The 54,952-nt window shown below is 67.6% G+C and carries 56 protein-coding genes, 1 tRNA gene and 1 other RNA gene (2 of these 58 only partly in view); 24 read left to right on the forward strand and 34 right to left on the reverse strand.

All coding sequences use genetic code 11. The annotated features are described in order from the left end of the window. The 3 genes from ABE543_RS05720 to ABE543_RS05730 form a co-directional block, all read left to right on the forward strand. Positions 1 to 787: the 3' portion of a helix-turn-helix transcriptional regulator gene (locus tag ABE543_RS05720; protein WP_053519175.1), read on the forward strand. The gene continues 113 nt to the left of window position 1, outside the view; the window shows 787 of its 900 coding nt (coding positions 114-900); the start codon falls outside the window, past its left edge; the stop codon is at positions 785 to 787. A 49-nt stretch (positions 788 to 836) separates the two neighbouring features. Continuing rightward, entirely contained in the window at positions 837 to 3,716 is a 2,880-nt protein-coding gene (locus ABE543_RS05725) for a TonB-dependent receptor (protein ID WP_053519177.1), read from the forward strand. 166 nt (positions 3,717 to 3,882) lie between these two features. Further along, entirely contained in the window at positions 3,883 to 4,092 is a 210-nt protein-coding gene (locus ABE543_RS05730; RefSeq protein ID WP_053519179.1) for a hypothetical protein, read from the forward strand. 68 nt (positions 4,093 to 4,160) lie between these two features. Here ABE543_RS05730 and ABE543_RS05735 read toward each other — a convergent pair whose 3' ends face one another. Together ABE543_RS05735 and ppa are read right to left on the reverse strand one after the other, a co-directional pair. Further along, a complete protein-coding gene (locus tag ABE543_RS05735) occupies positions 4,161 to 5,282 on the reverse strand; it encodes an HDOD domain-containing protein (RefSeq protein WP_053519181.1) in 1,122 nt (373 codons plus the stop codon). Between the two features lie 151 nt (positions 5,283 to 5,433). After that, positions 5,434 to 5,973, reverse strand: coding sequence for an inorganic diphosphatase (gene ppa, locus ABE543_RS05740; RefSeq protein ID WP_053519183.1), 540 nt, complete (start codon positions 5,971 to 5,973; stop codon positions 5,434 to 5,436). Positions 5,974 to 6,160: 187 nt separating this feature from the next. Here ppa and ABE543_RS05745 point away from each other — a divergent pair, with 187 nt between their 5' ends. From ABE543_RS05745 to ABE543_RS05765, 5 genes are all read left to right on the forward strand, one after another. After that, positions 6,161 to 6,661 carry a hypothetical protein gene (locus ABE543_RS05745; RefSeq protein ID WP_346475420.1) on the forward strand — a complete coding sequence of 167 codons (501 nt, stop codon included), beginning with the start codon at positions 6,161 to 6,163 and terminating at the stop codon, positions 6,659 to 6,661. Next, the gene (locus tag ABE543_RS05750; protein WP_346475421.1) at positions 6,661 to 7,137 is read left to right on the forward strand and encodes a hypothetical protein; all 477 of its coding nucleotides are present in this window, start codon (positions 6,661 to 6,663) and stop codon (positions 7,135 to 7,137) included. Before ABE543_RS05745 ends, ABE543_RS05750 begins: the two co-directional genes overlap by 1 nt. Positions 7,138 to 7,216: 79 nt before the next feature. Then, positions 7,217 to 7,723, forward strand: a complete 507-nt coding sequence (locus ABE543_RS05755; RefSeq protein WP_053519189.1) for an RNA polymerase sigma factor — start codon at positions 7,217 to 7,219, stop codon at positions 7,721 to 7,723. Positions 7,724 to 7,828: 105 nt separating this feature from the next. Beyond that, the gene (locus tag ABE543_RS05760; protein WP_197600582.1) at positions 7,829 to 8,767 is read left to right on the forward strand and encodes a FecR domain-containing protein; all 939 of its coding nucleotides are present in this window, start codon (positions 7,829 to 7,831) and stop codon (positions 8,765 to 8,767) included. Positions 8,768 to 8,936: 169 nt separating this feature from the next. After that, on the forward strand, positions 8,937 to 11,852 hold the full coding sequence (locus tag ABE543_RS05765; RefSeq protein WP_197600581.1) for a TonB-dependent receptor: 2,916 nt from the start codon (positions 8,937 to 8,939) through the stop codon (positions 11,850 to 11,852). Positions 11,853 to 11,919: 67 nt separating this feature from the next. Here the strand turns inward: ABE543_RS05765 and ABE543_RS05770 are convergent, their stop codons facing one another. Further along, positions 11,920 to 12,177, reverse strand: coding sequence for a DUF2789 domain-containing protein (locus tag ABE543_RS05770; protein ID WP_053519195.1), 258 nt, complete (start codon positions 12,175 to 12,177; stop codon positions 11,920 to 11,922). 107 nt (positions 12,178 to 12,284) lie between these two features. Between ABE543_RS05770 and ABE543_RS05775 the strand changes: the two genes are divergently transcribed. Next, complete coding sequence (locus ABE543_RS05775; RefSeq protein ID WP_065175093.1) at positions 12,285 to 12,872, forward strand: biliverdin-producing heme oxygenase; 588 nt, start codon at positions 12,285 to 12,287, stop codon at positions 12,870 to 12,872. A gap of 31 nt (positions 12,873 to 12,903) precedes the next feature. After that, a complete protein-coding gene (locus ABE543_RS05780; protein WP_065181703.1) occupies positions 12,904 to 13,335 on the forward strand; it encodes a YbaN family protein in 432 nt (143 codons plus the stop codon). A gap of 49 nt (positions 13,336 to 13,384) precedes the next feature. Here the strand turns inward: ABE543_RS05780 and ABE543_RS05785 are convergent, their stop codons facing one another. Next, the gene (locus ABE543_RS05785; RefSeq protein ID WP_053519201.1) at positions 13,385 to 15,412 is read right to left on the reverse strand and encodes a sodium-translocating pyrophosphatase; all 2,028 of its coding nucleotides are present in this window, start codon (positions 15,410 to 15,412) and stop codon (positions 13,385 to 13,387) included. A gap of 282 nt (positions 15,413 to 15,694) precedes the next feature. On the opposite strand from ABE543_RS05785, the gene ABE543_RS05790 reads away from it, so the two are divergent. Beyond that, positions 15,695 to 16,198, forward strand: a complete 504-nt coding sequence (locus ABE543_RS05790) for a hypothetical protein (protein WP_111186796.1) — start codon at positions 15,695 to 15,697, stop codon at positions 16,196 to 16,198. A gap of 119 nt (positions 16,199 to 16,317) precedes the next feature. Here the strand turns inward: ABE543_RS05790 and ABE543_RS05795 are convergent, their stop codons facing one another. Together ABE543_RS05795 and ABE543_RS05800 are read right to left on the reverse strand one after the other, a co-directional pair. Then, positions 16,318 to 16,707, reverse strand: a complete 390-nt coding sequence (locus ABE543_RS05795; RefSeq protein ID WP_065175089.1) for a DUF488 family protein — start codon at positions 16,705 to 16,707, stop codon at positions 16,318 to 16,320. Positions 16,708 to 16,715: 8 nt separating this feature from the next. Further along, a complete protein-coding gene (locus ABE543_RS05800) occupies positions 16,716 to 17,972 on the reverse strand; it encodes a 6-phosphofructokinase (protein WP_053519209.1) in 1,257 nt (418 codons plus the stop codon). Between the two features lie 135 nt (positions 17,973 to 18,107). On the opposite strand from ABE543_RS05800, the gene ABE543_RS05805 reads away from it, so the two are divergent. From ABE543_RS05805 to ABE543_RS05815, 3 genes are all read left to right on the forward strand, one after another. Further along, positions 18,108 to 18,671 carry an adenylate kinase gene (locus ABE543_RS05805; RefSeq protein ID WP_053519211.1) on the forward strand — a complete coding sequence of 188 codons (564 nt, stop codon included), beginning with the start codon at positions 18,108 to 18,110 and terminating at the stop codon, positions 18,669 to 18,671. 322 nt (positions 18,672 to 18,993) lie between these two features. Further along, entirely contained in the window at positions 18,994 to 20,358 is a 1,365-nt protein-coding gene (mpl, locus tag ABE543_RS05810) for a UDP-N-acetylmuramate:L-alanyl-gamma-D-glutamyl-meso-diaminopimelate ligase (RefSeq protein ID WP_346475422.1), read from the forward strand. After that, entirely contained in the window at positions 20,355 to 20,933 is a 579-nt protein-coding gene (locus ABE543_RS05815; RefSeq protein WP_053519216.1) for an LON peptidase substrate-binding domain-containing protein, read from the forward strand. Before mpl ends, ABE543_RS05815 begins: the two co-directional genes overlap by 4 nt. Positions 20,934 to 21,029: 96 nt before the next feature. On the opposite strand, the gene ABE543_RS05820 is transcribed toward ABE543_RS05815, so the two are convergent. After that, complete coding sequence (locus tag ABE543_RS05820; protein WP_065175086.1) at positions 21,030 to 23,027, reverse strand: bifunctional DedA family/phosphatase PAP2 family protein; 1,998 nt, start codon at positions 23,025 to 23,027, stop codon at positions 21,030 to 21,032. Between the two features lie 85 nt (positions 23,028 to 23,112). Here ABE543_RS05820 and ABE543_RS05825 point away from each other — a divergent pair, with 85 nt between their 5' ends. Together ABE543_RS05825 and ABE543_RS05830 are read left to right on the forward strand one after the other, a co-directional pair. After that, positions 23,113 to 23,775 (forward strand): serine/threonine-protein kinase, encoded by a 663-nt coding sequence (locus ABE543_RS05825; RefSeq protein ID WP_111186793.1) that lies wholly within the window; start codon positions 23,113 to 23,115, stop codon positions 23,773 to 23,775. Next, positions 23,772 to 24,278 (forward strand): DUF2867 domain-containing protein, encoded by a 507-nt coding sequence (locus tag ABE543_RS05830; RefSeq protein WP_053519843.1) that lies wholly within the window; start codon positions 23,772 to 23,774, stop codon positions 24,276 to 24,278. Before ABE543_RS05825 ends, ABE543_RS05830 begins: the two co-directional genes overlap by 4 nt. 34 nt (positions 24,279 to 24,312) lie before the next feature. Here ABE543_RS05830 and ABE543_RS05835 read toward each other — a convergent pair whose 3' ends face one another. Next, positions 24,313 to 24,996 (reverse strand): hypothetical protein, encoded by a 684-nt coding sequence (locus ABE543_RS05835; protein WP_197572596.1) that lies wholly within the window; start codon positions 24,994 to 24,996, stop codon positions 24,313 to 24,315. 108 nt (positions 24,997 to 25,104) lie between these two features. Here ABE543_RS05835 and ABE543_RS05840 point away from each other — a divergent pair, with 108 nt between their 5' ends. Then, positions 25,105 to 25,923, forward strand: a complete 819-nt coding sequence (locus ABE543_RS05840) for an NAD(P)-dependent oxidoreductase (protein WP_346475423.1) — start codon at positions 25,105 to 25,107, stop codon at positions 25,921 to 25,923. Positions 25,924 to 25,998: 75 nt separating this feature from the next. Further along, positions 25,999 to 26,979 (forward strand): YiiG family protein, encoded by a 981-nt coding sequence (locus tag ABE543_RS05845; RefSeq protein WP_346475424.1) that lies wholly within the window; start codon positions 25,999 to 26,001, stop codon positions 26,977 to 26,979. Positions 26,980 to 27,084: 105 nt separating this feature from the next. Here ABE543_RS05845 and ABE543_RS05850 read toward each other — a convergent pair whose 3' ends face one another. Further along, on the reverse strand, positions 27,085 to 27,957 hold the full coding sequence (locus ABE543_RS05850) for an ion transporter (RefSeq protein ID WP_346475445.1): 873 nt from the start codon (positions 27,955 to 27,957) through the stop codon (positions 27,085 to 27,087). A gap of 63 nt (positions 27,958 to 28,020) precedes the next feature. On the opposite strand from ABE543_RS05850, the gene ABE543_RS05855 reads away from it, so the two are divergent. Continuing rightward, the gene (locus ABE543_RS05855; RefSeq protein WP_346475425.1) at positions 28,021 to 29,247 is read left to right on the forward strand and encodes an acetylornithine transaminase; all 1,227 of its coding nucleotides are present in this window, start codon (positions 28,021 to 28,023) and stop codon (positions 29,245 to 29,247) included. Between the two features lie 110 nt (positions 29,248 to 29,357). On the opposite strand, the gene ABE543_RS05860 is transcribed toward ABE543_RS05855, so the two are convergent. After that, a complete protein-coding gene (locus ABE543_RS05860) occupies positions 29,358 to 29,960 on the reverse strand; it encodes an HAD-IA family hydrolase (protein ID WP_065181694.1) in 603 nt (200 codons plus the stop codon). A 123-nt stretch (positions 29,961 to 30,083) separates the two neighbouring features. On the opposite strand from ABE543_RS05860, the gene azu reads away from it, so the two are divergent. Next, on the forward strand, positions 30,084 to 30,533 hold the full coding sequence (gene azu, locus ABE543_RS05865; protein ID WP_050509801.1) for an azurin: 450 nt from the start codon (positions 30,084 to 30,086) through the stop codon (positions 30,531 to 30,533). A 159-nt stretch (positions 30,534 to 30,692) separates the two neighbouring features. Here azu and hemL read toward each other — a convergent pair whose 3' ends face one another. Together hemL and thiE are read right to left on the reverse strand one after the other, a co-directional pair. Continuing rightward, positions 30,693 to 31,982, reverse strand: a complete 1,290-nt coding sequence (hemL, locus tag ABE543_RS05870; protein ID WP_065175080.1) for a glutamate-1-semialdehyde 2,1-aminomutase — start codon at positions 31,980 to 31,982, stop codon at positions 30,693 to 30,695. 15 nt (positions 31,983 to 31,997) lie between these two features. After that, positions 31,998 to 32,624 (reverse strand): thiamine phosphate synthase, encoded by a 627-nt coding sequence (gene thiE / locus ABE543_RS05875; protein ID WP_111186788.1) that lies wholly within the window; start codon positions 32,622 to 32,624, stop codon positions 31,998 to 32,000. Positions 32,625 to 32,658: 34 nt separating this feature from the next. Here thiE and ABE543_RS05880 point away from each other — a divergent pair, with 34 nt between their 5' ends. Then, positions 32,659 to 32,883, forward strand: coding sequence for a rubredoxin (locus ABE543_RS05880; protein ID WP_053519835.1), 225 nt, complete (start codon positions 32,659 to 32,661; stop codon positions 32,881 to 32,883). 39 nt (positions 32,884 to 32,922) lie between these two features. On the opposite strand, the gene ABE543_RS05885 is transcribed toward ABE543_RS05880, so the two are convergent. The 8 genes from ABE543_RS05885 to ABE543_RS05920 form a co-directional block, all read right to left on the reverse strand. Continuing rightward, positions 32,923 to 33,768, reverse strand: a complete 846-nt coding sequence (locus ABE543_RS05885) for a SirB1 family protein (protein ID WP_053519834.1) — start codon at positions 33,766 to 33,768, stop codon at positions 32,923 to 32,925. Positions 33,769 to 33,901: 133 nt separating this feature from the next. Continuing rightward, positions 33,902 to 34,348, reverse strand: a complete 447-nt coding sequence (locus ABE543_RS05890; RefSeq protein ID WP_053519833.1) for a DUF192 domain-containing protein — start codon at positions 34,346 to 34,348, stop codon at positions 33,902 to 33,904. Between the two features lie 23 nt (positions 34,349 to 34,371). Next, positions 34,372 to 35,019, reverse strand: coding sequence for a ribose-5-phosphate isomerase RpiA (rpiA, locus tag ABE543_RS05895; RefSeq protein WP_065175077.1), 648 nt, complete (start codon positions 35,017 to 35,019; stop codon positions 34,372 to 34,374). A gap of 22 nt (positions 35,020 to 35,041) precedes the next feature. Then, complete coding sequence (locus ABE543_RS05900; protein WP_111186787.1) at positions 35,042 to 35,521, reverse strand: EVE domain-containing protein; 480 nt, start codon at positions 35,519 to 35,521, stop codon at positions 35,042 to 35,044. Then, positions 35,518 to 36,111: a 5-formyltetrahydrofolate cyclo-ligase gene (locus tag ABE543_RS05905; RefSeq protein WP_053519830.1), complete on the reverse strand. Its 594-nt coding sequence runs from the start codon at positions 36,109 to 36,111 to the stop codon at positions 35,518 to 35,520. Before ABE543_RS05905 ends, ABE543_RS05900 begins: the two co-directional genes overlap by 4 nt. A gap of 83 nt (positions 36,112 to 36,194) precedes the next feature. After that, positions 36,195 to 36,380, reverse strand: a non-coding RNA gene (gene ssrS, locus ABE543_RS05910) — 6S RNA. Positions 36,381 to 36,478: 98 nt separating this feature from the next. Continuing rightward, a complete protein-coding gene (locus tag ABE543_RS05915) occupies positions 36,479 to 36,775 on the reverse strand; it encodes a cell division protein ZapA (RefSeq protein ID WP_053519829.1) in 297 nt (98 codons plus the stop codon). Further along, a complete protein-coding gene (locus tag ABE543_RS05920; protein WP_005410898.1) occupies positions 36,772 to 36,993 on the reverse strand; it encodes a TIGR02449 family protein in 222 nt (73 codons plus the stop codon). Before ABE543_RS05920 ends, ABE543_RS05915 begins: the two co-directional genes overlap by 4 nt. A gap of 153 nt (positions 36,994 to 37,146) precedes the next feature. Here ABE543_RS05920 and ABE543_RS05925 point away from each other — a divergent pair, with 153 nt between their 5' ends. Then, positions 37,147 to 37,695 carry a UPF0149 family protein gene (locus ABE543_RS05925; protein WP_053519828.1) on the forward strand — a complete coding sequence of 183 codons (549 nt, stop codon included), beginning with the start codon at positions 37,147 to 37,149 and terminating at the stop codon, positions 37,693 to 37,695. 5 nt (positions 37,696 to 37,700) lie between these two features. Beyond that, positions 37,701 to 39,023, forward strand: a complete 1,323-nt coding sequence (locus tag ABE543_RS05930) for an aminopeptidase P N-terminal domain-containing protein (RefSeq protein ID WP_111186809.1) — start codon at positions 37,701 to 37,703, stop codon at positions 39,021 to 39,023. 444 nt (positions 39,024 to 39,467) lie between these two features. On the opposite strand, the gene pepQ is transcribed toward ABE543_RS05930, so the two are convergent. The 7 genes from pepQ to rph form a co-directional block, all read right to left on the reverse strand. Beyond that, complete coding sequence (pepQ, locus tag ABE543_RS05935; protein WP_346475426.1) at positions 39,468 to 40,799, reverse strand: Xaa-Pro dipeptidase; 1,332 nt, start codon at positions 40,797 to 40,799, stop codon at positions 39,468 to 39,470. Positions 40,800 to 40,873: 74 nt separating this feature from the next. Further along, the gene (locus ABE543_RS05940) at positions 40,874 to 41,248 is read right to left on the reverse strand and encodes a PilZ domain-containing protein (protein WP_065175725.1); all 375 of its coding nucleotides are present in this window, start codon (positions 41,246 to 41,248) and stop codon (positions 40,874 to 40,876) included. Then, positions 41,245 to 43,515 (reverse strand): DUF1631 family protein, encoded by a 2,271-nt coding sequence (locus tag ABE543_RS05945; protein WP_065181688.1) that lies wholly within the window; start codon positions 43,513 to 43,515, stop codon positions 41,245 to 41,247. Before ABE543_RS05945 ends, ABE543_RS05940 begins: the two co-directional genes overlap by 4 nt. A 220-nt stretch (positions 43,516 to 43,735) precedes the next feature. Continuing rightward, positions 43,736 to 44,962, reverse strand: a complete 1,227-nt coding sequence (gene hemW, locus ABE543_RS05950) for a radical SAM family heme chaperone HemW (RefSeq protein WP_111186808.1) — start codon at positions 44,960 to 44,962, stop codon at positions 43,736 to 43,738. A gap of 56 nt (positions 44,963 to 45,018) precedes the next feature. Then, a complete protein-coding gene (gene rdgB / locus ABE543_RS05955) occupies positions 45,019 to 45,615 on the reverse strand; it encodes an RdgB/HAM1 family non-canonical purine NTP pyrophosphatase (protein ID WP_053519467.1) in 597 nt (198 codons plus the stop codon). After that, complete coding sequence (locus tag ABE543_RS05960; protein WP_074899697.1) at positions 45,612 to 46,001, reverse strand: VOC family protein; 390 nt, start codon at positions 45,999 to 46,001, stop codon at positions 45,612 to 45,614. The genes rdgB and ABE543_RS05960 overlap by 4 nt, the downstream gene beginning before the upstream one ends. Then, positions 45,998 to 46,723: a ribonuclease PH gene (gene rph, locus ABE543_RS05965; protein ID WP_053519465.1), complete on the reverse strand. Its 726-nt coding sequence runs from the start codon at positions 46,721 to 46,723 to the stop codon at positions 45,998 to 46,000. Before rph ends, ABE543_RS05960 begins: the two co-directional genes overlap by 4 nt. Positions 46,724 to 46,846: 123 nt before the next feature. Here rph and ABE543_RS05970 point away from each other — a divergent pair, with 123 nt between their 5' ends. Next, positions 46,847 to 47,707, forward strand: a complete 861-nt coding sequence (locus tag ABE543_RS05970) for a YicC/YloC family endoribonuclease (protein WP_053519464.1) — start codon at positions 46,847 to 46,849, stop codon at positions 47,705 to 47,707. A 33-nt stretch (positions 47,708 to 47,740) separates the two neighbouring features. Here ABE543_RS05970 and selD read toward each other — a convergent pair whose 3' ends face one another. The 7 genes from selD to fdxH form a co-directional block, all read right to left on the reverse strand. After that, entirely contained in the window at positions 47,741 to 48,820 is a 1,080-nt protein-coding gene (selD, locus tag ABE543_RS05975; protein ID WP_111186784.1) for a selenide, water dikinase SelD, read from the reverse strand. A gap of 26 nt (positions 48,821 to 48,846) precedes the next feature. Beyond that, positions 48,847 to 48,942: transfer RNA gene (locus ABE543_RS05980), tRNA-Sec, on the reverse strand. Between the two features lie 24 nt (positions 48,943 to 48,966). After that, positions 48,967 to 50,898, reverse strand: a complete 1,932-nt coding sequence (selB, locus tag ABE543_RS05985; protein ID WP_346475427.1) for a selenocysteine-specific translation elongation factor — start codon at positions 50,896 to 50,898, stop codon at positions 48,967 to 48,969. Then, positions 50,895 to 52,310: an L-seryl-tRNA(Sec) selenium transferase gene (gene selA, locus ABE543_RS05990; protein WP_319637193.1), complete on the reverse strand. Its 1,416-nt coding sequence runs from the start codon at positions 52,308 to 52,310 to the stop codon at positions 50,895 to 50,897. The genes selB and selA overlap by 4 nt, the downstream gene beginning before the upstream one ends. 13 nt (positions 52,311 to 52,323) lie before the next feature. Then, the gene (fdhE, locus tag ABE543_RS05995) at positions 52,324 to 53,307 is read right to left on the reverse strand and encodes a formate dehydrogenase accessory protein FdhE (RefSeq protein ID WP_346475428.1); all 984 of its coding nucleotides are present in this window, start codon (positions 53,305 to 53,307) and stop codon (positions 52,324 to 52,326) included. A gap of 267 nt (positions 53,308 to 53,574) precedes the next feature. Next, positions 53,575 to 54,222, reverse strand: coding sequence for a formate dehydrogenase subunit gamma (locus ABE543_RS06000; protein WP_053519460.1), 648 nt, complete (start codon positions 54,220 to 54,222; stop codon positions 53,575 to 53,577). Beyond that, positions 54,219 to 54,952, reverse strand: the 3' portion of a protein-coding gene (gene fdxH / locus ABE543_RS06005; RefSeq protein WP_065181684.1) for a formate dehydrogenase subunit beta. It continues 184 nt past the right edge of the window; the window shows 734 of its 918 coding nt (coding positions 185-918); its start codon lies beyond the right edge, outside the window; it ends in the stop codon at positions 54,219 to 54,221. The genes ABE543_RS06000 and fdxH overlap by 4 nt, the downstream gene beginning before the upstream one ends.

The following is a 54,952-nucleotide window of genomic DNA, read 5'->3' on the forward strand; positions in this document are numbered from 1 at the left end:
GGGCAGCAGCTTCACCGTGTGGATGCAGGTGCGCGGCAGCTCCTGGGTGGAGGCCAAGGAGGGGCGCTTCCGCCTGCGCCACGGCGAATGGATCGCGTTCGAGAAGGAATCGCGCCCGCTGGTGCAGGCAGGGCGCAACGGGCTGTGCATCGGCCTGAACCTGAACGTGGAAGCGCTGCGTGTGCTGGCGGAGATGGCCGACTGCGGCCTGTACGCGGGCCGCGGCCGGATGGGCCGCAGTGACGCTCGCGTCGCGCTGCGCCTGTGGCGTGATGCCTTGGCCAGTGGCCACCCGGCGCAGCACCTGCGCCCGCTGCTGCTGCATCTGGCCGGCCTGCAGCGTGGATTGGCCGACAACGTGCAGCGCTGCCCTGGCCGTTCGCGCAGCCGCAAGCGCCAGGTGTTCGGTCGCATGCAGCGCGCCCGCCTCTATCTGGAAGGCAACAGCCACCGCGTCGTACGCATCGGCGAACTGGCCGAGCTGACCAACTTCTCCAGCTGGTATCTCTCCAAGACGTTCCAGAGCCTGTATGAAGAAAGCCCGCAGTCGCTTTCGGCACGGCTGCGCCTGGAGCGCGCCGCCGACCTGCTGCGCGACACCGACATGATGGTGGGAGAGGTCGCCGCGGCCAGTGGTTTCGACAACTGCTGCAGCTTCGCCCGGGCGTTCCGCGCCCGCTACGGGCAGTCCGCTTCGCGCTTCAGGGAAAACGGCGGCTTGCTCCCGCCACAATCCGCAAAGTCTCTGGTTGGTTCGCGCAAATACAGCGCTGCAACGCAATCGTAACGTGCTGGGGTGTTTTAACACGCTGCTAACACGTACCTTGGAGAGATTGATGAACGTTCGTAACCCCGCAGTGCGGTTCGGCCTGCTGCCGGCCGGCATTGCGCTGGCGCTGGCGCCCGCCTTCGCTTCCGCACAGGAAGCACCGGAAGCAAAGGGCACCACCGACCTGGACCGCATTTCGGTCACCGGCTCGCGCATCCGCGGCGCTGCCGTTGAAACCCAGCAGCCGATCGTCACCCTGAGCCGTGAGAACCTGGAAAAGCAGGGTTACACCTCGGTTGCCGACGTCCTGCAGAACCTGACCTCGGCCGGCTCCCCGGCCATCTCCCGTTCGGAGTCGCTGGCTTCGGGCGAAAACGTCGGTGGCTACTACGTCGACATCCGCAACCTGGGCGCGCAGCGCACCCTGGTGCTGATGAACGGCAAGCGCCTGGGCGCGACCACCGCCGGCTACCAGGATCTGAGCCAGATCCCGATGGCCGCCATCGAGCGCATCGAGATCCTGAAGGACGGCGCCTCGGCCATCTACGGTTCGGACGCCATCGCGGCCGTGGTCAACGTGATCACCCGCAAGCGCTTCGACGGCGCTGAAGCCAGCGTCTATGTCGGTCAGTACGGCAAGGGCGACGGCGACACCGAAACCTATTCGTTCACCCTCGGCAGCATGGGCGAGCGCGGCGGTGTCACCATGTCCGCCGAGTACTCCAAGCAGGATCCGGTGTGGGCGAAGGACCGTTGGTTCAGCCGTGACGGCAACGCCGGCCCGAACTACCCGGGTTCGGGCGCCAGCCCGATCAACCAGAAGGGTGGCTTCTGCGACCCGTGCGTCACCCCGAACCTGAAGCAGGGCGAGCCGGGCTATGTCGGCCCGAGCGACCAGCGCTGGTACACCCTGCGTGATGGCGGCAACCCGGCCAACCGCGCCGACTACCGTCTGGAAACCTCCGCTGACGCCGTCAATGCCAACCAGCAGATGATGGTGCAGACCGGTATCGAGCGTAAGTCGCTGTACGTCAACGGCAACTACGACTTCACCGACGCGATCTCGTTCAACGCTGACGTGCTCTACAACGAGCGCAACACCACCCAGCAGATCGCAGGCTATCCGTACCAGTCGGCATCCTTCGACACCCCGCTGTCGGCCGACAGCGCGTTCAACCCGACCGGTGAAGACCTGACCTTCCGCCGCCGTCTGTGGGAAGTGCCGCGCACCACCGAAAGCCAGGTCAAGACCCTGCGCTTCGCCCCGAGCATCAGCGGCTTCTTCGACTTCGCCGGCAAGACCTTCGACTGGGACGTCGGCGCGCTGTGGAACCGCAACGAAACCACCAAGCGTGGTCACGGTGACATGAGCCTGATCGCATCGGAACAGGCGCTGGGCGCTTCGTTCATCGGTGCTGATGGCGTCGCCCGCTGCGGCACCAGCATGTCCGATCCGCTCGCCACCAGCGGCTGCCGTCCGTGGAACCCGCTGCTGCCGTTCGGCGTTGCCGGTGCCGGTTCGCTGGCCGACCAGGCCACCCAGGACTTCCTGTTCCCGTACTTCACCGATACCGGTCTGACCAAGACCACCAGCTTCACCGCCAACCTGTCGGGTTCGATCGTGACCCTGCCGGCCGGTGACCTGGGCTTCGCCGTGGGCGTCGAGCACCGCAAGGAAGAAGGCCGCTTCTCGCCAGACGCCTTCGCACAGTCGGGCCAGTCCACCGGCCTGGGCGCGCAGACCACCCAGGGTGAGTACTCGCTGGACGAGGTCTACCTGGAACTGAACGTGCCGGTCCTGGCGGACATGCCGTTTGCCAAGGAACTGACCCTGAATGCTGCGACCCGTTACTCGGATTACAGCAACTTCGGCGACACCCTGAACTCGAAGTTCGGCTTCACCTGGCGTCCGCTGGACGAGCTGCTGGTTCGCGGTACCTGGGCTGAAGGCTTCCGTGCTCCGACCATCGACAACCTGTACGGTGGCCTGAGCAGCAGCTTCGAGTCGTACACCGATCCGTGCGGCATCACCGCGCCGGGTTCGGTCAACGGCAACGCGGCCTGCTCGGCGGCGGGCGTCCCGGTCGGTTACACCCAGCTGGGCCAGGGCCTGATTCCGTGCACCTCGACCCCGTGTGCGACGCCGGACCAGTTCATCTCGGGTGCCAACCCGAACCTGACCCCGGAAACCTCCAAGAGCACCACCGTCGGCCTGGTCTGGAGCCCGCGCTGGGTGCAGGGCCTGGACATCTCGCTGGACTGGTACAAGTACGAAATCAGCGACATGATCATCGCTGACAGCGTCGACCGCATCCTGCGTGACTGCTACGTGCTGGGCGATGCTTCGCGTTGCGCCGCACACACCCGTGCAGGCGATGGCCACATCAACGGCATGACCTACGGCCTGGCCAACCTCGGCCAGATGGAAACCCAGGGCTACGACCTGGGCATCAAGTACCGCCTGCCGGAGCTGGCCATCGGCCAGTTCGCGATCGACTGGCAGACGAGCTACCTGGCCAAGTACGACGAGCAGGGCCAGAACGCTGACGGTGACAACATCACCATCGGCCGTGTCGGTGAGCCGGGCCTGTTCCGCGTGCGTTCGAACCTGGGCCTGACCTGGTCGAAGGGTGACTTCGGCGTGGCGTACACCGCGCGTTACTACTCGGGCATGAACGAAGCCTGCGTGGCCAACCGTCCGTGCGACGACGCCGACCGCTACCAGAACGGTGAGAAGTCGCCGCTGCGCAAGACCGGCTCCAACACCTTCCACGACCTGCAGGTCAGCTGGAAGGCACCGTGGGATGCCACCATCGCGCTGGGCGCCAACAACGTGTTCGACCACAAGGGTCCGATCATGTTCACCCAGCCGAACTCGAGCTTCGCCTACTACGGCGGCTTCGACGTGGGTCGCTTCCTGTACATGAAGTACACCCAGCGCTTCTGATCCATCGAAGTGCGATAGCAGAACGAGGAGGGCGGACCGCAAGGTCCGCCCTTTTCGTTTCTGTAAGGGAATTCTGATCAGGTCGGGAAAGTGAGTGCGGTCACTGTCTGCTCTTGTCGCATTCAGCACAGTAGGTGCGTCCAATACCGGACACTGGGAGATGGATATGAAGCGCACGCTTTTCCGCCAGGTATCGGCCGCCGTCCTGATCTATGCAACGCTGGTGGGCTCGCTGTCCGCACAGAACATCATCGTCTGCGGCGGCGGTGTGTACTGCGAGCAACTTCGGCTGGAGTGCCTGGCCAAGGGCAACGCCCCGGCCCTGTGCGAGCGTCAATGGCGTCTGTGCGTGCTGGACGCCTGTCCGCAGCGCTGAGAGAGAAAAAAGGGCGCGTCCGTTGGACGCGCCCTCATGCGAGGTGACGGCAGTCGCCTGCGTGCTGCTCAGGCGTCAGTGGGTGTCAGCCCCATCAGTGCATTGGCATGCTCACGCCACTGCGGCAGTCGATTGAGTACGCCTGCGCGCTGCAGATAGTCCTCGTCAACGGGATCGCCGTTGACCAGCGCCAGCGCCACGTGCACCGCGCCGGTCACCCAGAAACTGCGGGTCGTGGCGCGTTGCGGCTGCAGGTGGAACGCCACCGCTTCGATGATCGGCATCGGCAGGCCCCACAGCCCCAGCAGGTAAGCGCCGGCTTCGGCGTGCCCGGGACGGAGGTCGCCGGCCAGCGCAGGCTCGCTGCGCTCGTTGCGGACGCCCGGCAGCAGTAGGCCGATGTCAGCCAGCAGCGCCGCGGTGGCACCCAGTTCCGCACTGGAATCGGGCAGCAGGCGGGCGGCCAGGCGCGAGGCGAGCAGGGCGCGCTGCTGCAGCGAGTTGCGTTCGGCCGCAGACAGCGTCGGTGCCGAGAACACCTCGCTTGCCAGGACCAGGTCGCGCAGGGTGGACAGGCCCAGTCGGGTGACCGCCGTGCGCAGATCGGCGATGGTGCGGCCCTGGCTGAAGAAGGCCGAGTTGGACAGCTGCAGGACTTTCGCGGCGATGGCAGGATCGGCGGCGACCAGTTTGGCCACGTCGGCGCTGTCGGTATCGTCATCGTGTTCCAGGGCCTGGGTCAGGCTCAGGTACAGGTGTGGCGGCGAAGGCAGCTTCTCGATGCGGCCGATGGCATCACGCAGGCGCGGGCTGTCCAGCACCTCGCGCAGCTCTTCCAGGCTGGTCAAGGCCTCCAGCAGCACCTCCGGCGCCAGTGGCAGCGGCAGGAAGCGGTGGGCAACGCCGATCAGGCGCGCCGGCGGTGGCCGGTTGCCGTGCTGGGCATCGACCAGGGCGATACGGATGGTTTCCGGGCGCAGTGTCCGGATCTGCCCCAGCAAGGTGGTGGCATTGAGGTCCGGCAGCTGCGGGCAGACGATCACCGCGTCCACGCCCTGCGTCGCCACTGCCGTCATCGCGGTGTGGCCGTCGGCGGCGGTCAACGGCTGCCAGTCTTCCCCAAGATCGGCAATGAATTCGGTCAGCTCGGCCGGCAGGCTGGCTGCATCTCCAACAAGCAGAATACGCACGACACAATCCCCTGGCTGTCTCGACGCTGGATGTCGACGACGTGTGAAGTGACGCAATTTACCTAATACAGCACCCGGAGTGCTGTGCCGTGGTGTTGAAACGTGACCCGCATCGCTCCGGCAGGACACACCGGAGCGACGCGGTTCAGGATCAGGCCTTGCTGCCTTCCAGGTAGCGCGCGTGCGCTTCGACCAGGATCTGCTTGGCTTCCGCCGCGCCGCCCCAGCCGTCGAGCTTGACCCACTTGCCCTTTTCGAGGTCCTTGTAGTGCTCGAAGAAGTGGCCGATGCGCTCCAGCCAGTGGCTGGAGACCTGCTCGATGTCCTCCACGTGGGCATAGCCGCTGAAGATCTTGGCGACCGGCACAGCCAGGATCTTCTCGTCGCTGCCAGCCTCATCGCTCATCTTCAGCACGCCGACCGGGCGGCAGCGCACCACCGAGCCCGGCACCAGCGGCAGCGGCAGCACCACCAGCACGTCGGCCGGATCGCCGTCGCCGCACAGGGTGCTGGGCACGTAGCCGTAGTTGCACGGGTAGCGCATCGGGGTCGACAGGATGCGGTCGACGAAGATCGCGCCGGTTTCCTTGTCCACTTCGTACTTCACCGGCTCCGAGTCCTTCGGGATCTCGATGATGACGTTGATTTCTTCCGGCGGGTTCTTGCCGGGCGAGACGAGTTCCAGACCCATGGTCGTGCTCCAGGTGGGGATGTAGGCGGATAGCCCTCCATTTTATGCCTTTGCAGGCCGCTGTGCAGGTGGGGCGACCCCTACAGGCCGCTGCGCAGGTGGACGACCTGCGGCGCCCGCCTTGCCCGATGGGCCCGGAAGGCCGGCCGGCGCAGGCTGCTGGCTCGTTCCCTGGGAGATATCCGCCATGTCCTGGACAACCCGCTGCTGCGGCACGTTCCTGTTGTTCGCAACCCTGCCGGCGCTGGCACACGCCAGCCATGTCGACCTTGTCGACTACCCCTCGCCCCAAGCCAATCGGGACCGCTTCCACCGGTTGCAGGCGTCGCTGGTGCGCGAGTTCGACGGCATCTGCGCCGACACCTTCTGCGAAGGTGAGTACAGCAACTACCGGGTACTGACGTTCCGCTGTGCCGTGCAGGCCGAAGCCGGCACCGTACGCCACTGCGCCTGGGGCATCGTGGCCAGCGAGCTGCGGGTCGAACCGGTCCGTGGCGAAGTGCAGGTGGACAATGCGCGCTGGATCTGCCCCGTCACCCTTGGGGAGGGGATTCCGGTGGAGGTGTTCCACGCGACGCTGGAGCAGGAGGAGGGCGCGTTCGAGCCCTTCCCCGGCACCGATGTGACGGTCTTCGACACACTGCCGACCTGCCTGGGGCGGCCGGGCAATGCCGGGAGGGCCGCCTGATGCGCGCGCTGAAGAGGGTTGTACTTGCAGGCCTGATGGGGCTGGCCGGCGCGGCACACGCTGCGCCGGCCTATGTGGATGCACGCCTGTTCCCCAGCCAGACGGCTGGGTGGCAACGCTTCCTGGCGGTCGAACGGTCGCTGCGGCAGAGCTTTGACCACGTCTGCGGTGACACCTTCTGCGAAGGCGAATACAGCAATCTGCTGCCGATGCGGTTGCGCTGCTCGGTGCATGCGGCAAGCGGCGCCATCCAGAGCTGCATCTGGACCTTCGCCGGCAGCGCCACCACGGTGGCTGATGATGGACGGATCGATGTCGACCTGCGCAGTTTCGCCTGTCCACTGCCCGTGGCGACGGGAACACGGCTTGAGGATTTCCTGCGTGCGCTGGAGCAGGCCGCGCCCGACCGTGCGATCCACGTCACGCCGCCAGGCAGCCGCATTTCGATTCACGAGGGGCTGATCGGTTGCCTGTGATCCTCTCAAATGAGAACGTGACTGATTCGCATTGACGGTGTAGCATGCGCGGCGCCCTCCCGTCGTACCGGCTCCGCGCATGCCATCCAATGCCGCCACCCTCACCGAACTGCTGATCCGAGAGCGGCCGGCGCTGCTGCGCCGGGTGCAGCGCATCCTGGGGGGCGACCCGGGTGCGGAGGACGTGATCCAGGCTGTCTGGTTCAAGGCCCGCGGGGTGGGCAACGCCCCGTTGATCGACAATCCCAGGGCCTATCTGTACCGCCTGGCAGCCAACCTGGCGACCGATCATGGACGCGAGTCGACGCGCCGCAACCGCCTGTTGGCCGATCACTACCTGTGGGGACCGGACGAGGCTACGTCCACGTCCACCGAAGAGCAGGTGATGGCGCAGGATGAGCTGCAGCGTGTCCTCGATGCGGCCAGCCACCTGCCGGAGCCGACCCGTGCCATCTTCCGCCTCAATCGGCTGCAGGGCCTGACCCAGGCCGAGATCGCGCGTCGCCTTGGCGTGTCGGTCACCACCGTGGAGAACCACATCCGCGCCGCGTTGCAGCGCCTGGCCTGGGCCCGCAGCGGCCGCTGAGCGGACGCGCTTGGGGATGGGCCTGGTTCAAACGTCTTGATGGCTGGGCTGTACCTGCGGTCCAGTTCCCTCTCCCCGCGCGTGAGTATTCCTGTCCGCCAGCCAATGAGCCCGCCGAACACTTCTTCTCCCGCCGCCTGCGAAGACGTCGTGGCCGAACAGGCCATGCGCTGGATCGCGTGGCTGGCATCGGGCGACATCACCGATGCTGGCATGTGCGAATTCGAAGAGTGGCTGGCGCAACCGGGCCATCGCCACGCCTTCGAGCAGCAGCGCACGCTGTGGCGCAGCCTCGGCCCTCGACCGGCTGTCGCGTCTGCGGTGCGGCGCCGGCGTCAGCGGCTGCGCTGGATGACGGCTGCCGCTGCCGCCCTGGCGATGCTGATGGTCTGGCCCGAGGCGTCCCTGCGCCTGCAGGCGGACCACCGCAGCCGCCAGAGCGTCCAGCATGTGCAGTTGCCCGACGGCAGCCGTGCGGTGCTCGACGCGGACAGCGCGATCGCCGTGCACTTCGATGCGGGCACTCGGCGGGTCGATCTGCTGCGTGGCCGCGCCTGGTTCGAGGTGGTCGCCGATCCGCAGCGGCGCTTCAGCGTGGCCGCAGGCAACGGCGTGGTTGAAGACATCTCCACGGCATTCTCCGTGTCGCGGGTCGAGGAAGCGGTTGAAACCCAGGTCGCGCAGGGCAGGGTGCGCGTGGCCGCCCCGGCCGACAGTGGCTGGACCTATCTGCAGGCGGGGCAGCGTGCGCAGTACGGTTCCGCGTCCGGCGTCGTCCGCCTGAGCGATGTCGCTGCCGACAGCGTGGGTGCGTGGCGCCAGGGCGAACTGCTGCTTGAGCAGGCCAATGTTGCCGATGCAGTGCATCTGCTTGGTCGTTATCGTGCTGGTCCGACCTTCGTGCAGGGCGACCTTTCGACCTTGCCGGCCGTGAGCGCCGCACTGCGTATCGATCGCCCCGAACAGGCCCTGGATGCACTCGCGGAGACGACGGGGCTGAGGATCACCCGCCTGCCGATGGGTGTGGTCATCGTTCACAGATGACGCCGTGTCACGTGTGGAGACGTGATCGGCAGTGATCCCCCTTGGGGCTGTGGCGCTGCCGTTCGTCTTACTCCACGAACGTACCCGCAGCCGCCACGTACGTCGCCGTGTCCACGCGTGCCGTGGATGACGCCGCGCCTGCGGCTCCGCTTTCCTGACAGGTTTCTCCATGTTCGATTCCCCACGTCCGGGCCGCACTCCGCGCCCGTCCCGACTGTGTGTCGCACTGCTCGCCGCCGGTATTGCCGGCGCAGTACCGCCCGCGCTGGCCCAGGATACTGCCAACCCGCAGGTAGCCGCGCAGCGCTTCGACATTCCCGCGCAGCCGCTCGACAGCGCGTTGCGCAGCTACATGCGGCAGTCCGGCGTACAGGTGGTCTATCCGGCTGCGTTGGCCAGCGGCGTCACGTCGCAGGCGGTCAGCGGCCCGCTCACCGCAGACGAGGCGCTGACGCGGCTGTTGCAGGGCAGTGGCATGGGCGTGCGCCGTGTCGGCGACGGTGCAGTGACACTGGCAGCGGCTGGCGCCCTGCAGGCGCAATCGCCGACCATCACCGGCCCGCTGCGTGTGGCCGGCGATCGCGTCGCTGAAGGCATCGGCAGCGACGAGGCGCGCCTGCTCGACACCTATCGCAGCGTCGGCTCGACCACCACGCTGGATCGCACAACGCTGGAGCGCTTCCGTGGCACATCCAACGGCGACATCGTCAAGGGCGTGGCCGGGGTCACCGCCGGTGATCCGCGCGTGGGCAACGGATTCGACGTGAACATCCGCGGCATCCAGGGCCAGAGCCGCGTGCCCGTCATCATCGATGGCGGGCAGTCCAGCATGGACACCTACCGGGGCTACGCCGGCCAGTCACAGCGCAGCTATCTTGATCCGGACCTGATCTCACGCCTGACCATCACCAAGGGCCCCAGCCTGAAGGCCAACGCGTCCGGCGGCATCGGCGGCGTGGTGGAGATGGAGACGCTGAACGTGGGTGACATCCTGCGCGAGGGCCGCGACGTCGGCGTCCGCGTGCGCGCTGGGTTGGCCAACGCCAGCGCCAACAGCGTGCCGGCATACAGCGCCGTGCCCCGCACGGACCGCAGCGCCACCGGAAGCCAGTTCTTCAACGTTGCCGCCGCCGGGCAGTGGGACCGCTTCGATCTGGTCGCGGCGTACGCCCGCCGCGACAACGGCAACTACTTCTCCGGCAGGCACGGATACGATGACTTTCCGCAGACCCGGCGCACGCTGGCACCGTTGAATCCGCCGCGCACAGAAGTGTTCAACACCTCCTCGCGCTCGACGTCGGCCCTGCTCAAGGGCACCTGGCGCATCGACGATGCGCAGACCCTCGAAGCCGGCTATCGCCGCTATGAAGGCCGCGCCGGCGAGATCATGGCCTCGCAGATCATCCGCGTCGAACGGGATCGCATTCCACAATGGGACCCGGGCCATGTCGACATGGACAGCTACAGCCTGCGCTATCGCTTCGATCCAGACAGCGAGCGAATCGATCTGCGTGTCAACGCCTGGTACACCGATGCCGACAGCGTGATGTACAACAGCCTGACCGGCATCACGCCGTGGTACTTCGACCGCCGTACCGAGTGGTACGACGCGCCGAGTTTCAGCGGCGATCCGGGTTACAAGGATGCCTACCGCAATCCGCTGCGACAGAAGCGCTTCGGCCTGGATGCCAGCAACACCTCGATCTTCGACACCCGTGCAGGCGTGTTCACCCTCGACTACGGCCTGTCCTACAGCGACGAGGACATCGCACCGGGCAGCTCCGCACCGATCAAGCAGGATGATCTGGTCAACAACCGTTTCCTGCGCAACGCTGAGCGCAAGGAATACAGTGCGGTGGCGTCGCTGAAGTGGCAGCCCGACGAACACTGGGAGTTGATGGCCGGTGGCCGCTGGAACCGGGTGGACGTGCATGACCGCAATCGTCTGGCCACACCCGATGCCTATGAAGTGCAGGGACAGTACCGCTACACCGAGCTGCTGGATGGCAACCCGGCACTGCCCTCCTGGCGCGCCAAGCGCATCGCGCTGCTGAACTGGTATCCGGACGCCGATGGTGCGTTCACCCAGGCCTCGCTGTTGGCCTCGCCGTACAAGAAAGGCACAGTGGCTGACATCGGTGGCTGGAACTTCTACGACGCTGACGCACCGGAAGACCTGGAGGTGCCGGTCAGCTGGACCTGGTCGCAGCCGATCCGTCGCCGCGACAGTGCCTTTTCACCCACCGCCAGCGTGGCCTATCGCTTCAGCGAGGACACGATGGTCTACGTGAAGTACGCCGAGGGCACCAAGCTTCCGAGCCTGTTCGAGACGACACTGGGCCTGTTCACCGCTGCCAAACCCGTCGGAGAGCTGAAGCCGGAGCGCGCGCGCAGTTGGGAAATCGGTGCCAGCACCGTCCACCATGACCTGTTCACCGCCGGCGATCGCCTGGCGCTGAAGCTGGCGTACTTCGATACGCGCATTGATGACCTGATCACGCGTGACTACCGCACGCTGTCGGCCGGCCTGATCCGCAACGTCGACCAGTTCAAGGTCTCAGGCATGGAGGTCCAGTCCAGCTATGACAGCGGCAAGGTATTTGCCGACCTGTCCGCGCATTACTACTTCAAGGCCAAGACCTGCGCCCCGGACATCGCCGCCGAGCGCCGGGCGTACGGTGCACAGCGCAACAACGATGAACTGGCCAGTACGCCCAACTGCGTGGACGGTGGCTTCGAGGGTTCCTACACCAATACGCAGAACCCGCCGCGCTACATGGTGAACCTGACGGCTGGATCGCGCCTGTTCGACGAGCGCCTGACCTTCGGCACCCGGGTGATCCACAACGCCGGCCCGATCAGCAGACTGGACAAGGACTGGAATGTCGGCCTTTCGGCGATCCAGCAGCTGTACCGGCCCACCACTCTGGTGGATCTGTTCGCCAGCTGGCGATTCAGCGACCAGCTGTCGGTGGAGGCGAATGTGGACAACGTGACGGATCGTTACTATCTCGATCCGCTCGCCTTGGGCGTGATGCCCGCCCCGGGCCGTACCGCGCGCCTTGCGTTCACCTGGAGGTACTGATTACCTGCGCAGAGCGCCTTCGGTGGGTGCGGACCTTGGTCCGCACCGCCTTGCCGCGACCGCGGGCTTACAGCCCGGTCGCTGCCTTCACCGCATCTTCGTGCAGCGACTCGTTCAGTTCATCGACCACCGTGCTCCAGGCCGCATCGGCCTGCAGCGATTCGGCCAGGAACTGCCGCTGGCCATCGTTCCAGTAGGGCGCGTCGGCCACCGCCACGCCGGTAGCCAGCTGGTGGTCGCGGATGAAGCGGGCGATGCCCTCGGCGCTGGCATCCAGGCCCAGCTGCAGGAACAGGTTGGTCATGCGCGGTTCGGTGGTGATCATCATCGGTTCCCGGCGGGAAAGAGGGAGGGGCATTATCGACGCAAGCGGGCTTGGGGAAAGCCCTGCGCCGCACGTCTACAGCAGGACCTCTCTCCCAGGTACCCTCCGTGAACGCACATATCGCTCCTGAAGACAGCCGTAGCCTGCGCCTCAAGGCCGCCACGCGCGACAGCCACGGCGCGCTGGACAAGCGCATCATGGCCGGTGACATCTTTGCCGATCTCGGCAGCTTCGCCCGCTTCCTGCGCGTGCAGTACCGCTTCCATCGCAGCATCGACCGGCTGTACGCCAGCCCGGCGCTGGACGCATTGCTGCCGGGGCTGGCCGGGCGTCGGCGTCTGCAGCAGGTGGCAGCTGATCTGCACGACCTGGGGCAGGATCTCCCTGGCGCGGACATGGCGCCGTTGGCAGGTGACCTGCCGTTGCCGGTGGCGCTGGGGTGGCTGTACGTGGCCGAAGGCTCCAACCTGGGGGGCACGGTGCTGTACAAGATGGCCGCGCGGCTTGGCCTGGACCAAGGGTTCGGTGCCCGCCACCTGGCTGCGCACCCGGATGGCGCGGCCCGCCACTGGCGGGAATTCACCGCCGCGTTGGATGCGGTGCCCCTGAGCGCCGCGCAGGAACAGCAGGTGATCGATGCCGCCGATGCCGCGTTCCGTAGCGTGCATGGCCACGTTGAAATCGAGTTCGGCTGATGCCCGGGCTCTGCCTGCGGGCGATGCGCTGATGCGCTGGCTGTGGTTCGCGCTGGGCTGGATGATGGTCGGGCTGGGGGTGATCGGCGCGTTGCTGCCGGTGATGCCCACCACCATCTTCCTGATCCTGGCGCTGGGCTGCTTCGCGCGCAGTTCGCCACGGTTCGAGCAACGGCTGCTGGCACATCCTCGCTACGGCCCGCCGCTGCGACTGTGGCGGGAACAGGGCGCGGTGTCGCGCCGGGGCAAGGCATTGGCCAGTGCCGGCATGGCGGTGGGGTTCGCCTTGTTCTGCTGGGGCGCGCACCCTTCCTGGCGGCTGCTGCTGGGCGTGGGGCTGTTCTTCGCGGTCAGCGCCGGCTATGTGCTCAGCCGGCCGGCGCCACGACTGGAGCCGCCCCAGAGTGTCGAACGTGGCGATGTCGGCGATCCACGCCGCTGTGGGCGTCGCTGGAATCGCTGAGTCCGGGTGAGGGGGTGGAACCGGGCCCACGCCCGGCTCCACCGATCCGCTACAGCAGCGGCACCAGCAGCAGCGCCACGATGTTGATGATCTTGATCAGCGGATTGATCGCCGGCCCGGCCGTGTCCTTGTACGGGTCGCCGACCGTGTCGCCGGTCACCGCGGCCTTGTGCGCTTCGCTGCCCTTGCCGCCGAAGTGGCCATCCTCGATGTACTTCTTGGCGTTGTCCCAGGCACCGCCGCCGGTCGTCATCGAAATCGCCACGAACAGGCCGGTGACGATCGTGCCGATCAGCAGGCCCCCCAGTGCGCGTGGGCCCAGCAGCAGGCCGACCACCACCGGCACCACCACCGGCAGCAGCGAGGGCAGGATCATCTCGCGGATCGCAGAACGGGTCAGCATGTCCACGGCCTTGTCGTACTGCGGCTTGCCGGTGCCCTGCATGATGCCGGGGATGTCGCGGAACTGCCGGCGCACTTCCTCCACCACCGCGCCGGCGGCACGACCCACCGCCTCCATGGCCATCGCGCCGAACAGGTACGGAATCAGGCCGCCGATCAGCAGGCCGATGATCACCGTGTGGTCACTGAGGTCGAAGCGGAACTCCTGCCCGGGGTTCGCCGCCTGCAGGTTGTGCGTGTAGTCGGCGAACAGCACCAGCGCCGCCAGCGCCGCCGAGCCGATCGCATAGCCCTTGGTCACTGCCTTGGTGGTGTTGCCCACCGCGTCAAGCGGATCGGTGATGTCCCGGATCTCCGAGGGCAGTTCGGCCATCTCCGCGATGCCGCCCGCGTTGTCGGTGATCGGTCCGTAGGCGTCGAGGGCCACGATCATGCCGGCCATCGACAGCATGGCAGTAGCGGCGATGGCGATGCCGTACAGGCCGCCCAGCGCGTAGGCGCCCCAGATCGCGGCACAGACCGCCACCACCGGCAGCGCGGTGGACTTCATCGAGATGCCGAGGCCGGCGATGATGTTGGTGCCATGTCCGGTGGTCGACGCCTGGGCGACGTGCTGCACCGGCTTGTACTGGGTACCGGTGTAGTACTCGGTGATCCAGACGATCAGGCCGGTCAGGACCAGGCCGATGAGGGCGCAGCCATACAGCGCCAATGGACCGTGCACGTTGTCGGACATCAGCCCCGTGGTGATCGGGTAGAAGGCGACCGCCGCCAGAACACCCGACACGATCACGCCCTTGTACAGGGCCCCCATGATCGAGCCACCGGGCTTCACCTTGACGAACAGCGCGCCGATGATCGATGCGATGATCGACACGCCTCCCAGCACCAGCGGATACAGCACGGCGTTGGCGCCGGCTTCGGCGAGCATCAGGCTGCCCAGCAGCATGGTTGCGATCACCGTGACCGCGTAGGTTTCGAACAGGTCGGCGGCCATGCCGGCGCAGTCACCGACGTTGTCGCCGACGTTGTCGGCGATCACCGCCGGGTTGCGCGGATCGTCTTCGGGAATGCCGGCTTCGACCTTGCCGACCAGGTCGGCGCCGACGTCGGCGCCCTTGGTGAAGATGCCGCCGCCCAGGCGCGCGAAGATCGAGATCAGGGAAGAGCCGAAGGCCAGGCCGACCAGCGCATGCAGCGCCTGGTCCATCTGCAGCCCGAGCCGCAGCAGCAGGGCGTAATAGCCGGCCACGCCCAGCAGGCCCAGGCCGACCACCAGCATGCCGGTGATCGCACCGCCACGGAACGCTACGTCCATCGCGGCGCTGATGCCGTTGCGTGCGGCTTCAGCGGTCCGCACGTTGGCGCGCACCGACACGTTCATGCCGATGTAGCCGGCAACGCCGGACAGCACCGCACCCACCGCGAAGCCGACAGCGGTGTACCAGCTCAGGAACACGCCTACGAGCACGAACAACACCGCGCCAGCGATGCCGATGGTCAGGTACTGGCGGTTCAGATAGGCGCGTGCGCCCTCCTGGATCGCGGTGGCGATCGCGACCATGCGCTCATTGCCGGTGGGTTGGCGCAGGATCCAGCGCGCCGAGACGATTCCGAACAGGATCGCGAGAATGGCGCAGCCCAGCGCCAATGACAGCCCGTGACGTTCCAGCATTAGACCCCTCCGCAGAATGGATGATGAGCATCCAGTGGCGATGAACTTCACCACGAGGGGGACGACGGGCTGCAGCCTGGAACCAACCCGTGCCGACCGTGGCGGTCGTCCGACGTATGGCGGTGTTCAGCATTCCCTGGTGGCCGCAGTATGCGTGCACATGCGCCCGGATGGTAGCGCCGTGCGTGGAAGGCGCAGCGCTTGCCCCTCCACCGACGCGCCTTTGCACCCTGTTAAGCCTTCCTCTGCAAGCCTGCGCTCAGTCCTGAAGGAGACCCTCCCATGCGTCTGTCCCTGTTGATGCTTGCCGCCCTTGTGCCGGCAATGCCTGCATCTGCCGCCGAGACCCCGGAACTGCAACGCGCGGTGGGTGCGCCGCAGGCGGTGGGAGCGGTACACACGCTGCGGCAGATTCCCGAAGCCTGTGCGCGGCTGGAGGGCGCCTTCACCGGCCAGGCTGCCGAGCCGTATCGATTCGCCGTGGTCCGTACCAGCGAGCAGTGCCAGCCGCGCGCTCGTTTTGTCGACTTCGCCAAGGCGCAGCCCGCTGTCGACAAGGGCTGGAAGCTCAATGACGTGATCCGCGTGCCCAGCGCGACGTGCCCGGCACAGCAGGCGGTGGTGCGGGTGTGGCGTCTGCCGGTCGACAACCGCCAGTCGCTGGACGGCCAGGGGCAGTCGCGCATCTATCTGGAAGAAGCAAAGAAGCAGGCCGCCGCCGGCAAGATTCCGCAGGTGACGATGTTCGCCGCGCAGCTGCAGGTGGAAGGCAAGGCCTGCAACTGACGCCGTCCGGCAGGGCGAAGCCACGCAGGGCGTGGATGTACTTCGGCGCGCACCGGTAGCGTCGGGCCATGCCCGGCGGAGAACCCGGTAGTGCCGGCCGCTGGCCGGCACCCCTGCCATCACTCGGCCAGCTTCGCACCGCGGGCCACCAGCAGGTCACGCAGTGCCGAACGATGGCAGTGCGCCTCATCCTCGCAGTAGCAGCCCACGCTGATGTCGGTGTGCTGCGACAGCGCGGCCAGCAGATCCAGCGCGTGGGCTGCGTCGGGCGCCTTCATCTCGGCACGGTAGCTGCGGAAGAAGGCATTCCAGTCGGCCGCGGTGGTCGCCCCGCGAGCCTGTTTCACCCGTTCCGCGCTGGGCGACAACGTCGGGAACCAGACGTCGTACCAGTCCTGGCGGGCGAACTCGCTGCGTGGCACGCCGCGCGGCGGGCGGCGTACGGTGCCGATGCGCAGGCCTTCGCCCGGAATGCGCGGAGAACCGAGGCGGACGATCCGCAGGGCCATGATCGCAGTCAGACCTCGAAGGCCGGCAGCGTCTTCTTCACTGCCACGTTCTTCAGCGTCACATACTTCGGCAGGCCGTCGGCGCCGTACGGCAGTGGCGCTTCGCCCTTGATCAGCGGTGACAGATAGGCGCGCGCCCGGGCAGTGATGCCGAAGCCGTCGCGCCGGATGAAGCCGGCCGGCATCTTCTTCTCGTGGTTGGCGATCTTCGACAGCGGCGCGGACTCGATCTTCCAGCGGTACGGTGCGTCGCTGCTGCGCACGATCACCGGCATCACCCCGTTCTGGCCCTTCAATGCCAGTTGCACGGCCGCCTTGCCCACGGCCTGCGCCTGGTCCCAGTCGGTGCGGCTGGCGATGTGACGTGCCGAGCGCTGCAGGTAATCGGGCAGGGCCCAGTGCACCTTCAGCCCCAACTGGTCCTTGACCCGGCCAGCGAGGTGCGCGGCGACGCCGCCCAACTGCGAATGACCGAATGAATCCTTGCTGCCGCCGGCATCGGCGACGAAGCGGCCATCCGCCGTGGCGATGCCCTCGGAGGCCACGACCACGCAGTAACCGACGCGTTCGACCACCGCCTTGACCTTGGCCAGGAAGGCCGCCTCGTCATAGGCACGTTCGGGCAGCAGGATGATGTGCGGGGCCTCATCGTCGCCATTGCCGGCCAGGCCTGCGGCAGCGGCCAGCCACCCGGCATGGCGGCCCATCGCTTCGTAGATGAAGACGCGGGTGGAGGTCTCGGCCATCGCCGCGACATCCAGCGCCGCCTCGCGCACCGACACCGCGGTGTACTTGGCCGCCGAGCCGAAGCCGGGGCAGGTATCGGTAACAGCCAGGTCGTTGTCGATGGTCTTCGGCACGCCGATGCAGGTCAGGTCGTAGCCGGAGGCCTTGGCCAGCTGCGAGACCTTCAGCGCGGTATCGGCCGAGTCGTTGCCGCCGTTGTAGAGGAACCAGCGCACGTCGTGCGCGCGCAGGACCTGCAGCAGACGTTCGTAGCGCGCACGGTCGGCATCGAGCGACTTCAGCTTGAAGCGGCACGAACCGAAGGCACCGCCCGGTGTATGGGCGAGGGCGCGGATGGCCGCCGCACTCTCCCTGCTGGTATCGATCAGCTCTTCGCGCAGGGCGCCCAGGATGCCGTTGCGGGCCGCCAGGACCTTGATGCCCTTGGCCCGGGCCTGTTCGATCACCGCCGCAGCGGTGGCGTTGATGACCGCGGTGACACCACCGGACTGGGCATAGAGGAGGGTACCGTTGCGCATGCTTCTACCTGCTCAGGGGAGGGACATTGCAGGGACATTACCCGGATGCGGTAAAGTGGCGCTATTGCGGTGCAGCGATACCGGACCGTCCGGGACGCGAACCTTCTTTGTTTTCAACACGTTGGAGTCAGGTCAATGCGATTGGTTCTGTTGGGACCGCCCGGTTCGGGCAAGGGGACACAGGCGACGCGCCTGAAGGACAAGCTGGGCATCGCCCATATCTCGACCGGTGACATGCTGCGTGCGGAGATCGCTGCGGGCTCGGAGCTGGGCAAGCAGGCGAAAGCGGTGATGGATGCCGGCAACCTGGTATCGGACGAGATCCTGCTGGGCATGCTTGAGTCGCGGCTGGCCCAGGCGGATGTCGCCAAGGGCTTCATCCTGGATGGCTATCCGCGCAACGTGGCGCAGGCCAATGCGCTGGACGGCCTGCTGGCCAAGATCGGTCAGCCGCTGGATGCGGTGGTGCAGCTGGATGTGGCCACCGAACTGCTGGTCGAACGCATCGCCGGCCGCGCCAAGGAGCAGGGCCGCGCCGACGACAATCCCGAATCGGTGCGCCAGCGCCTGCAGGTCTACAACGACCAGACCGCGCCGGTGGTGGATTTCTATGCAGGCCGGGGCACCCTGGCACGCGTCGATGGCGTCGGCGAGCTCGACGAGATCGAAGCCCGCATCCTGGCCGCGATCAAGGCCTGAACCAGGCGCGCGGCCGGCTGCGGTCGGCATGCAGAACACAGGCCTGGTCCTTGCGGACCAGGCCTGTGTCGTTTTCATAGGTGCCAGCGGAGGGCTTGCTCAGGGCCCCGCAGCATGAGCTCCCTTGGGGATGGCCTCTTGGGGAGTAGGACCGGTTCGGGTACTGCGGCTGGCAATCCGAATTGTGTCCGGGTTCACAGAACATCGCTATCGGGAATTCCCTGACAGGTGGCTGGAGTTTTCTCACATCGGGTGTAGGACTTGTCTGACCCCATTACGGACATTGGCCCTATACAGCCGTGATCGGTCACAATCCTCGCTCATGAGCAGCGTACATATCCTTGCAATCGCCGGCACCTTCATGGGTGGCGTGGCCGCCCTGGCGCGGGAACTGGGCCATACGGTCAGCGGCAGTGACCAGGCCATCTATCCGCCGATGTCGACCCAGCTGGAGCAGCTGGGCATCACCCTGGACCAGGGCTACCGGGTCGACAGCGTGCCGGCGGGCACCGACCAGGTGGTGATCGGCAACGCGCTCTCGCGTGGCAACCCGGCCGTGGAGGCCGTGCTCGACGCCGGCCAGCGCTACAGCTCCGGCGCGCAGTGGCTGTCCGAGCAGGTGCTGCCGGGCCGCGACACGCTGGCTGTGGCCGGCACCCACGGCAAGACCACCACCACGACCATCCTCACCTGGCTGCTGGAGAATGCCGGTCGCGCACCGGGTTTCCTGATCGGTGGCGTGGCCGAGGATTTCGGCGTTTCCGCCCGCCTCGGCCAGGGCCGTGAGTTCGTGGTGGAAGCCGATGAGTACGACACCGCCTTCTTCGACAAGCGCAGCAAGTTCGTCCACTACCGGCCGCTTGTCGCCATCCTCAACAATCTCGAATACGACCACGCCGACATCTTCCCGGACGTGGCCGCGATCCAGCGCCAGTTCCACCATCTGGTGCGCACCGTTCCCGCGCGCGGCCGCCTGATCGTCAACGGCGAGGACCTGCACCTGGCCGAACTGCTGGCAATGGGCTGCTGGACGCCGGTCGAGCGTTTCGGATTCGATCCGGCGCTGGAATGGCATGCCGAACTGCTGGCCGCCGATGGCAGCGCCTTCCGCGTGCACCATCACGGGCAAGCGCTGGGCGATGTGCAATGGTCGCTGCTGGGGCGGCACAACGTGCTCAATGGCCTGGCTGCGCTGGCCGCTGCCCATGCGGTGGGCGTGGCACCGGCCGAGGTGATCCCGGCGCTGGCGCGCTTCCGCAGCGTCAAGCGGCGCATGGAAGTGATCGGCAGCCACGACGGCATCACCGTCTACGACGACTTCGCGCACCATCCCACCGCGATCGCCACCACCCTCGAGGGCCTGCGCGCCAAGGTGGGCGATGCACGCATCGTGGTGGCGATGGAACCGCGCAGCAATTCGATGCGGCTGGGCGCACATGCACACGCGCTTGCGCCCTCGCTGGCGCTGGCCGACGAGGTGGTGTTCCTGCATCGTCCCGAGCTGGCCTGGGACGCAGCGTCGGTGATCGCAGCGGTGCGCGGCCACGCGCACGCGGTACCCGATACCGACGCATTGCTGGCACAGCTGCAGGAGCGCGTGCACCGCGGTGACCACGTGGTGTTCATGTCCAATGGTGGCTTCGACGGCGCGCCGCGCCGATTCCTTGCAGCACTGCAGGCGCGATGAGCACGGACGCGTCACTGCCCCTGTTCCCGCTGCATAGCACCCTGCTGCCTGGCGCGGCGATCGGCCTGCGCGTGTTCGAGCGCCGCTATCTGGACCTGATCCGCGACAGCGGCCGCAGTGCGGAGGGATTCGGCGTCTGCCTGATCCTTGATGGCCAGGAGGTCGGTGCGCCGGCAACGCCGGCCGCCTACGGTGTGCAGGTACGCATCGAGGACTTCGATGTCGGCGCCGACGGCGTGCTGCAGCTGCGCCTGCGCGGTACCCGCCGCTTCCATGTCGAGCGCACCCGGGTGCGCGACAACGGCCTGGTGGTGGCCGATGTGCGCTGGTGCGAAGAAGACCCGGATGACGAGCTGCGTCCACAGCATGCGCTGCTGGCCACCGTGCTGGGTCACATCATCGAGCAGGCCGGCGAAGCCTACGCTCCGGCCAACCCTGCGTTGCTGGACCAGGCAAGCTGGGTCGGTTGGCGGCTGGCCGAGCTGCTGCCGTTGAGCGAACAGCAGCGCCTGCAACTGCTGCAGATGGACGATCCGCATCAGCGCCTGCAGCAGTTGCTGGGCTGGATGCCGTAAGAATCATTCACGCAGCGCTTGGAACTGGTGCCGCCGGGCATGGCCCGGCGCTACCACACGGCATCGCGGTAGCGCCGGGCCACGCCCGGCGGCTCCTCACGGTGCGATGGTCTTCAACCGCAGTACCGGCAACCCGGTTTCGCCGTGCACATCCTCGCGTTGCGGCAGGTCCTGCACGGCGTCCTTCACCGCGTTCAAGGCTGGATCCACGCCGCGCAGCGGATGCCACATGCCGATCCACTGGAAGTGGCGCTCGTAGCGCAGGGTCTGTGCGCTGCCCAGCCACAGTGGCGTGTCGCCCGGCTGCAGCTGCACGGCGGCCGGCCACAGGCGCAGCACGTAGCGCTCGTCCGGACGCGCCCCCTGGCGCACCATCAGCAATGCTTCCACGCGCGTGTCCAGCGTTGCCGGCAAGACCGGCAGCTGCTCCGCACCGGTGTCCTTGTCCAGCATCAGCAATGCTTCCTGCCAACCGGCCTGCTCCTGCAGCGTCCAGCCACGTGCCTCCAGCTGTGCCTGCAACGGGGCCAGGGGACCGGCGACCTGCACATCGAGCGGCCAGCGCTGGTCATCGTCGAACTCGTTGCGGCGCGCCGGCAGCGCGGACCAGTCGTGCTGCCACCACGCCTGCATATCCATCGCCTGCGCGGCGGGCAGGGACGGCTCGAAACGTTCCAGCTTCACCGCGATGTTGCGCGGCGCATACCACATCGCGGCAACGGCGAAGACGCCGTAGAAAAGCCAGGCGACCGGTTTGACCCAGAACGACCGGTTGAACCGGCGGCGGTAAGCAATGCCCAGCACCAGCAGCCAGAACGTGCCGAACAGCATGCCGCCGATCACATCGCTCAGCCAGTGTGCGCCCAGATACAGGCGCGAGAAGCCGATCAGGCTGACCACGATGCCCGATACGAGGTACGGCCAGACGCGGGTGCGGCCGGGCATCTCGCGCGCGATCAGGACCGCGAAGAAGCCGAAGGTGATGGTGGCCATGGTCACAGACACCGACGGGAAGCCGAAGCCACTGCTGGCGTCGACCGGGCGGACCACATCCACGGTCGCGCCGAGCAGCAGGGTCAGGGCCAGGCCGAAGGCGAGCGCGGCCAGCCAGTGCGCCGCAGCCATCCAGCGCCGGCGCCAGATCAGGTAGCCCATCGCCGCGGCAGTGGCCGGCAGCAGTACCGGCCATGCGCCGAGCGAGGCCAGCGCCGCCATCGGGTAGTCGGCCAGCGGGTTGCGCAGCGCCAGCATGGCCTGGTGCACCAGCAGATCGACCGCAAGCGGTTCACCGTGCGCGACCACCAGGGTGAGCAGTGCGAACCAGCCCCAGCCGAGCAGCAGCAGCATCAGTGCCAGCATCGCCAACGGCACCGACTCGCGCCGCTTCGGGTCGAGCACGCCGACCGTGTAACGGCCCAGAGTCGGATGGCGGTTGGACCAGTCGAGCAGGCGCGACAGCCAATGATCCATGCGCGCGGCGGACCAGCGGTAGCCGTACAGCACGATCGCCCAGACCAGGCTGAGGATCACCGCGAGCAGGCCGACCACCACCACCAGGCGACCTGCCACGGCCGCGACCGCGTCATAGGCTTCGCCCAGGATCCAGCCTGGCGCCAGGAACAGCACGGCCCAGGAAATGCTGGCGATGCCGCTGGCCTGCATGTAGCGGCTGGCGGGCATGTTCATCATGCCGGCGATGGCGGGGACGAACGGCCGGATCGCGCCGACGTAGCGGGCCACCAGAATGCTCTTGAAGGCATTGCGGCGGAACAGGTTCTCGCCACGGTCCAGCAGTTGCGGGTAGCGACTGAACGGCCACACGCCGCGCAGGCGATCGCCCCAGCGGCGGCCGATCCAGTAGCTGATGCCGTCGCCCGCGAACGCACCCAGCGCTGCCGCAGCGACCGCGTACGGCCCGGAGATCTGGCCAAGGCCGATGAACACGCCCACGGCGAACAGCAGGGGCAGTGCGGGCACGATGGCGCCGAGAATGATGACCGCATCGCAGAACGCGATCAGAAAAATGACCGCGCCCGCCAGCACGGGATGAGCGGCAATCCACGCGAGGGTGGCGTCGATCCATGAAGAGTCCATTGCCCGATTATAAAGGCGTGAAGGTGACTGGCTCCCAGCCGCTTGCCGACCGTTTGCCACCGTCGGCATCGCCTAGAATGGCGCCATGCCGCATTCGCCAGACGTCCCACCACATGCATTGAAGGCCGACAGCTTCGGCCGCATCCTTCGTATGGAGGGCCCCGACGGGCCGTTCGTGCGCCGCGATCTGGGGGCGACGCCGTTGTGGCTGCGCCTGCCGGCGTGGTGGCTGGCGCGGCGCGAAGCACGCGCGCTGCGCCATATCCACGGCATGGCCGATGTCCCGCAGCTGATCGATTGGGATGGCCGCCACCTGGATCGCAGTTTCATGGCCGGCGATGCCATGTACCAGCGCCCGCCGCGCGGCGACCTCGCCTGGTTCCGCGCCGCGCGGCGCCTGCTGCAGCAGTTGCACCGGCGCGGCGTCGCCCACAACGACCTGGCCAAGGAGGCCAACTGGCTGGTCACCGACGATGGTCGTCCGGCGCTGATCGACTTCCAGCTGGCGGTGATCGGCAATCCGCGCTCGCGCTGGATGCGCCTGCTGGCCCGCGAGGATCTGCGCCATCTGCTCAAGCACAAACGCATGTATTGCCGCGAGTCATTGACGCCGGTGGAGAAGCGCGTGCTCAAGCGCACGTCGTGGGTACGCGAACTGTGGTTCGCCACCGGCAAGCCGGTCTACCGCTTCGTCACACGGCGCATCCTGCACTGGGAAGACAACGAAGGGCAGGGGCCGAAGCCGTGAGACGGTGGAACGTAGTGACCACGCTGCCGAGCGCGGCCAGCGTCCTGCATCCGCAGCTGGCGGGTGCGGGTTTCGTGCATGCCTGCCGCGTCGCCACCCATCGACAGGGGCGCAGTGCACTGCAGGCCTATCGCGACATGGCAGCGACGGTCCCCGCGTGGTTTGACGGGCTGATGGCGCTGCGCAACCAGGGCATGCGCCTGCTCGGGATGAAGGATCTGGGTTCGCTGCGTGCGGTGCAGGCTGCGCAGCATCCGAGTCCCGGGCAGCGGCTCGGCATTTTCACCCTGCAGTCGCTGCACGATGATGCCATCGTGCTGGAGGATGACGACCGGCACCTGCACGTGCAGCTGGCGCTGCAGTGGCAGGGTGACACGCTGGAAGTGGCGACGGTGGTGCATACGCACAACGCGTTCGGGCGCCTGTACATGCTGCCGGTGGACCCGATGCACCGGCTGATCGTGCCGCATCTGCTGCGCAGGCAGGTACGCGCGTACGGGTAGGCCGGGCCCGGCGGCACCCGGCGCCACCGGAGCGCTAGGGCGTTGCCGGCACCAGCTGCTGGCCAATGAAGTTCCGCTTGGCATCGAAGTCATAGCCGATCTGCAGCTGCCCCACATCCGGGCAGGCATGGCAGTCGCGCAGCGGCGTGCGGTACAGCAGGCGGATGCCGCCGCCTTCCAGTGGTGTGGTGCCTGCGGCCTGCGCCGGTGCGAACGGCGTCGCCTGCGGGTTGGCCTTCAGCACTGCCTGCACAGTCGGGTCGGCGCGCAGCGCATCGTCCAGCTGCACCGCATCGACATCGATGCGCTTGCCGCCTGCATCCACCAGACGCGTGCCTTGGTTGGTGTTGGCGCGGAAGGGATATTCAACCGTGGCCACGCCCAGTCCGTCATGCTCATGCCACGCGCTGACATAGGCCAGTTCGCCGCCGGTGGAAAGCTGCTCGGCGGCCGTGATTGCATCCGAGCTGGCGCCGCCGCTGCGCATCGCATCGCGCAGGCAGTCGCGCGTCGCCGCATCGCCTCCCTGACGGCAGGCGTTGAGATCGCCGTCCCACACCACCGCCTCGCTCCAGCGCATCCGGCCATCGGTCGCTGCCTTCTCCGCGCTGGGGGTGTCCGTGGCGACAGGTTCCTTGCCGGGCTCGGGCGAGCTGCCCTGGCAGGCGGTCATCAGGGCGAGTGCGAGGGCAGGCAGCAGCAGACGGGAACGGCGCATGGCGTGGACCTCGTGCGTTGACTGGATGCCCGAGTATCGTCAAGACCGGGTGAACTCCGCGTCGGCGCGGCATACTAGCCGCTCATTGCATACGCTGGAGTCTGGAACGTGGGCAGTCTGCAGGGCAAGACCCTTTTCATCACCGGTGCCTCGCGTGGCATCGGCCTGGCGATCGCGCTGCGTGCCGCGCGCGATGGTGCCAACGTGGCCATCGCGGCCAAGTCGTCGGTGCCGAACCCGAAGTTGCCGGGCACCATCCACAGCGCTGCCGATGCGGTGAATGCGGCCGGCGGCCAGGGCCTGGCGTTGAAATGCGACATCCGCGAGGAAGAGCAGGTGCAGGCGGCCGTCGCCGCTACGGTCGATACCTTCGGTGGCATCGACATCCTGGTCAACAATGCCAGCGCGATCTGGTTGCGCGGCACGCTGGAGACACCGATGAAGCGCTTCGACCTGATGCAGCAGGTCAATGCGCGTGGCAGTTTCCTGTGCGCACAGGCCTGCCTGCCGTACCTGCGGCAGGCCCCGAATCCACACATCCTCACCCTGGCGCCGCCGCCGAGCCTGGAACCGAAGTGGTGGGGTGCGCATACCGGCTACACGCTGGCGAAGATGGGCATGAGCTTCGTCACCCTCGGTCTTGCCGCCGAGTTCGGGCCGCAGGGCGTGGCGGTCAATGCGCTGTGGCCGCGCACGGTGATCGCCACCGACGCCATCAACATGATCCCCGGCGTTGACGCGGCGGGATGCCGCACGCCGCAGATCGTGGCCGATGCCGCGCATGCCGTGCTGGTACGCGAAGCCGCGGGTTTCCACGGCCAGTTCCTGATCGATGACGAGGTGCTGGCACAGGCCGGCATCACCGACCTGTCCGGCTACGCGGTGGATCCGTCGCGGCCGCTGCTGCCGGATCTGTTCCTCGACTGATCCGATGCGAGTGTCACGATCGGCCAACTGCGATAGAATTCGCGGTGTAATCGTTTTCAACAAGGATGTGCGTAGATGCTCCGTCGTACCACTGCAGCGCTGCTCGCTGCGTCGTTGTCGCTTGCCCTGGTCGCCTGTGGTGGCAAGCCGCCCTCCTCGTCCGGCACGTCCGACAAGGCCGATGCCGCGCCGGCGCAGGATGCCCAGCAGCAGCTGACCGCCAAGCTCAACGCCTATATCGGCTGCTTCAACGCGGTCGATTCCGAGGTGCATGGCAGCGCCCGCTCGTACACGGGATGGATCAAGGATCTGGAGGCCGGTCCGAGCGGACGCGAGACCCGTGTGTACGGACCGAGCGAGATCGACGACTACGACATGAAGCAGTGCGACGCACCGATCACCGAGGCGATCGCGGCCCAGCCCGCGCTGCCGGAACTCGATGCGGCGGCTGGCCGCTACCTGCAGGCGCTGAAGGCATTGGTGCCGGTCAGCCATGAGGCACACGACTACTACGAGCGCCAGGATTACGAGGACGACCAGTTCGCCAAGGGCAAGCAGCTGCACGCGCCGCTGATGGCGGCGTTCAAGGCCTTCGCCGGCGCCAGCGAAACGTTCAACGTTGAACTGGAACGCCAGAACGATGCTGCCCAGCGCGAGCACCTCAAGGCGCTGGAACAGGCCGAGGGCCGCACCCGCGAGTACTACCGGCTGGCGATGATGCTGGAAGCGAAAGCGATCATGGACCTGATGGGCGACGACGATTTCGATCCGGCGCAGGCCGATGAGCGGCTGCAGGCCTTCAATCGCATTTCCGACGAAGCACATGCCAAGGTGGCCGATCAGGAGCCGGGCAAGCTGGACTGGAACAGCTTCGAGCGCGAGGCCGAGAACTTCCGTCGCGAGGGCAAGGAGCGCCTGCAGCGGGTCAGCAGCAAGACCCCGTACAACGACTTCGAGCGGCGCATGCTGGACTCGCCGTCGATGGCCCCGCGGGGTTCGGCCGGGCGACTGCTGCATGTCTACAACGCGCTGGTGTTCCAGAGCAACCGGCAGTAGATCCGGGTGACAGTCCAGTGTGCCGACACACTGGTCAGTGCCAGCAATCAGATGCGCTGAGGCGGGAGCGGCGGCAGGCCGCTCACCGCCCCGCGCAGGTACGGGTCAGCGGTTGAAGGTTTCCGGCAGCGCGTTGCCGCAGGCCCGGCAGTGGCGCGCATCCGGTTCGTGGCCTTCCAGCCCGCAGTGCGGGCAGCCCCGGGCATCGCGGCGTGCCGCCAGCTCGGCCTCGTGCATGGTACTGGCCAGTTCGGCGGTGTAGATGCCGGTGGGCACGGCGATGATGCTGTAGCCGATCAGGATCAGCACGGACGTGACGAAGCGGCCGAGCACGGTCTGCGGCACGATGTCGCCGAAGCCGACCGTGGCCATGGTCACCACCGCCCAGTACATGCTGGCAGGAATGTTGCTGAAGCCGTTCTCCGGTCCTTCGATCACGTACATCAGCGCGCCGGCGATGATGGTGATGGTGATCACCGTGAACAGGAACACCAGGATCTTCCGCCGGCTGCGCCACAGCGACTGCATCAGCACGCCGCTTTCCTCGATGTAGCGGGTCAGCTTGAGGATGCGGAACACACGCAGGATGCGCAGTGCACGCACCACCAGCAGGCTCTGCGCGCCGGGGATGAACATCGACAGGTACGCGGGCAGGATCGAGAGCAGGTCGATGATGCCCCACACGCTCACGGCATAGCGCAGCGGGCGCTTGACCACCGCCAGCCGCAGCAGGTACTCGGCGGTGAAGATGAGGGTGAAGCCCCACTCGAGCACGTACAGGCCGGTGGACCACTCGGCGTGCAGGTGCTGCACGCTGTCGATCATCACCACCAGGATGCTGGCGATGATGGTCACCACCAGCAGCAGGTCGAAATTGCGCGAGGGCCGGGTATCGTGCCGGTAGATGATGTCGAACCACTGGCGGCGCCAGCCGGATTCGGTGGCGGGGTTCAGCTGGGGGGCGGAGAACGGTCGCATGGGCGCATTGTGCCGCAGGGGTTCCGGCGCGAGAATGGGCATTCCTGAATCCTGCCGACTGCCATGACCGCCGCGACCGACCCGCTGATCTCCCTTTCGCACTACTACCTGCCGGTCTACAAGCCTCGCCAGGTGGTGCTGGAGCGTGGCCAGGGCGCCCGCGTGTGGGACAGCCAGGGCCGTGAGTTCATCGATCTGGCGGCCGGTATCGCCGTGTGCGGCCTGGGCCACAACGACCCGGATCTGGTGGCGGCACTGGTCGAGCAGGCCGGCAAGCTCTGGCACACCAGCAATGTGTTCTACAGCGCACCGCCGCTGCACCTGGCGGAAGAGCTGGTGAAGGCCAGCCGCTTCGCCGAGCGCGTGTTCCTGTGCAATTCCGGCGCCGAAGCCAATGAAGTGGCGATCAAGATGGTGCGCAAGTGGGCCTCCAGCCAGGGGCGGCCGGCTGACAAGCGGGTGATCATCACGTTCCGCGGCAGCTTCCACGGCCGCACCCTGGGCGCGGTGACCGCCACCGCCCAGCCGAAGTACCAGGAAGGCTATGAGCCGCTGCCCGGTGGCTTCCGCTACATCGACTTCAACGATGAGGTGCAGCTGGAAACGGCGATGGCCGCGGGCGACGTGGCGGCGGTGATGCTGGAGCCGGTGCAGGGCGAAGGTGGCGTGATGCCGGCCAAGTCCGGTTTCCTCAAGCGCGTGCGCGAGCTGTGCGACCAGCACGGCGCGCTGCTGGTGCTGGATGAGATCCAGGCGGGCATGGGCCGTACCGGCACGCTGTTCGCGCACTGGCAGGATGACGTGGTGCCGGACATGGTCACCCTGGCCAAGGCGCTGGGAGGCGGCTTCCCGATCGGCGCGATGCTGGCCGGCCCGAAGGTCGCCGAGACCATGCAGTTCGGTGCGCACGGCACCACCTTCGGTGGCAATCCGCTGGCTGCTGCCGTCGCCCGCGTTGCGCTGCGCAAACTGTCCTCGCCTGAGATCGCCGCCAATGTCAGCCGCCAGTCGAAGGCGCTGCGCGATGGTTTCGCCCGCATCAGCGAGGATTTCGGCGTGTTCAGTGGCGTACGCGGTCGCGGCCTGATGCTGGGCGCGGTCCTGGCCAAGGACTTCGCCGGGCAGGCCGGTGCCATCCTCGATCACGCGGCCGAACACGGCCTGCTGACCTTGCAGGCCGGTCCGGACGTGCTGCGTTTCGTGCCGTCGTTGAACATCACCGACGAAGAAGTGGCCGAAGGCCTGAAGCGCCTGCGTGCCGCTGTTGCGGCGTTCGTCGCCGCACGCTGAAGCCTTGGCGCTGACCCCGTTGCCGCGGAATCGCTGTAGAGCCGAGCCCATGCTCGGCTCATCTCCACGTCAGGCAACAGCAGCCGAGCATGGGCTCGGCTCTACAGCGGTCACGTGATCCGGTAGCGCTTCAACACCTTGCCCAGCCCACGGCCATCGTGCACCGTTTCCGCGTGCAGCCCAGCGGCGCGTGCGCCGCGCACGTTGGCGAACAGGTCATCGACGAACAGCGTGTGCGCAGGCGCCGCATCAAGCATCTCCAGCGTGCGCAGGAACACCTCCGGCGCCGGTTTGCGCAGGCCGAAATCGGCGCTGCAGAACACGCGACCCAGCAGGGCAGGGAACAGCTCCGGCAGCAGGGAAGGCAACGCCTGCTTCATCAGCGCGCCATTGTTGGTCAGCACCGCCATCGGCAGCTGCAGGGCCCGCAGCCGTTGCAGGACTGCGCGCTGCGGATGGCTCGCGGCTTGCCGCGCTGCCGTCCAGGTGTCCACGTCGATGGTCCTGTGCAGAAGCTCTCCCAATCGCGCCAGATAGGCAGGGCCGCCCAGCAAGCCATTGTCATGCGCGGCTTCCAGCCCGCTGTCGTACAACGCGGCCTGCACGGCCTGCGTCGGAACCCCCAGCGCCTTCGCCAGATGCAGCACGCGTTGCGCGCGCTGGTAATGCACCAGCACGCCGTCTACATCCAGCAGCAACAGGTCGATCCGCATCGGCCGAGCATGCCATTGCGGCAAGTGTGCGGGAAACCCTGGAGTGGGCATGCGACAGACGGTCGCAGACGCGGCCACAGGGGGCTGCCTAGAATGGCGCTTGAATCCGCAGGAGAGGCAACGATGAAGGCTTGGATGGTGGCAGTGGGACTGGGCGCGCTGATGCTGGCGCCGTCGGCGATGGCGCGGGTGTGTGCGGTAAGCATCGACAGCACCGACCAGATGAGCTTCAGCAGCCGCGAGATCAAGGTCGCCGCCGACTGCACCGCCGTGGATCTGACCCTGCGCCACACCGGCAAGTTGGCCGCCACTGCCATGGGCCACAACTGGGTGCTGACCCGCAGTGCCGATTACCAGCCGGTGGCGATGGCGGGCATGCGCATGACCCTGGCCGACAGCTACCTGCCGAAGGCCGACAAGCGCGTGTTGGCGCACACCAAGGTGATCGGCGGCGGCGAGACCACGCGCGTGCGCTTCTCTACCCAGGGCCTGCAGAAGGGCGGTGACTACACCTTCTTCTGCTCGTTCCCCGGCCACTTCGCGATGATGAAGGGCACGTTCGTCTTTGGTTGACGCCGTTTGCAGCGTCGCACCATGCTTGACTGCTCTTTTCCGCGCTGCGTACGATGAGCCGGGCATGGCTCGGCTCTACACGTTGCAGTAGATCCACGCCAGGCGTGGATACGGTGCAAGGCAGTGCCAACCAAGGTTGGCACCTGCCATGGGCAGGGCTCAGCCCTTGGCGGCCTTGAACGCCACGCGTGCAGCGGCCAGCGTCGCTTCGATCACCGCATCGTCGTGCGCACTGGACAGGAAGCCGGCCTCGTACGCCGACGGCGCCAGGAACACGCCCTGGTCCAGCATGGCGTGGAAGAAGCGGTTGAACGCCGGAATGTCACAGGCGGTGGCCTGCGCATAGGTCTCCACCTTCTCGCTGGTGAAGAACAGCCCGAACATCGCGCCGACCCGGGTCGTGGTCACGGCCACTCCGGCGTCTGCGGCCGCAGCTTCCAGGCCCTCGCACAGGCGTGCGGTGCGCTCGGCCAGGTCGGCGTGGAAGCCGGGCTGCTGGACCAGTTCCAGCATTGCCAGGCCGGCCGCCATCGCCACTGGATTGCCGCTGAGCGTGCCGGCCTGGTAGATCGGGCCGGCGGGGGCGATCTGCTGCATCAGGTCGCGGCGACCGCCATAGGCGCCCACCGGCATGCCGCCGCCGATGATCTTGCCGAAGGTGGTCAGGTCCGGCGTGATCCCGTAATGCGCCTGCGCGCCGCCGAGCGCCACGCGGAAGCCGGTCATCACTTCATCGAAGATCAGCAGTGCGCCGTGTTGCGTGCACAGCTCGCGCAGGTGCTGCAGGTAGCCGTCGCGTGGCGGGATGCAGTTGGCGTTGCCCACCACCGGTTCGATGATCAGGCCGGCGATCTCGCTGCCCTGTGCCTCGAACAGCGCGGTGGCGGCTTCGAAGTCGTTGTAGGGCAGGGTCAGGGTGAGTTCGCTCAGGCCTGCTGGAACGCCCGGCGAGGTGGGCACGCCAAGGGTCAGCATGCCGCTGCCGGCCTTCACCAGGAACGAGTCGCCATGGCCGTGGTAACACCCTTCGAACTTGACGATGCGGTTGCGACCGGTGGCACCGCGGGCCAGGCGGATCGCCGACAGGGTCGCTTCGGTGCCGGAGTTGACCATCCGCACCATCTCGCAGGACGGCACCAGGCGGGTGATGGTCTCGGCCATGGTCACTTCGGCGGCGCACGGCGCACCGAACGAGAGGCCCTGTTCGACGGCCTTCTTCACCGCCTGGCGTACGGCCGGATGATTGTGGCCGACGATCATCGGACCCCAGGAACCGACATAGTCGATGTAGCGGTTGCCGTCCACGTCGTACAGGTAGGCGCCATCGGCGCGCTCGACGAAGAAGGGCTCGCCGCCGACCGACTTGAACGCGCGGACCGGCGAATTGACGCCGCCCGGCAGCAAGTGCTGGGCACGGGAGAACAGGGCGTGGGACTGGTCGTGGTTCATCGGGTTTCCTGGGTGTTACCGGAACTGGGCGAGGTAGGCGCGCTGGGTGGCGACCGGGTCCGCTGCGGCGTAGATGCCGCTGACCACGGCCACCAGGTCGGCTCCGGCCTCGATGAGGGGACCGACATTGTCCGGCGTCAGGCCGCCGATCGCCACCCGCGGTACGCCCAGTGCGGCGCTCTGCCGCAGCAGATCGATGTGGGCACGGCTGGTGGTGATCTTGGTGGTGGTCGGAAAGAAGGCGCCGAAGGCCACATAGCTGGCGCCAGCGGCTGCGGCGGCCTCGGCGTTGGCCAGCTGGTCGTAGCAGGAGGCGCCGATGATGGCGTCGGCACCGAGCAGGGCGCGCGCGCTGGCGATGTCGCCGTCGGTACCGCCCAGATGCACGCCGGCTGCGCCCACGGCCCGGGCCAGTACCGGGTCATCATTGACGATCAGCGGCACGCCGTGCTCTGCGCACAGCGCCTGCAGTGCGGTGGCCTGTTCCAGCCGCAGCGCGTCGCTGGCGGTCTTGTTGCGGTACTGCAGCCAGGTGGCGCCGGCGGCCAGCAAGGGCGCGGTGCGGGCCAGCAGGCGTGCGGTGTCGGGCTCATCCGGGGTGATGAGGTAGACGCCACGGGGCGCCGGGGAAGCAGAGGTCATCGATGGCTACCGGTGAGTGGACCGCGATGGGACAATGGCGGCCCGTGAATTCAACCCCGATTATCCGATGAGCGACGCCACCCCCACCACCCTGCGTACCTGGATGTGCGTGGTCTGCGGCTTCCTTTACCACGAGGCCGACGGCCTGCCGGAAGAGGGCATTGCGCCGGGCACGCGCTGGGAAGACATTCCGGACACCTGGACCTGCCCGGACTGCGGCGTCACCAAGGCCGATTTCGAGATGGTCGAGGTCGATTGACGGACGTGGGGCGGGCCGCAGGTCCGCGCACCGACCGCCTCAATGCAGCCGTGGCATCGGCCCGCCCAGATCGATCAGCTTCTCGCGCAGCCACTGCGCGTCGCTGGCCTCGGGATTGCGCTTGAGGTACTGCCCCAGATCGTGCCGGGCTCCCGTCAGGTACTCCAGCTGCAGGTAGGCCAGGCCCCGGTCGCGCAGGGCGTCGTCCTGCTCCGGCGCCAGCTTCAGCAGGCGGTCGGCACTGCGCGCGGCACGGTCCCATTCACCGGCCTCGGCATACACGCCGTGCAGGTTGCGCAGCATCCGCATCAGGATCGCGCGGGACGGTGCCGGATCGAGAATCTGCGCCAGCACCTGGTCGTCGGGCATCTGCCCGCCCAGATGTGACTTTGCGCGCTCCCGCAGTTCGTCCACATCCAGCGGCCGACCGCCGTTGAACGGGTCCATCACCAGGACACCGTCATCCACCGGCAGGCGCACCAGGAAGTGGCCGGGGAAGGACACGCCGTCCAGCGGAATGCCCAGCCGCCGCGCGACCTCCATCTGTACCAGCGCCAGCGAGATCGGATTGCCGAGCCTGCGCTCGAATACCTGGTTGAGATAACTGTTGCGCGGATCGTAATACTCGTCGTGGTCCCCGCTGTAGCCCAGTTCGTCGAACAGGTGGCGATTGATCGCGGCCATTTTCAGCGGACTGCGCTCGATGCTGTCCACTTCGGCGCGAAGGTGGTCGACATGGCTCTGGATCAGCGCGTCGTAGGTGGACGGCTGCAGATCCGGATACTCATCGCGCGCGATCAGCAGCGCGGTCGGCAACAACGGCAGCGCCTCGTCTTCGAGGTCGGCCAGTGCATCCCAGTCGGGGAGTGTGATCCGGTCCGGCATGGTCACAGACTGGCGGCAATCGCAGACGGATTCAAGCGGTGTGGCGTGAAAAATCCAGGGGTCAGATCCCGTCCGCGTGCGAAAGGGATCCGACCCCGACCGGGGTGCCGGCCGGCCGCCGGGCCGCGTGGGCCTACTTCTCGATGCCCGGGCCGAAGGTCAGTTCGGTACCATCCTTCAGCTTGAGCTTCTCGGCCTGGCCGGCGTTGAGTTCCAGCACGTACCGGGCCGGGCCGCCGCTGGGATAGGGCGGGCACATGTCGCCGGCCGAGCAGGGCGGCACGTCGCGCTGCTGGCTCACCAGCCTGCGCTGGCTGTCGAAGTACAGGATGTCCAGCGCGATCTTGGTGTTCTTCATCCAGTACGCCTGCATTTCCTCGCGGTCATGGATGAACAGCATGCCGTGGTCAACGGGCATCTGGTCGCGGAACATCAGCCCGCGTGCGCGGGTCTCATCATTGGTTGCCAGCTCCACGTGGTAGCGGGCGCCGTCCAGTTCGACCCAGTGACGGGCCGCATCGGTGGCACAGCCGGCCAGGGCCAGCAAGGGAAGCATCAGCAGCGAACGCAGCAGCGACATCGTCAGGATCCTTCGCGTGAGGGTCAGAGCACGACCGGCGGTTCGCCGCCGATGATCACCACGTCGGCACGGCGACGGGCAAACAGGCCGACGCAGACCACGCCCGGCAGCTGGTTGAGTTCGCGCTCGAGCTTTTCCGGATCGGTGATCTGCAGGTTGTGGATGTCCAGGATCTGGTTGCCGTTGTCGGTGACCACGCCCTCGCGCCAGGTCGGCTGGCCCCCGGTCATGTCGCGGATCTGCCGGGCCACCAGGCTGCGTGCCATCGGAATCACTTCCACCGGCAGCGGGAACCTGCCCAGCACCGGGACCTGCTTGCTCGGGTCGACGATGCAGACGAAGCGCTCGCTGGCCTCGGCAATGATCTTCTCGCGGGTCAGTGCAGCGCCACCGCCCTTGATCAGGCACTTGCCGGGATCGCACTCGTCGGCGCCGTCGACGTACAGCGACAGGTTGCCGGTGTGGTTCAGCTCGATCACCTCGATCCCGTGCTGCTTCAGGCGCGCGGTGCTCTGTTCCGAGCTGGACACCGCACCCTTGATGCGATGCTGGATGCGCGCCAGCGCATCGATGAAATAGGCGACGGTGGAACCGGTGCCGACACCGACGATCATGCCGTCTTCGACGTACTCGATGGCTTTCTCGGCGGCCAGGCGCTTGGCTTCGGACATGGGAGGAACTCTCAGCAGGGAATCAGGATTTCTTTTCCAGCGACAGCAGCAGCTTCCACTGCGCGGCGGTCACCGGGAACACCGACAGCCGGTTGCCCTTGGCAACCAGCGGGAAGCCCTCGCCGAGCGCTTCGGCGTGCAGCTTGATCTCGTCCAGCGCGATCACCTGCCTGAGCTTGCGGTCGAAGGCCACGTCCACCAGCATCCAGCGCGGGTTCTCGCGCGTGCTTTTCGGGTCGTGGTAGTCGGATCGGGGGTCGAACTGGGTATCGTCCGGGTAGGCCGGGCTGGCGACCGTGGCCAGGCCGACGATGCCGGGGACCTTGGTATTGGAGTGGTAGAACAGGATGCCGTCGCCGACCTGCATGCCATCGCGCATGAAGTTGCGCGCCTGGTAGTTGCGTACCCCGTTCCACGGCTCGACCTTGACCCGGGCCAGGTCATCGATGGAGAAGGCGTCCGGCTCGGACTTCATCAGCCAATAGCGCTTGCGGGCGGTCATGCGTTCACGGGGGCAGCGGAGGGGAACAGGGTGCCGGCTTCGGTGCAGATCGCATCCACCGGCACGTCCCACGACGCCACCGGCAAGGACTCGACCTGCTGCACCGCGAAGGCAGCACCGACCAGCCAGGGCGGCGCCGGCCGGTCGTGGCGGAAGGCGAAGCTGCGATCATACCAGCCGCCCCCCATGCCCAGCCGCCGGCACTGTGTGTCGAAACCCACCAGCGGGGTCACTACCAGCGCCATCTGCGCCGGTTCCAGCGTGTCTTCCACGGCCACGTCCGGTTCCGGAATGCCGTAGCGGTTGCCGGTCAGGGGCTGACCGGGCCGCCAGGGCGCGAAGCGCAGCGTGTCGCCGGCCAGCACCGGCAGGCAGTAGGTGAGTCCATCGGGCAGCTGCAGCTGCCAGCGATGCAGCGCGATCTCACCGTCCAGCGCCCAATAGCCGGCAACGTGGCCGTGAAGCGGCGCAAACGGCAACGCCAGCAGCCCATCGGCAAGGGCATCGGCGGCGGCGATGCGCTCGCTGGCGGAAAGGTCGCGGCGGCGTTGCCGCAGGTCGTGGCGCAGGGCCTGGCGCGGGTCGGTCATGGCAGCGTGCGGCAAGGAACAGCCGTCATTGTGCCGGAAAGAACAAGGGCGACGCCCGAAGACGCCGCCCTTGCTGGAATATTGCATTCTCCGCAATGTCGATGCATGCGAAACGACCTTGAACCCGGGGGCTCAAGTGGGAACGCTGGAGAACCATCGGGCTTCCCGCTACAAGGCGGACCTGCACTCCCGGCGCTGTCGCGCTCCCGGTGTCGTTCTTAAGGGACAAGGCGAATGTTTGCACATGCCGTCGAGTACCGCAGAGAACGCAGGGCCATTATAGCGGCCGGTCCTGATCTGGATAGGCCGTTCGTCGGCAACAGTCCGTGCCAATTCAGAAATGAGAAGACGCGTGTCGCGCGATCTGTCAGGGATTGCCGTCGATGGCGCGGTCCAGCCGCCGGTTCAGGTCGGCCAGCGTCTGCTGCAGGGCCACGGCCTGGCGGGCGTTCTCATCACGCAACAGCTGCAGTTCATGGGCCAGATTCAGTGCCGCCAGGACCGCGATGCGGTCGACCGCCGCCATGCGGTTGCTGCCACGGATCTCGCGCATCCGTGCGTCGAGCAGGCGCGCGGCCGCCATCAGGCTGTCGCGTTCATCGGCACCCACGCCGACGGTGTACTCGCGGTCGAGGATGCGGACGCTGACCGGTTCGGCGCTCATGTGTGCTGCTCCAGGGATTTGAGCCGGCTGATCATCGCTTCCACCCGCGAGCGCGCCTGTTCGTTCTTGGCCAGCAGCGTCGAGCGCTCGGCCACCAGCTGTTCCTGCTGGTGGCGCAGGCTGCGGTTCTCTTCGGCCAGGCGCTGGTTGCGTTCAAGCAACGCTTCCACGCGGGCGGCGAAGTCCTGCAGCTGGGCAAGGGGATCGGCGGGTTCCATGCAGGCACGATAGGCAAGCCGGGTCTGGGCGGTCAAGCGCTGTCGCAGCAGGCCCCGATGGCCACGGGGAGGTCGCTATCGGGTTGCTACACTACAGGGCTCACGGGCGCGCGCGTGCGCGCTCGGGGTTTCCTTCTCCGAACGAGCCGCACGATGACCGAACTTCCCTCCGTCGACGACGTTTCCCGCGCCAGCCAGGACCTGGGCCTGGGCGCCACCGCTGCCGAGCTGCATGGCGGCCTGTGCGGCTGGCTGGCCGCCGGTGGAGCTCCCGGCAACGACTGGCCGGCGCGTGTGCTGGCCGACGACAGCCTGCCGCCGGTGGCGGCCGACAGCGCCCTCGGGCAGTTGTTGCAGGCCACCATCAAGCAGCTGGAGGACCGCGATTTCGCGTTCGAGCTGCTGCTGAGCGACAGCGAGGACGTGGCTGCGCAGGCCGACGCCATGTTCAGCTGGACCCGCGCCTTCCTGGGTGGATTCGGACTGGGCAGTGGCGGCCGTCGTCCGGCCCTGTCCGAAGAGGGCGAAGAGGCGCTGACCGACATGGCCAGCCTGGCGCGTGCGTCCAGCGAGGATTTCGAGGCGGGTGGCGAGGACGACGATGAGGCGCTGTCGGAGATCGAGGAATTCATCCGCGTGGCGGTGCTGCTGCTGCACGGCGATGTGGTGCTGGCCGCGCGCCACCGGCAGCGCCTGAACTGATGGACATCAAGCAGCGCACCGGCATCGCCGCCGGCGAGTACAAGCGTCGTCGCCGGCAGCTGATGGACATGGCCGGCGAAGACGCCATCCTGGTGCTGCCCGCCGCGTCCGAGAAGGTGCGCAGCCTGGATACCCATTACCCGTACCGGCAGGATTCGGACTTCCAGTACCTGAGCGGCTTCCCGGAGCCGGAAGCCGTGCTGGTGCTGATTCCCGGGCGTCGTCACGGCGAGGCGATCCTGTTCTGCCGCGAACGCGATGCCGAGCGCGAGGCCTGGGACGGCAGCCGCGCCGGCCAGGAAGGCGCCGTGGCGCAGTTCGGCATGGACGATGCCTATCCGATCGACGATCTGGACGACATCCTTCCGGGCCTGCTGGAGGGACGCTCGCGCGTCTACTACCACTTCGGCCGTGACGCGGACTTCGACCTGAAGCTGATCGGCTGGGTCAACCGTGTCCGCTCCCAGGTGCGCCACGGTGCGCAGCCGCCGCACGAGTTCCTGGAGCTGGGCCACCTGCTGCATGAGCAGCGCCTGTTCAAGTCCGGCGCGGAGGTGGCGCTGATGCAGCACGCCGCCCAGATCAGCGTGCGTGCGCACCTGGCAGCGATGAAGGCGGCGAAGGCGGGCATCCATGAGTACGAACTGCAGGCCGAACTGGAGCGCGTGTTCCGTGCCAGCGATGCGGTGCCGGCGTACTGCAGCATCGTCGGCGCCGGCCGCAACGGGTGCATCCTGCACTATCGCGACAACAACGGGCGTGCGCGCGACGGCGAGCTGGTGCTGATCGATGCGGGTGCTGAGTACCGTGGCTACGCCAGCGACATCACCCGTACCTTCCCGGTGAACGGGCGCTTCAGCGCCGAGCAGCGCGCGCTGCATGATCTGGTCGGCCAGGCCCAGGCGGCGGCGCTGGCCCAGGCCCGGCCCGGCGTACCCTACGAAGCCGGCCACCTGGCGGCGGTGCAGACGCTGACCGAGGGCCTGCTGCGGCTCGGCCTGCTGAAGGGCACGCTGGAGAAGAATCTTTCCGAAGGCCTGTACCAGCGTTTCTACCGGCACAAGACCGGCCACTGGATCGGGCTGGATGTGCACGACGTGGGCGACTACCGCCTGGCCGGTGACTCGCGGCTGCTGGAGCCGGGCATGGCGTTCACCATCGAGCCGGGCCTGTACATCGGCGTGGACGATACGACGGTGGAGCCGCGCTGGCGTGGCATCGGCATCCGCACCGAGGACGATGTGCTGATCACCGACGATGGCCATCGCGTGCTGACCGAAGGGCTGGCGCGGAGTGCGGACGAGATCGAAGCGGTGATGGCGGGGTAAGGGTTATCGGCAGGGCTTGCAGCCCTGCACCCGCAGACGCAACAGCTGGAGCAACAGCAACAGCGGGCTATCCGTGGGATGGCGGGGCACTGTGGGTTTGCGGGGACGCCGTGAATCCATCCCTGGAGGCTTGGTCGCCGCATCCATGCGGCTCACACCCCGCAAACCCACAGTGCCCCGCCTTCGACAGCTGGCCGGTGGCTGTTGGTGGGTGTCGACCTTGGTCGACACAGAGCGAGCGCAGCGAGCGACCCGCTTTTGCTTTTCTTTCTTCTTTTCCGTGGTTGGATGCGCGCAGAAGACTGTCAGAGGTGGGGCGGGGGGGCATGCAGGGACGTACTTGCAGCGTCCCCTGCATGGCCTACCCGCCCCGCCAAGCGCGCATCACGCATGATGCCAGTCGACTAACAGTCGACTCCACCTGTGAGGCCAACCACGAGGGGCTCAGCCGTTGGCTGCCGCAAACTCCGGTCGCGTCAGGTTGTCCGCTTCGCCATCGGTGCACAGCACTTCGTCCTCGATGCGGATGCCGCCATACGGACGGAAGAAGTCCACGCGCTCCCAGTTGATCGCATCGCCATGGCCGGCGTTCTTGACCTCGTTCAACAGCATGTCGATGAAGTACAGGCCCGGCTCGATGGTCACCACCATCCCCGGTTCCAGCACGCGGGTCAGACGCAGGTAGGGATGACCCGCCGGACGTTCGATCCGGCCGCCTTCGTCGCTGGCGGCGAATCCGGCCACGTCGTGCACCTGCAGGCCGATCAGATGGCCGATGCCGTGCGGGAAGAATGCGGCGCTGACGCCGGTTTCCAGCGCGGTCTGCGGCGATACCCTGATGACGCCGAAGTCCTTCAGAACGCCCATCAGCGACAGATGCGCGTCCACGTGCAGCGTCCTGTAATCAACGCCCGGGCGCACCGCCGCGCACATCTGCTGCTGGGCGGCATCGACGGCAGCGATCATCGCAGCGAATTCGTCGTGGCCGTGCGCCGCGTAGGTACGGGTGATGTCGCTGGCGTAGCCGTGCGCGCTGGCGCCGGCATCGATGAGGAAGCTGCGCAGCGGCTGCGGTGCCTTGCGGCCCAGTTCGGTGTAGTGCAGAACGGCGGCGTGCTCGTTCAACGCCACGATGTTGCCGTAGGGCAGTTCATTGGCGTCCTGGCCCACCGCCTGGCAGTACGCCATGTGGATGCTGAACTCGTCGGCACCGTTGCGGAACGCGGCTTCGGCGGCGCGATGGCCGCGCACGCCCAGCACCTGTGCCTGGCGCATCAGGGCGATCTCGTAGGGCGTCTTGCTGCCACGGTGCCATTCCAGGTAATTCACCACCGCCGGAGGATTGTTCGGCACGTGGCTGCCCAGTGCGCTCTGCGGCTCACCCAGGATCGCGCAGCGCGACGGATCGGCCGGCAGCAACGCCAGCGCTTCATCCGGCGTGCGGATGATGTGGATGTCGAAGTGCTCCACCCACCAGCCGCTCGGCGCGTCCGGCACTACGTGCCAGTAATCGAACGGCTGATGGAAGATCACCACCGGCCGCTTGCCGGGCGTAAACACGATCCAGCTGTTGGGCACGCGCGTCAGCGGCAACCATGCCTTGAACTGCGGATTCACCGCATAGGGATAGTCGCGATCATCAAAAACCTGGTAGTGCAGGGTGCCGCTGGGCACCACGAGGTGATCAAAGCCGCCGCGCGCCAGCGCCTGCTCGGCGCGTCGGCACAGCACGGCCAGGTGATCGGGATACAGGGCGCCGGGGTCTTGCTGGATCATTGCGGTGGCTCGACACGGAAACGGCCCTAGATTCTGCCGCATACCGGCAGAAACCGCTGTGCCGGAACCGGCAGTCAGTCCGTCGAAAGCGGTCCTTCGTCGCTGTCTTCGCCTACCCACTGCCGCAGCAGCTGGCGGTGTTCGCGTGACAGGGTGAGGAACCGGAAGCCCACCCAGCTCTGTCCCGGGGCGTGCGCCGGCTCGCTCCACAACAGGTGCACGCCCACGTCGATGGCTGCCTGCTGGCCATCGCCCAGCGGCAGCGGGAAGCGGAACTGATACAGCGCGTCGTCGCGCAGCGCAGTGCTGGCCAGCATCAGCATGCCGGTTTCGGACACATTGCCAAGGCGACCGACCACGCAGTCGCGCATCTGGTCGGTCACCGGCACCAGGTCCGACACCTGGCGTCGGGGGGCGCGGCGGGTGTCCTGCGGCGGCGTCATGCTCATGCGGGGGTGTCCTGCGGGTTGCGGCCGGCAAGCGCACGCAGGGCGCCCAGGCTGGCCTTCCAGGCGCGGTCGACCAGCCGGCCCTTGTCTTCGGTGACCAGATGCGCACGCCCAGCGCTGATCTGCCGCGCCAGGCTGTCGAGGTCGGTTTCGGCAATCTTCTGCCCGCGCGGATTGACGAACAGCACATGGCCGGTCAGCAGGCTGTACCAGGACAGGCGCTGGCGGCGAAGCGTGCCGTCGCCGTTGTCGATGTCGAACCAGCTGCCGAAGGGCAGGGAGCACAGCTGCTCGTAGGCGGCCTCCTCCGCACTGCTGCGTGGCGCGGCAGGGGCGGACGCACTGCGGCTGTCGGTGTGCTCGCCCAGCCGGGCGCGGGCCTTCAGCCGCGCGCTGAGTTCGGTACGCGACGTGCTGTCGTCCTCGCCCCCGGGCGTGGCCAGGCGACGGGCCACCGCTGAGGCTTCCTCGGCGTGATAGCCCACCTGCAGCAGCGCGGCCTCCACATCGGCGGCCAAGGCGCCATCGGTGCCATCGACGCCGTTGGCGGCGGTTGCAGTAACGGCCGCGATGCGCTCGGTCTGCTGCAGCCGCTCCTGCCACTGGGGCGAGTCCTCGCCATGGCGAAGCCGGGTCAGGGTCAGCGCGTCGGACCAGGCCTGGCGCAGCAGGGTCTGGACGAAGCGCGGCGGCTGCTGCGTGCTGCAGCACTGCTCGATCTGGGCGCTGGCCTGGCGCCGCGCGAGTTCCAGGCGCTCCCTGCCGCGCGCGGCTTCGACGTGGCGGCGTTCGGCCAGTTCGGCGCGATGGGCGGCCGCGCGCTGGTGCTGCTGCACCTCTTCGTTGGCAGCAGCGAAGGCTTCCGGAGTGCGTGCATCCTCGCCGAGCAGGCTCTGCACGCTCTGTGCCATGCGCTGCAGAAACTGCGGATCGACGTCGTCGTCCCCCAGCCAGCGGGCACCGGCTTCGGCGATATGGTTGAGCAGCTCGCGCGCAGGATGCTCGTCGCGTACGAAGAAGCCCGGATCGGCCATCGCTGCACGTGCCAACGGTACCTGCAGGCGCGCCAGCAGGGCGGCGGGCACCGGGTCCGGGCGCTGCTGCTGCTGGATCTGCTGCATCAACAGGCGCAGCAGGTCCAGGTTGTCGCGATCATGGCTGCCGATCTGCGCATGCGGGCCATGCTCGCTGCGCAGCTGCGCGACCACGGCGGCCTGCAGGTCGACCACACCGGTAGCGGCGCTGGCCTGGTTTTGCAGCCTTGCCAATACCGCATCGACGGCAGCAGTCGGTACCGCAGGCGCGTCTGCCGCCGGCGTGGTACGCGCGCGCTGCAGCAGGTCGTGCAGCAGGGTGCCGGTGGCGGTGGTCAGCCCGGGGGTCGCTGCAGCGGATGCGGAACCGGACTGGAAGGCATCCTGCATCAGGGTCGACCAGGAGCCGGCAGGCAGGTTCTCGCCCCAGCCGGTCATGGGGGCCGCCGCGCGCCTGGCTGGCTGCGTGGCACGGCCGCCAGCGACGGACTGGGTGATGATCCGTCGCGTACTCGACGAGCGGGCCAGATACGGGGTGTAGACCAGGCCCGGCAGCACGCCCTGCTGGGCGAGCAGGGCATTGGCCCGATCAAGCAGGTCGCCCAGGCGTTCCAGCACCTGGCGCTCGAAACTGCGATACAGCGCCAGCTGCACCTCTGCCCCGAGGCCATCCTGTTCGGCGACCCTGCGCACCATCGCGCACAGCGCCTGCGGTGCCAGCGGAAGGGTATCGGCTTCGAACGCAGGCGCCGCAGCCAGCACGCCCAGGCGCTGGCCGAGCAGGTTCAGGGCGTTGGCCGAGCGCTGCGTCTCGCGCCGGACCATTTCGGTGAGCAGCAGGTCGCGGTCGACCTCGTGCTCGTCGACCAGCGACAGGCCGATCGTGCCCGGCAGTGCGGGCGGTGGTGCTGCTGCCGTGAAGGCGGTCGGTTCGCGCAGCCGCGCCAGTGCCTCGGCCACCGCATCGAGCATGCGCTCGCTGAAGTGGCCGGCGAAGGCATGCAGTTGGCTACGCTGCGCCATCAGTTCAGCCTGCTGCTGCGGACTGCGCGCGCGGTCGGCATCGTGCAACAGGAGTTGTTCCAGCGCTTCGACGGTCAGGATCAGCGGCGCGGTCAGTGCCTGCCGGCACAGGCCGGTCAACGCCCCCAGCAGTTCACGTACCCGCGGTGGCAGGTCGGTGCTGGCCAGGCGGGCAGCGTCGGTGGCGGAGAGGGAGAAGACAGCTGACATCGGCGTGCGGTACCCGGATTCCCGCGGAGCGATCCTGTGAATCTACCGTGTCGGCCGAGGCCGGCGCTACTTTAGGCTGAATGCGCACGCTGCACGCCGGGCATGGCCCGGCGCTACCGCATGCTGGCCGCTGGGTGGCGCCGGGCCATGCCCGGCGGATGCGACGGCATGCTGGCCGGTGGGTAGCGCCGGGCGATGCCCGGCGGATGCGACGGGGCGCTCATTCGTCCAGGAACAGGCTCACCACATCATTGGTGAAACGGCGGCCCAGTTCGGTCGGGCGGACCTGGCCATCGGCCGTCTCCAGCCAGCCGCGCTGCACGGCCTCGGCCAGCGGTGCGTCGAGCACGCTGCGCGGCAGGCCGGTGCGCGATTCAAAATCACGCAGGCTGAAGCCCTCGTGCAGGCGCAGCAGGTTGAGCATGTACTCGAACGGAAGCCGCGCGGGCGTGATCACGTCATCGCCACCGAACGACGCCGGGGTGCCAGCGCTGTCCAGGTAGGCCTGCGGATGCTTGAGCTTCCAGCGCCGCAGCACGTGCTCTTCGGCGCCGGAACTGATCTTGCCGTGTGCACCGGCGCCGATGCCCAGGTAATCGCCGAAGCGCCAGTAGTTCAGATTGTGCGCGCTCTGCCGGCCGGGGCGCGCGTAGGCGCTGACCTCGTACTGGCCGAAGCCGGCCTGCGCCAGCAGCGCCTGGCAGTGTTCCTGCATGTCCCAGGCGTTGTCTTCATCGGGAATGCCCTGCGGCGGGCGCGCGAAGAACACCGTGTTCGGTTCCAGGGTCAGCTGGTAGTGCGAGATGTGCGCCGGCTGCAGTGCAAAGGCGCGCTCGAGGTCCGATTCGGCACCGGCCAGCGTCTGCTCGGGCAGTGCGTACATCAGGTCGATGTTGAAGTTGTCGTACCCCGCATCCTGGGCCATCTTCACCGCACGCTCGGCTTCGCCACTGTCGTGGATGCGGCCCAGCCGCTTCAGCGCGGCGTCGTCGAAGCTCTGGATGCCGAAGCTCAGGCGGTTCACGCCGGCCGCGCGGTAGCGGTCGAAGCGGCCATGCTCGGCGGTGCCGGGATTGGTTTCCAGCGTGATCTCGGCGTTCGGCGCGAAGCGCAGGCGGGCGCTGGCCTGCTGCAGGAAGCGATCGATCGCCTCCGGCGGGAACAGGCTGGGCGTGCCACCACCGAAGAACACGCTGTGCACCACCCGGCCCCAGACCAGCGGCAGGTCCTGGTCCAGGTCGCGCAGCAGAGCATCGATGTAGGCCTCGAACGGCAGCTCGCCCTTGGCCTGGTGCGAGTTGAAATCGCAGTACGGGCATTTGCGCACGCACCACGGCAGGTGCACGTACAACGACAGTGGCGGTGGCACCAGTCGCGGTGGGCTGTCGTGGTCAGCGGAGCAGGCTTCGCCGGGCAGGTGGTTGCAGTGGTCGTGGGCGTGCGGCATGGGCTTCATCGGTAGTGCCGGCCGTTGGCCGGCTTCCCTGGCTCGATCGGATGGCTTCAGTACAGCGTCGCCAGCTGCTGCTTGAGCTGCTGCAGGGCAATGGCACGGTGGCTGATGGCGTTCTTCAGGGCTGGCTCCATTTCCGCGGCGGTCAGGCCGTGGGTGGTGTCCAGGAATACCGGGTTGTAGCCAAAACCGTTCGTGCCACGCAGTTCGCGGATGATCTGCCCTTCCCAGCGGCCCTCGCAGATCAGCGGTTGCGGGTCGGTGGCGTGGCGCAGCAGCACGATCACCGCATAGAAGCGGGCGCTGCGCTGGCCATCGGGGATGTCGGCCATCGCGTCCAGCAGCTTGGCGTTGTTGGCGGCGGCATTGGTCGGGTGGCCGGCATAGCGCGCGCTGTACAGGCCGGGTGCGCCGCCGAGCGCATCGACGATCAGCCCCGAATCATCCGCCAGCGCCGGCAGGCCGGTCGCTTCGCAGGCCGCGCGCGCCTTCAGCAGCGCGTTCTCGACGAAGGTCAGGCCGGTCTCGTCGACGTCGCCCAGGCCCAGTTCGGCGGCCGAGGTGATCTGCAGCGGCAGGTCGGCAAGGATCTCCTGCATCTCCACCAGCTTGCCGGCGTTGTGGCTGGCCAGTACCAGTTTCTTCATTGACGGGGCTCCAGCAGGTCCCAGGTGTTGCCATACAGATCGCGGAAGACCGCGACCGTTGCATAGGGTTCTTCGCGCGGCGATTCCAGGAACTCCACCCCGGCGGCCAGCATCGCCGCATGGTCGCGGTGGAAGTCGTCGGTGTTGAGGAAGAACGCAACGCGCCCACCGGTCTGGTTGCCGATGCGGCTGCGCTGTTCCTCGTCACTGGCGCGCGCCAGCAGCAGGGCGGCGGCGCTGCCGTCGGTCGGTCCGACCACGACCCATCGCTTGTGGCCCTGGTCGATGTCCTCCAGCAGTGCGAAGCCGAGCTTGCCGGTGTACCAGGCGATGGCCTCGTCATAGTCGGCCACCACCAGGGTGGTCAGGGCAAGGCGCCGGTTCATGCCGACAGCGCCGCCTGCTGTGCGGCCAGCAGTTCGTTCACGCCCTTTTCGGCCAGTCCCAGCAGCGCGTCCAGTTCATCGCGGCGGAAGGCATGGCCTTCGGCAGTGCCCTGCAGCTCGATGAAGCCACCGCCATCGTTCATCACCACGTTCATGTCGGTGTCGCAGTCGCTGTCTTCGGCATAGTCCAGGTCCAGCACCGGAGTGCCGCGGTAAACGCCCACCGACACCGCTGCCACCGCACCCAGGATCGGGTTGCGCTTGATCTCGCCGCGCTTGATCAGCACGTTCACGGCGTCGACCAGGGCCACGTAGGCACCGGTGATGGCCGCGGTGCGGGTGCCGCCGTCGGCCTGCAGCACGTCGCAGTCCAGGGTGATGGTGCGTTCGCCGAGGGCATTGCGGTCCACGCAGGCGCGCAGGCTGCGGCCGATCAGGCGCTGGATCTCCAGCGTGCGGCCGCCCTGCTTGCCACGCGCCGCTTCACGGTCGCTGCGGGTGTGGGTGGCGCGCGGCAACATGCCGTACTCGGCGGTCACCCAGCCTTCGCCCTTGCCGCGCAGGAAGCCCGGAACCCGGTTCTCGACGCTGGCCGTGCACAGCACGCGGGTTTCACCGAAGCACACCAGTACCGAGCCTTCGGCGTGGCGGGTGAAGCCGCGTTGGATGACGACCGGACGGAGCTGGTCGGGCTGGCGGCCACTGGGGCGGGAATCGGACATGATGCGGGTTCCGTAAGGGCGGGGAGTACGCCGCCATGCCCGCGACCTTCACGGGGCGGGCAGGGGGGCTCTGGTGAGGGCGCTAGGGTACCATTCCCCCTTTGCACGCACCGGACACATTCCATGATTCGAAGCATGACCGCCTACGCGGGTGGCGAGCGGGTCACCCCGTGGGGCACGCTGGGCTGCGAGCTGCGCTCGGTCAACCACCGCTTCCTGGAGGTCGGCACCCGCCTGCCTGAAGAGCTGCGGGCATTGGAGCCGCAGCTGCGCGAGCGCATCGCCGCGCGCCTGAGCCGCGGCAAGCTGGATCTGGTGCTGCGACTGCGTGCGCCGGACGCGGCGGGGAATCTGCAGGTCGATGAGGCCCTGCTGGGCCAGCTCGGGCATCTGGCCCACCGCCTGACGTCGGATTTTCCCAACCTGCAGGTGAGCTTCACCGATCTGCTGCAGCTGCCGGGCGTGACCCGGGGCGAGGCCACCGATGCGGCGGCCCTGCAGGTCGAGGCGCTGGCCTTGCTGGATCAGGTGCTGGACGGATTCGTCGAAGCCCGCGAGCGCGAGGGCGGCAAGCTCGCCGCGGCCATTGCCGAGCGCGTGGATGGCATCGAGCGCATCGCGGGTGACGTCCGCACGCTGATTCCCGCCATCCGTGATGGCCAGCGTGCCAAGCTGGCTGCGCGCCTGGCCGATCTGCCGCATCCGGTCGATCCCGGCCGCGCCGAGCAGGAGCTGGTGCTGTGGCTGCAGAAGCTGGATGTGGATGAGGAGCTGGACCGCCTGTCGAGCCACATCGTCGAGATCCGCCGCGTGCTCACGCAGCGCGAGCCGGTCGGCCGCCGCCTGGACTTCCTGCTGCAGGAGTTCAATCGTGAAGCCAACACGCTGGGCTCGAAGTCGGTGGACAGCCGCACGTCCAATGCCGCAGTCGAGCTGAAGGTGCTGATCGACCAGATCCGCGAGCAGGTGCAGAACATCGAGTGATGCTGCGGGGCGCCTTCGGGCGCCCTCATCGTTTCAGCGCACGCTGACGCCGGCAGGCCCCGCCAGCAGGTGGCCGATCACCGCGGCCTGGGCAAACCCGGCGCCGGCAAAAACGGCATTCACCGCATCCACGGCGTCCGCTGCGCAGGATACGAGCAGGCCGCCGCTGGTCTGCGGGTCGGTCAGCAGTGGCTGCCAGTGGGCGGCCACGCCTTCGGCGAAATGCACCTGGCCGCCATACGAGGCCCAGTTGCGGTTGGATGCGCCGGTAACGCAGCCACGTTGCAGCAGGTCCAGGGTCTGCGGCAGCAGAGGCACCTGTGTGCTGTCCACCTCGGCGGCGACCCCGCTGGCACGGCACACCTCCAGCAGATGGCCGAGCAGGCCGAAGCCGGTGACGTCGGTCATGGCATGCACGCCGTCCAGCGCGGCAAGGGGCAGGCCCACGCTGTTCAGGCGGGTGGTCGACTCGACCATCTGCCGGTAGCCCTCGGCATTCAGCACTTCTTTCTTCAGCGCCGACGAATACACGCCCACGCCCAATGGCTTGCCCAGCACCAGCACATCGCCGGCGCGGGCATCGGCATTGCGCTTGAGCCGCTGCGGATCCAGCACGCCGATCGCGGCCAGGCCATAGATCGGCTCCACCGAGTCGATGCTGTGGCCCCCGGCCACCACGATGCCGGCGTCGGCACAGGCACGTTCGCCGCCCTGCAGGATGCCGCGGATCGTGTCCTGTGGCAGCGTATTGATGGGCATGCCGACGATGGCCAGTGCGAACAGCGGCCGCGCGCCCATCGCATACAGGTCCGACAGCGCATTGGTGGCGGCGATGCGGCCGAAGTCGAACGGGTCATCGACGATCGGCATGAAAAAGTCGGTGGTGGCGACGATCGCCTGGCGATCATCAAGCCGGTAGACCGCGGCATCGTCACTGGTCTCGCGGCCGACCAGCAGTTCGGCCGGCGCAGGGAACGCCGGGGTGCCCCGCAGCAGTTCGGCCAGCACGCCGGGTGCGATCTTGCAGCCACAACCGCCGCCGTGGGCCAGCGAAGTCAATCGCTGCGGAGCCTCGGCCGACGGGGGAAGTGGGGACTGCACATGCGAGGCCATGCCGGCATCTCCTGCAGGAACACGAATGGCGGAAGGCAGCAGGAGTCGAACCTACCAGGGAGCGATCGACGCCCCCTGCTGGGTTTGAAGCCCAGCCGCATGCCCGGATGCGCATGCCTTCCGAAGGTACGGCGGTACCGGTGCAGTCATCCGTGGGCGGTGTTCCATTGCAGGTCGCCGCGCGGCCGATGCTGGTCACCGACGCGTCGAGTGTAGCCAACGCGATTGAAGAACTCCAAGATCTGGATGCTGCGCTTGCGGCCCAGGCCGATGGCATCGCGGAATGCTGCCGCGTCCACCATGCCCGTTGCCTGTGACAGCCGGGCGACCGTTGCCGCCAGCGCGTCGATGCGGGCCGGTGCGTAGAACAGGTCCGGCACCACTTGGAACAGCTCGCCGCGCGCGGCGGCGCGGCGCAGGACCGCACGCATCTCCTCCTCGGCGAAGCCGAGATCGGCCGCAAGCGTGCGCACCCAGGGCGGATCGAAACCACCGGCATCCAGACGCGGGAGCACGCGTTCGAGAAGCGCGCGCTCGCGTTCCGGCGGCGCATGGTCGTGGCCTGGCAGCCGCCACCACGCGCCCACGCGCTGCAACGCGCCATCGTCGAACAGGTCCTGCAGCAGTGCGTTCCAGAGACTGGTCGAGAGCGCGGGCAGGGTGCTGCGCTGCAGGCGCCCGCTGTCGACACCGGGCTCGTCCGGCCGTCGCTCGTGCCAGTCATGCAGCGAGCGGATCACCTGTTCGCGCAGCGCCTGCCAGTGCGAGGCGAGGATGATCACCGTGTCCTCGCGGGTGGCGATGCGCCGGGCATCTGCAGGGAGATCGATCTGTGCGGCCTCACGCCGGCAGTAGCGTTGCAGGGCGGCCAGCGCGATGCCGGCCGGTGCCTGCTGCAGCAGCGGCCCGACGCCGGCGCCGGCCGCGAGCTGTTCAAGGGCTGCCAACCACGCCCGGCGTGCCGGGCTGCGCCGACGTCGTTGCGGTGGATCGGGATCGAGCACGGTGCCGCCGCCCAGCGTATGCGCTGCAGCCGAATCGCGGGCGATGAAGCGGTCGCCGCACATCGCGCAGACCGGGGCATCGAACACCAGCTGCACCAGCTGGCCGTTGCCACTGTCTTCATCCTCCAGCAGCACCACATGGGCCTGCCGGTGCATCGTGCCCCAGTGGATGTGCAGCGGTGTCCAGTCGCGCAGGGGCCGCACCTGTGCCGCAAGGCGAAGGCGTACGTCGACCCGGGTGGTGGCCTGCAGCGCGCGCGGATCGGCGATCCAGTCGCCGCGGGTGATGCCGTCGCGGGCGATGGCGGCCAGGTTCAGGGCACAGCGCTGTCCCGCGGCAGCCTGTCCACTGGCCTGGTTCTGCGCATGGATGCTGCGGATGCGCACGTCGATGGCGGTCGGCATCAACTGCAGATGCGCGCCGACCGCGGCCACGCCGCCCTGTACCGCGCCGGTGACCAGTGTGCCGTGACCGGCCAGCGAGAACACGCGATCCACCGGCATGCGGAACAGCTCGCTGCGGCGCTGGGCCGTCCGGCGGCTGTCGTTAGCGGCGGCCCACGCATGCAGGTGGGCGCGCAGCGCATGGATGCCGGCATCCGCGCTGTCGGTGCTGTTGCAGGCGAATACCGCAGACCCCTGCAGCGGTGTACCGGCCAGCAGGGCAACGATCTCCGCTTCTGCCTCGGCAATGCGCGCCGCATCCACACGGTCGATCTTGGTCAATGCCACTGCAGCGCGGTCCACACCCAGCAGCTGCAGGATCGACAGATGCTCACGGGTCTGCGGCATCACGCCGTCATCGGCGGCGATCACCAGCAGCGCCACATCGATGCCGGTGGCACCGGCCACCATCGTGTGCACGAAGCGCTCGTGACCCGGCACATCGACGAAGCCCAGCATCGCCGGAGGCCCCTCTGCGCGTGCGGCCTCCACCGGCACATAGGCATACCCCAGTTCTATGGAGATGCCGCGCGCGCGCTCTTCCTGCAGGCGATCGGTTTCGATGCCGGTCAGTGCCCGCACCAGGCTGGTCTTGCCATGGTCGATATGCCCGGCGGTACCGACGATCATGCCTGCAGCGCGCTCCACTGGGCGAGGAAAGCAGCCTCATCCCCGTACTCAAGCCCGCGCAGATCAAGCCACAGCGCATCCTCGGCAATGCGCCCGAGCACCGGCCGTGGCAGGCCGCGCAGGCGCTTGGCCAGACGGTCCAACCCGGCAGCTGCAGCGACGCGGATGCGCAGGCCGGCGCTGGCCAGTTGCGCCTGTGGCTGCGCGCCACTGCCGACCTGGCTGTACATCGGCACCGCTTCAACCGCGTAATGCGCGGCCAGCGCCTGCTGCACGGAAGGCAGCAGGCGCTGTGCCTGCGCATGGATGTCTCCCTGTTCGCGGGACAGCGTGCGCAGGGTCGGCAGCCGCTGCGGCAGCAGTTCCGGTTCGCGGTACAGCGCCAGTACCGCTTCCAGCGCGGCCAGGCCCATCTTGTCCATACGCAGGGCGCGCTTGAGCGGATTGCGGTTGATGCGTGCGATGAGGTCGGCGCGGCCGGCAATGATCCCGGCCTGCGGTCCACCGAGCAGCTTGTCGCCGCTGAACGAGACCAGGTCGGCGCCCGCCGCCAGCGCTTCCTGCACTGTAGGTTCGCGCGGCAGACCGTGGGCAGACAGGTCGCACAGGCTGCCACTGCCAAGGTCCACCGCCAGTGGCAGCCCGTGCCCGTGCGCGATCGATGCCATCCGTGCAGTGTCGACCTTGGCAGTGAAGCCGGTGATGGCGTAGTTGCTGGCGTGCACTTCCATCAGCAGCGCGGTGCGCGTGCCGATGGCGCTGTCGAAGTCGGCCGGATGGGTGCGGTTGGTGGTGCCCACTTCGCGCAGCCGCGCACCGGCGCTGCGCATTACATCGGGAATGCGGAAGGCGCCGCCGATTTCCACCAGTTCGCCCCGCGACACGACTACCTCGCGGCGATTGGCCAGGCTGTTGAGCAGCAACAGGACTGCTGCTGCGTTGTTGTTGACCACGGTCGCTGCTTCGGCGCCGGTCAGTTCGCAGACCAGTGCCCGCACGCGCGCATCGCGGTCGCCTCGACGGCCCAGGGCGATGTCGAATTCCAGATCCACCGGCGCAGTCATTGCGCGGGTCACTGCGCGTACCGCGGCGTCCGGCAACAGCGCGCGGCCGAGATTCGTATGCAGCACCGTGCCGGTGAGGTTGAATACCGGCTGCAGATCCAGGCGTGCATCGGCTGCCAGCGCCGACTGCAGGGCCGCGACCACGCCGGGTTCCGCGACGGCCCGCTGCAGCTGTTCCGGTGACAGCTGGCCGCAGCCGCTGCGCTCGCGCAACCCCTGCACGTGCTCGCGCAGCAGATGGGCGATGCGGCTGCGGCCGTGGTCCCTGATCAGCGTCGACAACGCCGGCAGGCGCAGCAGGCGGTCCAGCGAGGGCAGGGCACTGGCCGGGGCGGTGGGTGCGTGCACGCGAGGCATCGGTTCAGTCGCCGTCGGACTGCCAGAGCAGCGGATTCTGGCTGGCGCGCATGTAGCCTTCCTCGCCCAGCAACAGATCCAGCGCCAGCGTGCCGAGGTCGTCGGCGACCGGCTCCAGCGCCGGATCCTTCTCCAGATACAGAATCTTGCGGTAGCTGTGGCAGTGATCGCAGGTCTCGGCGCGGATCGCGCCTTCACGCACCACCTCGCCTGCATCGCCATCGACCTCGGCCAGCGCGCGATAGGCGATGTCCTTGCCGGCCGCGCCGCATTGGCTGCACTGCACGCGCACGTAGTGCCACTGGCAGGCGCACAGCGAGCACGACAGATAGCGGTAGGAGGCGTAGGGTGGGCGCGCCTGCACCACACTGGCCACCGGCAACGAGCCGCACAGCGGGCACAGCCCGGGTGCATCGGCAAGCGGTTTCAGGTCGGTGGGGCGGAAGCTGGCCGCGAGTACGGCCCAGTACACCTGCAGCGCGTTCATCACCAGCAGGGCAGCGACCGCGTCCAGCGACGGTGCGTCGTCGCGCTCCAGCACCGCATGCGCCTGTGCATCCAGCCAGGCGTCAGCGGCCGCGGCAACCCGTTGCAGTTCCTGTCGGGTCTCCGCAGGCAGCCCGGCTTCATCGGCGCAGTGCCGGCACAGCGCGCGCAACCAGTCGCGCCATCGGCCATCAAGCTGAAGTGTGTTGGCGGGCCGCAATGGCATGCCGGCGCTGGCCGCCGCGCTCGACTTCTGCGCGCGGGCCTGCGCCTGCAGCGCTTCGCGTTGCTGCGGCGTCAGTTCGTCCAGCAGCGCCTGTTGTGCATCGGCCAGTGCCGCCAGCAGCTGCAGGTAGCCACCGATGGCACTGCGTCCGGCCAGGCTGCGCAGCCGGTCCGCACGTCCGCCGAACAGCGAGGCGGCATCCGGCAGGATGATGCGCGGGACATCGCGCGAGGCCAGCGTCTCGATCTCACCGGGTTCAAGGATGCGTTGCACCATGCGGGGCCAGCCGGAAGAACCAGCCTCCATCCTCGCCGTTGTCGACGCCGGCGTCCAGCGTGTTGCCGGCCATCTGAAAGGTCGGGGTCAGATCCGTTTTCCTCTGGAAAACGGATCTGACCCCATTGGTTGTTGCCGTGTTCATCGTGTCGACCAAGGTCGACACCCACCAACAGCAGCGGGACCCACCCCGCCATCCGGCGGCAACCTGCTTTTGACGTTGACGTTGACGTTGATCCGGCGGGTGCAGGGCCGCAGGCCCTGCCGTTACCCCTCTCCGCGCCGCCCGCGCAGGATGTCCCTGAACCACTGCCGATGGTGCTTGTAGGCCCACCCATAGGTCACCTTGCCCTGGGTCATCGCGCGCACCGAACCCTTGATCCAGATCGCGGCATAGATGTGCACCACGATGGCGCACACCAGTACCCAGCCAAACAGTGCGTGCACCAGCACCGAAAAACGGATCACGCCGATCGGGAACAGATGGCTGAAATACTGCCGCCAGATCACGAAGCCGGTCAGCAGCAACGCCGAAAGGCAGCCGATGATCGCCCAGAACAGCAGTTTCTGGCCGGCGTTGAAGCGGCCAACCGGTGGCAGTGTCTCATCCTCGTTGCGCAGCACTTCGCGCATGCCGCGCAGCCATGCGCGGTCGTCGGCGGTAGGCAGGTTGTCACGCCACATGCGGAAGGCGAGCAGGGCGAAGCCCACCACCATGGCCAGGCCGACGAAGGGATGCAGGATGCGTGTCCACGGCCCCCCACCGAACAGCGCCGTCAAGGGGAACAGCGCAGGGTGGAACAGGGCCAGGCCGGACAGCGCGGTCAGCACGAAGCAGATCGCCACGATCCAGTGGTTGATGCGGGTCGGAGCGCGGTAGCGCACGATCTGGCGGGGGTGCGGGGCGTACTTCATGGCCGCTGCTCCTCTTCGATCTTCTTTGCTTCGTGCTCGGCCTGCTCTTCCTCCTCATCGTTGACCGTGTTGCGGCCGATGCCGATGTAGTGCAGGAAGCCCACGAAGGCTGTCGCGGCGATTGCCAGCACGCCCAGCGGCTTGGCCACCCCCTTCCAGACCTCGACCATGGGGCTGATGCGCGGGTCCTTGGGCAGGTCGGCGTACAGCTCCGGCTTGTCCACGTGCTGCAGCACGTACATCACGTGGGTGCCACCGACGCCCTGCGGGTCGTACAACCCGGCATTCTCGTAGCCGCGTGACTTCAGGTCCTCGACGCGGCCGGCGGCATGCTCGGTCATCGCCTGCTTGCTGCCGAACGTGATCGCCCCGGTCGGGCAGGTCTTCACGCACGCCGGCTCCTGGCCCACGGCCACGCGGTCCGAGCACAGCGTGCACTTGTAGGCCTTGTGGTCCTTCTTGGAGATCCGCGGCACGTCGAACGGGCAGCCGGTCACGCAGTAGCCGCAGCCGATGCAGTTCTCCTCCTGGAAATCGACGATGCCGTTGGCGTACTGGATGATCGCGCCCGGCGACGGGCAGGCTTTCAGGCAGCCCGGGTCGCTGCAGTGCATGCAGCCCTCCTTGCGGATCAGCCACTCCAGCTTGCCCTTCTCGTCCTCGTACTCGCGGAACTTCATGACCGTCCACGACTGGTCGCTCAGGTCCGGCGGGTTGTCATAGCTGCCGA

Origin of the sequence: Stenotrophomonas sp. TWI169 (assembly GCF_039674705.1) — a bacterium.
GTDB classification, from domain to species: domain Bacteria; phylum Pseudomonadota; class Gammaproteobacteria; order Xanthomonadales; family Xanthomonadaceae; genus Stenotrophomonas; species Stenotrophomonas maltophilia_P.

Excerpts from the sequence above, each read along its gene's own strand:
- ABE543_RS05845 (WP_346475424.1), top strand. The coding sequence starts at position 25,999 with ATGCTCCGTCGTACCACTGCAGCGCTGCTCGCTGCGTCGTTGTCGCTT.
- ABE543_RS05945 (WP_065181688.1), bottom strand. The coding sequence starts at position 43,515 with ATGTCAGCTGTCTTCTCCCTCTCCGCCACCGACGCTGCCCGCCTGGCC.
- ABE543_RS05815 (WP_053519216.1), top strand. The coding sequence starts at position 20,355 with ATGAGCACGGACGCGTCACTGCCCCTGTTCCCGCTGCATAGCACCCTG.
- ABE543_RS05880 (WP_053519835.1), top strand. The coding sequence starts at position 32,659 with ATGGCGGCCCGTGAATTCAACCCCGATTATCCGATGAGCGACGCCACC.
- ABE543_RS05835 (WP_197572596.1), bottom strand. The coding sequence starts at position 24,996 with ATGCGCCGTTCCCGTCTGCTGCTGCCTGCCCTCGCACTCGCCCTGATG.
- ABE543_RS05770 (WP_053519195.1), bottom strand. The coding sequence starts at position 12,177 with ATGATCACCACCGAACCGCGCATGACCAACCTGTTCCTGCAGCTGGGC.
- ABE543_RS05925 (WP_053519828.1), top strand. The coding sequence starts at position 37,147 with ATGACCGAACTTCCCTCCGTCGACGACGTTTCCCGCGCCAGCCAGGAC.
- ABE543_RS05900 (WP_111186787.1), bottom strand. The coding sequence starts at position 35,521 with ATGACCGCCCGCAAGCGCTATTGGCTGATGAAGTCCGAGCCGGACGCC.
- ABE543_RS05805 (WP_053519211.1), top strand. The coding sequence starts at position 18,108 with ATGCGATTGGTTCTGTTGGGACCGCCCGGTTCGGGCAAGGGGACACAG.
- ABE543_RS05885 (WP_053519834.1), bottom strand. The coding sequence starts at position 33,768 with ATGCCGGACCGGATCACACTCCCCGACTGGGATGCACTGGCCGACCTC.
- ABE543_RS05855 (WP_346475425.1), top strand. The coding sequence starts at position 28,021 with ATGACCGCCGCGACCGACCCGCTGATCTCCCTTTCGCACTACTACCTG.
- rph (WP_053519465.1), bottom strand. The coding sequence starts at position 46,723 with ATGTCCGATTCCCGCCCCAGTGGCCGCCAGCCCGACCAGCTCCGTCCG.
- selD (WP_111186784.1), bottom strand. The coding sequence starts at position 48,820 with ATGGCCTCGCATGTGCAGTCCCCACTTCCCCCGTCGGCCGAGGCTCCG.
- ABE543_RS05750 (WP_346475421.1), top strand. The coding sequence starts at position 6,661 with ATGCGCGCGCTGAAGAGGGTTGTACTTGCAGGCCTGATGGGGCTGGCC.
- ABE543_RS05760 (WP_197600582.1), top strand. The coding sequence starts at position 7,829 with ATGAGCCCGCCGAACACTTCTTCTCCCGCCGCCTGCGAAGACGTCGTG.
- rdgB (WP_053519467.1), bottom strand. The coding sequence starts at position 45,615 with ATGAAGAAACTGGTACTGGCCAGCCACAACGCCGGCAAGCTGGTGGAG.
- ABE543_RS05915 (WP_053519829.1), bottom strand. The coding sequence starts at position 36,775 with ATGAGCGCCGAACCGGTCAGCGTCCGCATCCTCGACCGCGAGTACACC.
- ABE543_RS05890 (WP_053519833.1), bottom strand. The coding sequence starts at position 34,348 with ATGTCGCTGCTGCGTTCGCTGCTGATGCTTCCCTTGCTGGCCCTGGCC.
- ABE543_RS05820 (WP_065175086.1), bottom strand. The coding sequence starts at position 23,027 with ATGGACTCTTCATGGATCGACGCCACCCTCGCGTGGATTGCCGCTCAT.
- ABE543_RS05730 (WP_053519179.1), top strand. The coding sequence starts at position 3,883 with ATGAAGCGCACGCTTTTCCGCCAGGTATCGGCCGCCGTCCTGATCTAT.
- hemL (WP_065175080.1), bottom strand. The coding sequence starts at position 31,982 with ATGAACCACGACCAGTCCCACGCCCTGTTCTCCCGTGCCCAGCACTTG.
- pepQ (WP_346475426.1), bottom strand. The coding sequence starts at position 40,799 with ATGATCCAGCAAGACCCCGGCGCCCTGTATCCCGATCACCTGGCCGTG.
- ABE543_RS05725 (WP_053519177.1), top strand. The coding sequence starts at position 837 with ATGAACGTTCGTAACCCCGCAGTGCGGTTCGGCCTGCTGCCGGCCGGC.
- ABE543_RS05960 (WP_074899697.1), bottom strand. The coding sequence starts at position 46,001 with ATGAACCGGCGCCTTGCCCTGACCACCCTGGTGGTGGCCGACTATGAC.
- ABE543_RS05755 (WP_053519189.1), top strand. The coding sequence starts at position 7,217 with ATGCCATCCAATGCCGCCACCCTCACCGAACTGCTGATCCGAGAGCGG.
- thiE (WP_111186788.1), bottom strand. The coding sequence starts at position 32,624 with ATGACCTCTGCTTCCCCGGCGCCCCGTGGCGTCTACCTCATCACCCCG.
- ABE543_RS05825 (WP_111186793.1), top strand. The coding sequence starts at position 23,113 with ATGCCGCATTCGCCAGACGTCCCACCACATGCATTGAAGGCCGACAGC.
- ABE543_RS05860 (WP_065181694.1), bottom strand. The coding sequence starts at position 29,960 with ATGCGGATCGACCTGTTGCTGCTGGATGTAGACGGCGTGCTGGTGCAT.
- rpiA (WP_065175077.1), bottom strand. The coding sequence starts at position 35,019 with ATGTCCGAAGCCAAGCGCCTGGCCGCCGAGAAAGCCATCGAGTACGTC.
- azu (WP_050509801.1), top strand. The coding sequence starts at position 30,084 with ATGAAGGCTTGGATGGTGGCAGTGGGACTGGGCGCGCTGATGCTGGCG.
- mpl (WP_346475422.1), top strand. The coding sequence starts at position 18,994 with ATGAGCAGCGTACATATCCTTGCAATCGCCGGCACCTTCATGGGTGGC.
- fdhE (WP_346475428.1), bottom strand. The coding sequence starts at position 53,307 with ATGGTGCAACGCATCCTTGAACCCGGTGAGATCGAGACGCTGGCCTCG.
- ABE543_RS05905 (WP_053519830.1), bottom strand. The coding sequence starts at position 36,111 with ATGACCGACCCGCGCCAGGCCCTGCGCCACGACCTGCGGCAACGCCGC.
- ABE543_RS05790 (WP_111186796.1), top strand. The coding sequence starts at position 15,695 with ATGCGTCTGTCCCTGTTGATGCTTGCCGCCCTTGTGCCGGCAATGCCT.
- ABE543_RS05920 (WP_005410898.1), bottom strand. The coding sequence starts at position 36,993 with ATGGAACCCGCCGATCCCCTTGCCCAGCTGCAGGACTTCGCCGCCCGC.
- ABE543_RS05780 (WP_065181703.1), top strand. The coding sequence starts at position 12,904 with ATGCGCTGGCTGTGGTTCGCGCTGGGCTGGATGATGGTCGGGCTGGGG.
- ABE543_RS05800 (WP_053519209.1), bottom strand. The coding sequence starts at position 17,972 with ATGCGCAACGGTACCCTCCTCTATGCCCAGTCCGGTGGTGTCACCGCG.
- ABE543_RS06000 (WP_053519460.1), bottom strand. The coding sequence starts at position 54,222 with ATGAAGTACGCCCCGCACCCCCGCCAGATCGTGCGCTACCGCGCTCCG.
- ABE543_RS05940 (WP_065175725.1), bottom strand. The coding sequence starts at position 41,248 with ATGAGCATGACGCCGCCGCAGGACACCCGCCGCGCCCCCCGACGCCAG.
- ABE543_RS05785 (WP_053519201.1), bottom strand. The coding sequence starts at position 15,412 with ATGCTGGAACGTCACGGGCTGTCATTGGCGCTGGGCTGCGCCATTCTC.
- hemW (WP_111186808.1), bottom strand. The coding sequence starts at position 44,962 with ATGCCGCACGCCCACGACCACTGCAACCACCTGCCCGGCGAAGCCTGC.
- ABE543_RS05850 (WP_346475445.1), bottom strand. The coding sequence starts at position 27,957 with ATGCGACCGTTCTCCGCCCCCCAGCTGAACCCCGCCACCGAATCCGGC.
- ABE543_RS05970 (WP_053519464.1), top strand. The coding sequence starts at position 46,847 with ATGATTCGAAGCATGACCGCCTACGCGGGTGGCGAGCGGGTCACCCCG.
- ppa (WP_053519183.1), bottom strand. The coding sequence starts at position 5,973 with ATGGGTCTGGAACTCGTCTCGCCCGGCAAGAACCCGCCGGAAGAAATC.
- ABE543_RS05795 (WP_065175089.1), bottom strand. The coding sequence starts at position 16,707 with ATGGCCCTGCGGATCGTCCGCCTCGGTTCTCCGCGCATTCCGGGCGAA.
- selB (WP_346475427.1), bottom strand. The coding sequence starts at position 50,898 with ATGATCGTCGGTACCGCCGGGCATATCGACCATGGCAAGACCAGCCTG.
- ABE543_RS05765 (WP_197600581.1), top strand. The coding sequence starts at position 8,937 with ATGTTCGATTCCCCACGTCCGGGCCGCACTCCGCGCCCGTCCCGACTG.
- ABE543_RS05745 (WP_346475420.1), top strand. The coding sequence starts at position 6,161 with ATGTCCTGGACAACCCGCTGCTGCGGCACGTTCCTGTTGTTCGCAACC.